The organism is Sphingobacterium sp. UBA865, assembly GCF_002295765.1.
GTDB lineage: Bacteria > Bacteroidota > Bacteroidia > Sphingobacteriales > Sphingobacteriaceae > Sphingobacterium > Sphingobacterium multivorum.
This window is the reverse complement of the sequence record NZ_DBGB01000031.1, coordinates 173015-217685: the sequence shown is the minus strand read 5'-3', so window position 1 is coordinate 217685 and position 44671 is coordinate 173015. Positions and strand designations below refer to the sequence as shown.

The window sequence follows — 44671 nt, the reverse complement described above, 5'->3', positions numbered from 1 at the left end:
ACCAACTGCTCCACCCCGCAATATATTTTTGAACAAAATTGCTTTTTTCTTTTGAAAAAACAAGATTATGATCCTTCCGAATTGGAGTACAAAGATATATTTTGTTTCTTTGTAATCCTAATAAAATTTAGAAAAATGTCACACAAAGCAGGATTCGTAAGTATCATCGGAAAGCCAAATGCTGGTAAGTCCACCCTAATGAACGCTTTAGTGGGTGAAAAAATGTCTATCATTACACCCAAAGCGCAAACGACAAGACACCGCATTATCGGTATTGTAAACGATGAAGACCATCAAATTGTGTTTTCGGACACCCCTGGTGTCATCAAACCAAACTATTCTTTGCAAGAATCAATGATGAATTTTGTCCAAGGATCGTTGATCGATGCAGACATTATTTTATTTGTGACAGATATCCACGAAAAATACGATGAGAACGATGTCCTGGAGAAATTGCGTAAAACAAATTCCCCTGTTGCCGTGCTTATCAACAAAATTGATAAATCTTCGGAAGAAGAGGTCAAGGCTAAGATTGAATTTTGGCAGGAAAAATTAAATCCAGATACCGTTTTTGCAATTTCAGCAAAATTAAATCATAATGTCGCCGCCGTGATGCACTACATCAAGGACAAGTTACCGATTCACGAAGCCTATTATGAGAAAGATGAGCTAACGGATAAATCCATGCGTTTCTTCGTCTCTGAGATGATCCGTGAAAAAGTATTCAAACTATACGATAAGGAAATCCCCTACAGTACAGAGGTAATCGTCACATCATACAAAGAAGAAGCAAATATCACACGTATTGCTGCCGAAATTATTGTAGAGCGCGACTCTCAAAAAAATATTATCATCGGAAAAGCAGGCGCCATGATCAAAAAAGTCGGTACCTATGCCCGCCAGGATATCGAAGAGTTTATCGATGGAAAAGTATTCCTCGAACTTTTTGTTAAGGTGATTCCTGACTGGAGAAGTAAAAAGAACTACCTTAAACGTTTTGGTTACGATGATTAATTCGCTTTGAAAAGTTCGTACGGAGACCTTTTTTACCGACCTCGAATGCACGAACTATTCTTCTTTTAAATTTTTACGTTGCAAAATATTCACGAAGTGCTTTAATCTGTTTCAGATTAAGCACTTTTTTTAGCTCTTCATCGGAGGCTTCCTTCACTTTTTTTACCGATTTAAACTCAGTTAATACTTTCTCAACCGTTGTTTTTCCAATACCCGGAACATTTTCCAGCTCTGAAACGAAGGTTTTGCGGCTCCGTTGATTTCTGTGGAAGGTGATTCCGAAGCGGTGTGCTTCATCCCGTAGATGTTGAATGACCTTGAGGGTTTCAGACTTCTTATCCAAATAAAGTGGGTACTGATCACCCGGATAGAAAAGCTCCTCAAGTCTTTTGGCAATGCCGATGACCGTGACTTTCCGTTCTATCCCCAACAAGCGCAGACTCTTTAAGGCTGCGCCCAGCTGCCCTTTTCCCCCATCGATAATGATCAATTGCGGCAAAGGCTGATCTTCATCCAATAATCGCCTATAGCGTCTAAAAACAGCCTCCTCCATCGTGGCAAAATCATTGGGCCCCTCCACGGTTTTCACATTAAAATGGCGGTAATCTTTCTTCGAAGGTTTTGCATCCTTAAAGACAACAATAGCCGATACGGGATAATTCCCCTGAATATTCGAGTTATCGAAACATTCAATATGTTGCGGGAGCACATTCATGCGCAAATCTTTTTGCATCTGCTTTAAGATGCGCTCCGTCCGAATATCCGGATTAAGCTTTTCATATTGCAACAGACGCTCTTTTCTAAAAAATGCCACATTCTTTTGGGAAAGCTCCAGCAATTTTTTCTTTTCGCCCAACTTCGGAATCGTAAATCGAATCCGTTCGTTCTCTTCAATATCCAATTCAAAAGGTACGATAATTTCCCGCGAGAGGCTTTTGAAGCGCTCCCGAATCTCCGGTATCGCCAAGGCCAAAAGCTCCTGTTCACTCTCGTCCAAACGCCTTTTCATTTCGAGGGTTTGTGTCTGAATAATAACACCATTCATGACTTTCAGGTAATTGACAAAAGCGTAACCCTCGTCTGAAGCAATACTAAATACATCCACATTGGTAATGGATGAGTTGACCACCGTCGACTTGCTCTGGTAATTGTCCAGCTTATCCAACTTCGCCTTCATTAACTGTGCCCTTTCAAAATCCAAAGCCGCTGCTGCTGTCCCAATACTTTCCTTTAAACGATTGGTCACCACAGCAATCTTTCCGTTCAGAATATCCTTGATATCACTCAGGTTCTGGTCGTAGTCGTCTTCGGACTGGTACCCTTCACAGGGCCCCTTACAATTTCCAATTTGATATTCAAGACAGATCTTAAACTTGCCTTTCCGTATGTTTTCCTGTGTGAGAGCCAAATTGCAGGTACGTAGGGGAAACAATTCACGGATCAGATCCAGTACAATATGCATCATCCCCACCGAAGGATAGGGGCCATAATAACGAGACCCATCCTTGATATATTGTCTGGTCCAAAAAACCCGCGGAAAAGGTTCGTTCTTGATGACAATCCATGGATAGGTTTTATCATCCTTCAACAGAACATTATACTTGGGCTTGTGTTTCTTGATTAATGAATTCTCAAGCAACCAAGCATCAATCTCTGTATCAACTATAGTAAAAGATATACGGTTGATCTTGCGAACCAAAACACGGGTTTTGCCATTCAGCTGATTTTCATTCACGAAATACGAACCGACCCGATTACGCAGATCCTTCGCTTTACCGATATAGATCAGCTCACTATTTTTATCAAAATACTGATAGACTCCCGGTCGATGTGGTATCTTTTTTAATTCTTCTCTATAATCAAATACGTCCATTACGTTCCAATATCAAACATGTTCAGCAAAAAGGCCAGACAACAAATCTCGAAAAAATTTATTATCTGGCCCAATGGTATTCGTTAAAATAACTTAGAAACCTAAGCGATCATCTTTTAGTTTAGTCGCATCTTTTCCGCTTGAATCCGTAGATCCATCTTCGACATCGGAGCCACCACCGCCCCAATACTGATTACAGTCAATGACACGGGTAAGCCCACCCTGCGGTTGCTCAAAATCGCCCTTGGTATACTTCAAATTTGAATCTTTATACACTTTCTGCATGTAGTAAGCGAATACTGGCATCGCTGCTGCAGCCCCCTGTCCGTACTCCATCCTGTCGAAACTAATGCCTCGATCTTCTGCACCAGTCCAAACACCCGTAACCAGTTCCGGTGTGATACCAATAAACCAGGCATCTGAGTTATCGTTGGTTGTACCTGTTTTACCACCAATTGGATTGGTGAGCTTATACATCCATTGAATACGTCTCGCCGTACCTTGGGATACCACTTTTTTCAACATATCAACAATAATATAAGCAGATTCACTATTTAGGGCTTTTACGACCTTTGGTGCTTTATCATAGATCGGTGTACCATTTTTATCTTCAATACGTAAGATCGCAGTTGGCTCAATCCAGGTTCCTTGATTCACAAATGCCGAATAAGCCCCCACCATATCAAAGACCGACGCTTCATAAGCACCTAATGAGATCGATGGATAATTAGGCACATCACTTGTTATACCCATCCGTTTAGTCAATGCGGCCACTTCTGCAGCACCAACTTCGTGTACCAAATAGGCCGTCGCATAGTTTTGCGAATAAGCCAATGCCTTCGCTAAAGTAATCGGGTTCCCACCTTGTGCATTTCCTCTTGGCGTCCACCCATTATAGGTTTGTTGGTAATTGGGAATACTGTAACATGGTGAATAACCGTTGTCAATCGCCACCGCGTACGTAAATGGTTTCGCCGTCGATCCGACCTGACGCGTACCCATTTTTACCTGATCATATTTGAAGTGGTCAAAATCAATACCACCAACCCAAGCTTTGATGTGTCCGGTCTTCGGCTCCATAGACATCATCGCATTGCGCAACATGAGTTTATTGTACTTAATGGAATCCATTGGCGTCATTATCGTATCAACACTTCCCTTCCACGTAAAAATATTCATCGGAACCTTGACATTGAAAGCCTTTTTGATTGCGTCTTCATTCAAGCCCTCTTCTTTCAAAATACGGTAACGGTCAGAGCGCTTCATTCCACTCATGAGCAGTTTGGCTTTGTCGCCTTTAAAAGGATCCCTATTTTTCCATTGTGCGGAAAATTTAGACTGCAATTGCTTCATCCATTCTTTTTGCGAATCCTCTGCATATTGCTGCATCGACATATTGATCGTCGTATAGATTTTCAATCCATCACGATCGAGGTCATACGGCGTACCATCTGGTTTGGTGATGGACAATTTTGCGAATTCTTTTTTGATTTCATCCTTTAATACCGCTCTAAAATAGGGTGCCAAACCTTCACCGTAATTTGCAATCTTCAGTTCTAAACCAAGTGGTTTCTCCTTCGCTTTGGTAGCTTCCTCTGCCGAAATAAAATTAGCGGCAACCATATTGTTCAATACTGTATTACGGCGCGTACGTGATTTTTCGGGGTACCGCACAGGAGAATATGCTCCCGGGCCTTTAAGCATTCCTACCAAAAGGGCTGCTTGTTCCGCCGTCAGTTTATCCGGAGTCGTATTGAAATAAGTCCGCGCAGCGGATTTGATTCCGTAGGTATTATAAGCACCAAAGTCTACCGTATTAAAATACATGGTAATAATCTCATCTTTGGTATAATTTCTTTCCAAACGAACAGCGGTAATCCATTCCTGAAATTTTTGGATGACACGCTTTAGAAAATTCTTTTGCCGTCCATCCGAAAATAGATTCAGAGCCAGCTGCTGTGTAATGGTACTCCCCCCCTGTTTGTTACCTGTCAAGGTGTGAAAGATAACTGTAAATGTCCGTGAGTAGTCTATCCCGGAGTGATCATAAAAGCGTTTATCCTCTGTAGAAACCAATGCTTTGACCAAATAAGGTGACAATTCACTATACTTTACATTGGAACGGTTTTGGACATAATACGTTCCCAATACCTTATGATCTTCCGTGATAACTTCAGACGCTAAATTACTTTTGGGGTTTTCCAAATCACTGAAGGAGGGTAATTTTCCAAATAGGCCAAGACGTATACTCAATATAAAGAGAAAACCTATCGAGACAATCCCGACGATAATTTTCCAAAAATTGAACGTATACCGCTTGACATCAGCCTCAGTAAGTTGATTTTTTTTTGATACTCGTTTCATCTATTTACTAAATTTCAAACGTAAATATTATTCATTGTAAAGACCGCAATGGAGAGACCATTTTTCCAACCGCAGTTGCATTTTGCAAACTTGGATAGGGCATCATTTTGATCTTTAAAGACTTGAATTAAGACATTAATGCACACTCTATCAGATAGTGTGCCAAGAATCCCTACTTTGGCAAAGGTATTACTAATTGGGCCAAAAGCAAGAATTTAAACGTGAAAATATTGTGGCGAACTACGCGCGTTCAATCAAGCAAACCGCATAGGCAACCACCCCTTCCTGACGACCGATAAATCCCATTGTTTCATTTGTTGTTGCTTTAATAGAGATGTCATCGATATCCAAACCCGTTGCTTCAGCCAGTTTAACCTTCATTTGTGGAATGTAGGGTTTTATCTTAGGAGCTTCCAGGCACAGCATCGCATCAATATTGCCAAGCGTATATCCCTTCGCAGCAATCAGCGCCATACATTCTTTTAACAACAATAAGCTACTAATGCCTTTCCAGCGCATATCTGTATTTGGAAAGTGGTAGCCAATATCTTCTAAATTGGCAGCGCCCAAAATGGCATCACATATCGCATGGACCAACACATCGGCATCAGAATGCCCAAAGGCACCAGCATGATGCTCCAATTGCACTCCACCAACAATAAATGGATGACCTTCTTTCATCTGATGGACATCAAATCCAAATCCTACCTTAATTTTCATGACACGAATTATATACAATAAAATACAGCCAATGTATGCTATTTGATAACCTAACCTATGAGGTATAGATCAAAACCGATTCATCTTCGCTGAGATTCCCTGGTATGAACATCTAAAATCATTGACAGATTACTGCGAAGATAGCAATTCGCAGCTATATTTATTGCGACAAAAGGTTTCTGGCAGGTAGCGCAACGAAAATCATTGAAATAACGGTTCGACCAGAAGAAAAAGAGTCGCATAAAAAAAAGGCTATCCTTGAGAATAGCCTTTTTCTATATTATTGTCTGTTTGTTTTTCGAAACGCTTCGAAAGGTAAAGCTTAAGCTTCTACTTCTTCTGGCGCAAACTGATCATATACTTCTCCAAAAGCATCGTAGTCCTGATCGCCATTAGGCTCAAAAACCTGAATATCTTTTGATCGAGCAAAATCAACTATTTCCGTGTTGACATTTTCGTCAGCGACAACCACCATATCGGTAAAATGCAAAGCACCTTTGTAGATCGCCTCATAACTACCATCGCCGTACACCTGCGCATCCGCAGCCTTAAAGGAGCCCTCGGGCGCCATTTCAGCATACTTTGTACCTAATGTACCTTTAAATTCTTCATTGAACAAAGAGTACATCACTTTTGCATCCTTGAATGTAGGATCGTCTTTATACGTTGTCTTCACGTAAGCCGGTACCAAAGCAGAGAACCATCCATGACAGTGTACTACATCAGGGGACCAACCTAATTTCTTCACAGTTTCCAATGCTCCTTTACAGAAGAACACCGAACGCTCATTATTGTCTGCAAAGAATTCGCCATGCTCATCACTAAAAACTTTTTTACGCTGAAAGTAGTCTTCATTATCCAAGAAATATACCTGCATACGGGCCGCAGGTAATGAAGCAACTTTAATAATTAGCGGATTATCATTATTATCCACAACAATGTTCAAGCCTGAAAGACGAATAACCTCATGTAATCTATTTCGACGCTCATTGATATTCCCAAAACGCGGCATTAAGATCCGGATCTCAAAACCCTTTTCTTGCATCGCTTGCGGAAGTTGACGTGTAATTTCAGAAATTTTAGTTAATTCGAGGAAAGGCGACATCTCGTGAGTAATAAACAATATCTTCGTTTTTGCCATCTCCAGTTATTTTTATTTATTATTTTCGAACAGTAAAATCGGTCTACAAAGGTACGAAAAAAATACTTACTATGCAATTTACTATTAATCATCGTTTTATATTCCCAAAATATTATGCACCTTTGCCAACAAAAAACTAAATAGCAAAGTGGAAATTTTCAAAACGAAAGCATCTCTCCAAGCATACCTGCAAGAAGCCCGATCAACAGGTCAAAAAATCGCCCTAATCCCTACGATGGGCGCTTTACATGAAGGACATTTATCCCTATTAAATTATGCAAAACCGATCAGTGATATTCGTGTTTGCAGCATTTTTGTAAACCCCACACAATTTAACGATCCGAAAGATCTCGAAAAATATCCACGGCCCATTGAAAACGACATCAGATTACTGGAATCCGTTGATTGCGACATTCTTTTCTTACCAAGTGTTGATGAGATGTACCCCGATAAAAATGAGGCCTGGCATCTCGATCTTGGCGAACTGGACCAAATTTGGGAAGGTGAAAGACGCCCCGGCCATTTCCAAGGAGTCACGCAGGTGGTCTATAAATTATTTACATTGGTACAACCGGATATTGCTTGTTTCGGGCAGAAAGATTTTCAGCAGGTCATGGTTATTAAACGCATGATAGCCATGAAGGATCTCGCGATTCAATTGGCGATATGTCCTATCATTAGAGACCAAGACGGCCTAGCACTGAGCTCTAGAAACGCGCGCTTAAGTGAAGCTGGAAAAAGAACAGCTTTGGCACTCTCCCGTTCTCTGCAATTCGTAAAAGATCATATACATGACCCTATCCCACTAGCGGAAATAAAAGACAAAGCCCTGCAGATTTTAACAGACACCGATGGGCTTAGCGTTGAATACTTTGCGCTATGTGAAAGTTCAACGTTAAAAGAAGTCAACCACATCGATTTCAGCAAGCAGCATGTCGCACTTGTCACTGGCTGGGTTGAAGGTGTCCGTTTGATTGATAATATGATTCTGAATAATTTGTCAAATTAATTGACAAATCTTTCAAATTCAGCAGAAAGCCCTACCTTTGCGCCATGGTAATAGAAGTAATGAAATCCAAGATTCACCGCGTTAAAGTCACACAAGCGGAATTGAATTATGTGGGTAGTATCACAATAGATGAAGATTTGATGGATGCCGCAAATATCATCGCTAACGAGAAAGTTCAAATCGTAAACAACAATAATGGAGCCCGTCTTGAAACATACGTCATCCCAGGTCAACGTGGATCAGGTATTATCTGTTTGAATGGTGCTGCGGCTCGCCTGGTTCAAGTTGGCGATATCGTCATCATTATTTCCTACGCGAACATGGACTTTGAAGAAGCTAAGCAGTTTAAACCTTCCGTTGTATTTCCAGACGACAACAATCATCTGATTAAATAATCAGGAAGCAAGTTAAGCTTAGCACATAGAAACTTTATAATTTTTTAATGAGTGGATCACGAATACTCACAAAATAAAATCGTATTTTTGAAGCGTTACCCTAAAAAGTAGCGCTTTTTTATGTACCGAAAAACAACAAAATCCCCACGTCAGCTTATCGCATTATGCCAATTGGTATTAATGTCGCTGATTATTATTTCGGGTGTTGTTTTTATGCACAAGGAGGTAAAATCAACCGGTGAAATTGTCATGCACACCCACCCTTATGATTTTACAAAAAAACAAAAGCCGCAAGAAACAGATGACCAGATCGAATACCTCAATGTCATCTATCACAATACCTACGTACAAACCGAATTTACCGTCCTTGAACTTCCTATTCCGCGTGAAGTAAAAGAAGAGCATTATAATTCATTTTGTCCGGAGGCGATCACCACAACGATCGATCATTACCACTTACGTGGTCCCCCCAGCTTAGCATAAACCAAAAATCAAAGATTTCGAGGGCCTGTCCCTAGTTCCATAACGATCAAACGAACTTGGTGCAAACAAGTAAGAGATTACGTATGTGCTAAATCGCTTGGCTCCAGAACGACAGCATGAAATACCGCTATCAATATATCATCTTTGATCCCATTTTTATTTGCCTCTTCTTTGAGAATTGTCCCTGTTACAATAGCGAACTTTCGCTGAATACTGTTACGATGGTTTCAGTGAGCTCATCGGCATACATTACCTTGTCGGAAACAAGCTATTACCCTGCTTCCGATAAGACGCAATGCCTTGAACGCCGTTCATAACGAGGAACAGATCATGTTATACGAGGCCTGTATTTTTAAAATTTTCATAAAATTACGATGCTAAAGCAATACACTTTACTGGCCACATTACTGGTTGGTACATCCACTATATACGCCCAATCAAAACTTGAAGGCTACTTATTCAACAAAAACCATGAGGCGGTTCCCTCTGGTACACTGACTTTAAAAAACAGCAAGCTCGCAACTACATCCGATCCAAACGGGTACTTTAAGCTATCCGCCATACCAACGCAAAAAGTAACCTTAAATATATCGGCAGTGGGCTATCGCTCCTTCAGCAAAGTCATCTCTTTAGACACGTTGAAGTCGCCTTTGCAAATTCAACTGGAAGAAGACAACCTCAATTTGGATGAGGTCGTTGTTTCGGCTACACGCTATGGCGTCAAACGTAAGGACGCCCCCGTGGTTGTCAATGTCATAGGGCCTAAATTATTTAATGCAACACAATCTGTTGCCATGTCGGAAACATTGAATTATCAGCCGGGTGTACGGGTAGAAAACAATTGCCAGAATTGCGGCTTTTCACAAGTCCGCCTGAATGGCCTCGAAGGCCCCTATTCACAAATATTGATCAACAGTAGGGCGGTATTTTCCGCATTAAATAGCGTGTATGGATTGGATCAGATTCCAACAAGTATGATCGATCGTATTGAGGTTGTGCGCAGTGGTGGTTCGGCATTATTTGGTGCCAATGCGATCGCTGGAACAATCAATATTATTACAAAAGATCCGGTAGAAAACGACTGGCAAGTAAAATCCACCAACTCACTCATTGGCGGCAAAAGCTGGGATAATACAGTGGATTTTAATACCTCCACCGTTTCGGAAGACCTCAAAAGAGGAGCCACATTCTACGGTATGCACCGTAATCGGGAAGCTTACGATGCGAATGGTGATGGTTTTTCGGAAATAACCAAACTTCGTAACACCACGTTCGGCACAAAATTATTTTACAAGCCGAGTGACCTGGATAAGATAACGGTGGACTTTAGCACCGTGAACGAGTTCCGCCGCGGTGGTGATCAACTCGATAAAGTACCGCACCTGACGCAGATCACCGAGCAGTTGGAAACCAGTTCGCTTGTTGGCGGAATCACATACGATCACTATTCCACAGATTATAAGCAAAAAATGTCGTTGTATGGCTCTATACAGAAAACTGTTCGCGACAGCTACTATGGCGGTCTTGGGGGCGGAACAACCCTTGCGGACAGCACATTAGCAGCAAATGCCTATGGAAAAACGAATGATATTGCGCTAGTTGCCGGGGGACAATATACCTACAACTTTGAAAGAGATGTATTTACTGCCGGAGTGGAGTTTTCATACAACAATACCCAGGATGAAATACCAGGTTATAAACGAACCATTGATCAGCAGAACAAAGGACTAGGCAGTTATGCCCAATACGAATGGAAGCCTTTAAGCAATTTTAAAACGTTAATCGGAGCGCGATATGATTACACCTATGTTGACGGTAAATATAGTCTTGCAGGTATAAACCGAAACTCGGATCAGCGCTTCGGCACCTTTAGCCCACGGTTGACCATCTTATACGATATCACAAAAGACCTTCAATTTAGAGGCGGCTATGCACGTGGCTTCCGCGCACCACAAGCATTTAATGAAGACATGCACGTCACTTCCATTGGCGGAAACCAAGTATTTGTATTGATCGGTGAAAATCTGAAAACAGAATACTCCAATGCGTATACAGGTTCTTTTAGCTACAATAAAAATTTCGGAAATGTACAAACCAGTTTGCTCGTGGAGGGATTTTACACGGATCTAAATAATCAGTTTGTCAACGTCATGGCGTCTGAAAAAGACGGATTGATTATCCAGGAAATGCAAAATGGTGAAGGGGCCCGGGTGTATGGTTCTAATATTGAAATCAATATCGCGCCATCCTCCTGGTTTTCTATCCAAACCGGCGGGACGATCCAGCGCTCACGTTACAAGAAAGACCAAATCATCTATACAGGAAAAGAAGATGGGCAGGATATCCTCACCAAAAAATATGTCCGTACCCCCAACATTTATGGTTATTTGAATAGCAACCTGAAAGCAACCAAACAATTTGCGATCGATCTGACTGGAGTATATACGGGAAAAATGATTGTTCCACACATTCAAAATGATGTGATGACCCTCAAAAATGCCCGGGACTTTGTGGAATTAAATCTCCGCTTAGGCTACACCTTTCCAATACATAAGGATTTCAGCATCGAAATTTTTGGTGGAGTACAAAACATGTTCAATGCTTTTCAGAAGGACTTCGACAAGGGAGCGCTACGTGATTCAGACTATATCTATGGTCCAACACGCCCCCGTACTTACACGTTTGGACTTCGTGTTGGTCATTTTCATTAACATAAATTTGGGATATGAAGCATTTCCAAAAAATATATGTGCTCTTAATCCTATTCTTTTATCCGCTCTGCCACTATGGACAGGAGCGGATAAATTGGATTGATTTTGCGCAATTGGATTCACTCCTGGCCGTTTCACCACGCGAAACACTGCTCTTTATTCATACGGATTGGTGTAGCTACTGCCGAAAAATGGAACAGGAAATCTTTACAAAAAAGCAGATTGTCCAATTAATCAATGAGCGCTATTACGCCGTTCATTTAGATGCAGAATCTATCCAAGACATTGCTTTTGACCAAAGTATATGGAGGCCCTTAAGCAAAAGAAAGAAAACAGGACAATACCATCCTTTAGCTTTGCAATTGCTACAAGGAAGAAAAATGATCTTCCCAACTCTCCTACGTTTTGACAGTGAATTTCGGCTAAAAAACATACAACAAAAATACTTGAACTCAAAGGAGTTAGCTATTTTTTTAGAATAATTTAACATTTACGTGTAGCGAACTCCATTATTCCTGCGTTTTGGATTTTATAATTAATACACACTTTAAGAAATTATGAAAAATATCACGAAATTATTAATGGCGTTTTTGTGTCTTGGGGTTCTTTTTACAGCTTGTAATAAAGATAATTTTGATTGGGATGCTTATTACAAAGAGCAAATAGAGAAACAACGTGTTCAAGATTCGATCAATAAAAAAAGAATTGATGAACAATTCCCCCTGATTAAAAAATATGTTGCAGATAACCAACTTCAAAATGTACAATACATTGATTCATTGGGATTAGCATATCAAGTTTTAGCTGCAGGAGATGAGAGTTCTTACACTTACTCATTCAGTGGAAATGGCGGAATTATTGCCCCTAATGTGACCGTAAAATATGTTGGAAAACTTGTTCCAAGTGGAACTGTCTTTCAGCAAACAGAGGAGGGAAAAACAGCTTCTTTCAACCTTTCCAAAGTAATTCCAGCTTGGCAAATTGCCTTTTTACCAAAATCAATTACTTTTAATGGTAAAGAAGAAAATACAGGAGGCATTACAACAAACGGGCTAAAAAAAGGATCAAAAATTAGATTTATTACACCCTCTCCATGGGCATATGGTGATAATGACCAAAAAGACTCTTCAACAGGAAATGTTACTATTCCTGCAAAATCTCCTTTAGATTTTACGATTGAGGTTATTGACATCAAAAATCAATAATAATTGTCTTGTTTCATAAAAACAGCTAACAATTCTGTATTATATCTACTAAAAATACAGTAGACAAAAAAGCCATTTTCCTAGTGAAAATGGCTTTTTTGTAGGCACTCACCAAAAGTAGCCAATGTGCCAGCATAGTCAACATGCTGATCTGCGTAATTATGTCGGTTCAATACCAAACAGCTAATTCCACGTCCAGAAGTGTAAATTACTGTATCAAAATGTTAATTCTTACAGTGAAAACTTTTAACGAAGAAAAAATAATATACATTTGCAAAGCTACTTTCATAAAGAAAATAGCTTTTCCTTGAAAAACCAATAAAAAAATACAATGAAAAAACTGTTATCACCACTATTCATGGGAATTGCAGCAATCGCTTTTCTTATTGTAAGCTGTAACAAAAGTGACGATGCGCCTGTTTATGATGCGAATGCACAATTTAAAACGGATTCTGTAACACTTAAAAATTACGTTAGCCAAAATTACCCTGCTGCACAATACAATAGCGAAACAGGAATTTGGTATGAAATTCTTGCCGAAGGAACCGGAAATTATGAATATAAAGTGGTTGACACATTAAATGGTAAATACTTAAAATTTAAACCGACTGTAAAATATGTTGGAAAATTATTGAGTGGAAGTGTATTTGATCAAACTGATACTGCCAAAGAATTTGAAATCATCACAAACACAGGGTATCAATATCCATTTTATAGCACCATTATTCCTACTTGGACCTTTGCTTTTGCTCCGCAAAAAATCGGTGACATGAAATTGGGCGGCTTAACGGAAAAAGGTCTACAAAAAGGCAGTAAAATTCACATCATGGCACCTTCCCTTTATGGATACCAAAACCAGGCTGTGGGAACTATTCCGGCAAACTCACCATTGGATTTTGTCATTGAAGTTACAGATATCAAATAATTATCGCCCCTTCTGAAACAATAAAGCATAAAAGCTCCTAAAATGATCTCATTTTAGGAGCTTTTTCGTTCCATAGGGGTATTCAACAATAGACTCGTGCAACCGTTTCTACTGAGTCACCTATCTCAAGCGGTAAATTTAACGTTATTGGAAGAGCTGTTCTGAAAAAACACCCAAAGGCTTAAAATTAGATTTGAAAAGGCATGAAATTTATCTTCAAAAAAATAAAAGCTCGAAGTGGGGAACTCCGAGCTTTACCTAACCAATTATTAACCTAAATTATGAAAAGTTCTTTATATATTATTTTTAATATCTTTCTTCTTTATATATTATTTTTAATATCTTTCGTTTCTTTTGATATATCAAAGGTACTACAGATCTGCTTTCATGTCAAGAAATTTAACAGCATTTAACGTTGTTAAAATTATGTTAAAACAATTTAGCACTCCTTGTGCCTTAAAAGGGAGTCTACTAACCTTTCGACTTTCCCTAACAAAAATCTTCAGCCAAAGGGCTGTATAACCAATCGGTGCTCATTTGCAATTTTCCATACTGCTTCTTGTAAATAGCATATAAAAAAGTTATTCCTAACGTCGATTTGCTCCCAACTTGTAAAAAGCGTGCATCTACAATGACAGCAGTTTAAAAGGTGGACCCAACGTGGACTCACTGTGCATGCACTCCGCTTGCGAGCCGAAAGTGGCAATAAAATCTTAGCGCTTTTATTCGCATAAGGACGGACAGAGTATCAAAAAAAAGAAATAAATTTGTGAGAAGATCCAACATCAATTGGTATCCTATTTAGTTAGACGATTAATAGCATATGAAAATAGCTTTAGCACAATTGAATTACCATATCGGTAATTTTGAAGCAAATACTAAAAAAATAATTAACGCGATCCAACAGGCCAAAGAAGCAACGGCCGATCTTATTATTTTTGCCGAACTTGCAATTGGTGGTTACCCTGCCAAGGATCTTTTGCGAAGTAAGGCCTTTAAACGTCAATGCGATGAAGCTATTCATCAAATCGCAGCCCATTGTCAGGATATCGCCTGTATCATTGGGGCACCAGTCAAAAACAGTGATCCTGAGGGTAAAGAGCTTTATAATACTGCTGTATTTATTGAGCATGGGGCAGTCCGAAACATTGTTAAAAAAGGCCTTTTGCCCGATTATGATGTATTTGATGAATATCGTTATTTTGAACCCAGCAGACGTTTTGATTGTATCGAGTTGAACGGCGTAAAAATCGCCTTAACCATATGTGAAGATTTGTGGGATGATGACGAAGGGGGCAATTCTTACGTTGGTGATCCCATGGCAGAGCTGAGAAAAGAAAATCCAGACCTCCTCATCAACATTGCGGCATCCCCTTTTTCCTATACCCATTTTGATGAACGGATCAAGGTCCTCAGCCAACAGGTAACAAAGTCTGGCAGACCGCTCATTTATGTCAATCAAATTGGCGCTCACATGGATATTATCTTTGACGGCCGTTCAATCGCCCTGAATAATGAAGGAACAAAAATTGCTGAACTAAAAAGCTTTGAAGAAGATCTTCAATTTGTCACTTATCATCAACGAAATATAACCTCCACCACAGCATCTTCGAAAGAGTCTATTGCTGAGATGGCTCTTATACATGATGCATTGATCCTCGGGCTACGTGATTATTTTCAAAAATCTGGTTTCAAGAAGGCGGTTTTAGGTTTGTCCGGTGGGCTAGATTCGGCCTTAGTTGCTGCTTTGGCCTGCGAGGCTCTGGGTGCCGATAATGTATTAGCCATTCTGATGCCATCGGTCTACTCTTCCGACCATTCGATAAAAGATGCGATGGATCTCGTCAACAATACCGGTTGCAAACATTATATCGTTCCGATCAAAGATATTGCCAATGCCTTCGAACATAGTTTAGCTCCTCTTTTTGAAGGGCTGCAGCCAGATACGACTGAAGAGAATATTCAAGCGCGCGCACGTGCGGTAATTCTGATGGCCGCTTCCAATAAATTCGGCAATATTTTACTCAATACATCCAACAAAAGTGAGGCTGCTGTAGGATATGGTACACTCTATGGTGATATGGCAGGTTCCATCTCTGTAATCGGTGATGTTTACAAATCCAAAGCCTATGATTTAGCGCGCTATATCAATCGAGAAAGGGAGATCATTCCAGTCAATACCATTGAAAAAGCGCCTTCTGCGGAACTTCGGCCAGATCAAAAAGATTTGGACTCGCTGCCGGAATACGATCTATTGGATCAAATCCTCTTTGAACTCATCGAAAATGAGAAAGCAGGATCTGAGGTTGTAGCAATGGGCTTTGAAAAATCGTTAGTAGAAAGGGTATGTAAATTGGTTAATAATGCGGAATTCAAGCGTTTTCAAGCTCCGCCTATCCTGCGTGTTAGTCCAAAAGCTTTTGGTCCAGGAAGGCAGATTCCGTTGGTGGCAAAATATCCTTATTAATTTTACAATTCGGATTAAACCATATTTATAGTTTTTTGTCTAAAGCAATAGATTGTAAAATCAAAAAGGATGGTAGCATCCCGGACGATAAAAAAACAATTGCCATGAAGACCGTCAACTGTACTATTTTTACAATTGAAAGGTATGCGGATAAAGAATAAAAACAAATTAGTTAAATAAATATAAGTTCCATATAGGCCATGAACCATCATGAGTGTGGTTGTCCAATGCAGCGACAAAATACTCATGGTAGATTCATCACAGTTGATAAATAAATTACTACGATGAAAAAGATTCTATTATTTTTGGTGCTCTGCGTCGCACTCGCATCATGTTCGTCTTATCAATACAATACCACTCGGGTAGAAAAGATGGATTTTACTCCTTTCAAGACCTATGCTTGGTTACCTCCGGTAGACTCGCTTTCGAAGTCTTATTTTGACAACGATATCGCCAAAGCTAATATCCTGGATGCTGCGAATACTGCGCTGGAGGCAAAGGGCCTACAATATTCTAAAGATAATCCTGATTTACTATTTCGGTATATTACCATTGTCAACAATAAAAGCCGTTTGGTCTATGGCGGCGGCGGTTATTACGGATGGGGTGGCCCCTGGGGCTGGTACCGTCCATGGTTTTCACCATATTACTATGGCGGCGGTTATTACCCAGTTGCAAAAGAACGCTATCGTTATGGCCATTTGATTATCGAAGCCATCGATCGTAAAACAAACGCAGTGATCTGGCAGGCACGTGGTTCTGGCGATGTTGACAATCCAGAAAAAGCAATTAATAACATCAGCAAGGTTGCAAAAGGTGTTATTGATTTGTTCCCTGTGAAGACGATAAAGAAATAAGAATAAACGAGCTGCTTCTTTAATATTACACTATAATACATAAAGGGCTAGATCATATCTGTCAAAAAAAGCACGCTAATCGTCTTGATTAGCCTGCTTTTTTTGACCTATACGGAGGGCCTAAGCTTTAAATAGAATGGGACTTCAACCCGATCCTTGGATTTACTTCGGATCAATTCGGCAGCCAATCGTCCCATCATTTCAAAATCGGTCGATATCGTCGTAATACCATTCAATATAAATTTTTTTAATGGTGTTTCATTATAGGATATAACCCCAACATCCATCCCAATGACCAATTTTTTCTGTATAATCTTATTCAGTAACTTGACGAGGTCATCTTCAATAATGTTGATGTAGCAAGTCTCTTTTACAACCTTTTCACGATGAAGATCGGCAACCAATTCGTGATCAAATGCATATTGCTGACAGAATTTATAAAATCCTTTAATAATAGCTTTCGGAAAATCGCTATGATCTGGAAAGACCAATTTGAGCATCTGATATTTACTTAATGACTCGTTAGCCTCTTCCAGGGCACTATAGATATCCTGCTCATAATTTTCATAAACAGCAGGAAATTCGCCCGGTACATCCTCAATAAAACGACCCAATAACATGAGTTTTTCTGCCGGAATTTTTCGGATGATATCCGGAGCTTTATCCCGTCCTTCTTTGAAATGCGGAAATAGCACGTAATGATCATACGTCTTGGTCAAACTTCCAAGCAACGTATTCAGATAAGAAAGATCCGAGTTGTATACAAATAAATCCAAATTGGCATAATCACCCAACTCACGCGCAAAGGAGTCATAGACAATTTTTTTATGTGTGCTGAGCTTATTTAAAAAGAGGGCGATCTTTACCTTGGACTGCACATCTATTTTATTGATATAATAACCTTTCCCCGGATTAGATGCGATAATTTCCTGCTGTTTTAGATAACGGTATGCTTTCTCCACCGTATCGCGTGAAATATCAAGATAACCGCTCAGCTCGTTAATCGAAGGCAACATATCATCTTTCGATAAAATTTCATTTTTAACGGCATCAACAATTGTATTGGCTAACTGCAGATACTTGGGCGTAGCAGAAAAGTCACTTATTTCAAGTATTTTTAAAAATTGAGCTATTGCATTGGTCATATTCATAGCTTGAACATCTACATGATAAATACGCTAAAAACTTTATAAGTTACACTGGTCTTATTTCCTCTCGGAGAATATATACTAAGATACTTTATATAAATCAAAAAATAGGAATGATGTTGCTTTAACTATCCTGCCCTTACCTGTACGAAAAAAATAGCCGTTATAATTAACTGAAATACGAAATCTGTACTTTTGGTTATCAATTCAGTAACAGCGTATAAACCTAATTATTATGAGCAGCGCAACTATTGTCGTTTTAGGCAGTTCAAATACGGATATGGTGGTCAAGGCAGCACATCTTCCTGCACCCGGAGAAACTATTTTAGGTGGTCAATTTTTTATGGTCCCCGGTGGCAAAGGAGCCAATCAGGCGGTTGCTGCGGCGCGGTCCCGTAGTGCAGTCGCCTTTATCGCTAAAGTTGGTACAGATATCTTCGGCCAGCAGGCTATTGCGCATTTCCAGCAAGAAGGCATTCAGGTTGACACCATCTTCCGGGACGAAGAAAATCCTTCGGGCATAGCCCTTATCTCCGTGGATGCGAAAGGGGAGAATTGTATTCTCGTCGCACCGGGAGCCAATGCAACACTTACAACCAAGGAACTTCAATCGGTTAAGCATAAGATCATTTCCGGCAAAGTATTACTTATGCAGCTTGAAATTCCACTAGAAACCATCGAACAGGCCATTGACATTGCCGTGCAGCATGATACCAAAATTATACTCAACACGGCCCCAGCACAGGCCCTGCCAGACAAAATACTCCAACAAGTTGATATCCTCGTGCTTAATACAGCTGAAGCACAATTTTATACCGGCATGACGATTGAAAACTGGGAAGAGGCCGCCCTAGCGGCAGACTATTTATATCAAAAATGCCCGGGTATAATCATTGTTACCCTAGGCGCTAAAGGTTCACTGCTCAAGGAAAAGGATGACTATATTCAGATTCCGGCGGAAGAAGTCAAGGCAGTGGACAGTACCGCCGCAGGCGATACGTTCTGTGGCGTCCTTGCCGCCTGTATTGCCAAGGACATGCCGATCGTCGATGCGGTCAAACTGGCTTCCAAAGCTGCAGCAATCTCTGTTACCCGTATGGGAGCACAGACGTCCATTCCTTTTTGGCAAGAATACAACATTTTATAACCTGAAATTCAATTATTAACCTTATTTACATAATCATGTCTCTTCGTCTTATTTTAACAGCTACAGTATTGCTGCTGTTTACCTCGATTCAGCATTCTAAAGCACAGCTGATTACCGCAGCAGCAAACCCAAAAGTCGACTATGTCGTGCCCTCTCGCTATGACCTTGAACTTCCTCAAATAGATCGGATCAGTGGCTATTTGGGTAATCGTTATCAGCTTAATCTCGAAAAAAGACTGCTTCAGGTTGATGAAGAAGGTTTATTAGCTGGTTTTGAAAACCGTCCCGGAAAACAACGATGGATCGGTGAGCATATTGGAAAATATCTTGAGGCAGCAGCAAATACCTGGATTGTCACCAAAGATCCGCGACTGAAACAACAGATGGACCGCATGTTTCATCGCCTGCTCGAGACACAGGATGCCGATGGGTATCTGGGCACTTACCTAGCAGAAAACCGTTGGACTTCCTGGGATGTCTGGGTGCATAAATACGATCTTTTTGGATTGCTTGCTTACTATGGTGCTGTTGGAGATACCAAGGCCTTGAAAGCAGCTGTACAAATTGGCGACCTCCTTTGCGGCACTTTCGGCGATACCCCCGGGAAAAAAAATATTCTGAAATCAGGATCTCATGTCGGCATGGCTGCAACTTCCGTCATTGACCCCATGTTAGATCTATACCGATGGACTGGCGATAAAAAATACCTTGAATTTTGCCGCTACATCATTCGTGCATATGACTTTGAAGGTGGACCAGCTATTGTTAACTCCATTTTAAAGCACAAACGTGTGGATAAGGTAGCCAACGCCAAAGCCTATGAAATGCTTTCAAACATCGTCGGACTGGTCAAGATGTACCGTCTGACTGGGGATAGTCAATTACTTCAGGTCATCAATTATACCTTTGATGATATCAGCGCCAACAGATTATTTGCAACAGGTACATCCAGTGATCATGAGCGTTTTCAGGATAACCATTACCTCCTGGCAGACACTTCAGCCCACATGGGTGAAGGCTGTGTCACCACGACCTGGCTTCAATTCAACACGCAGCTTTTTTCAATTACCGGCGATCTAAAATATTACAATGAAATCGAAAAAACCATCTACAACCACCTGCTCGGTGCCGAAAATCCGCAGACCGGCTGTGTAAGTTACTACACACCTCTTATTGGCGAAAAACCCTACCGCTGTAACATCACCTGCTGCCTGAGCAGTGTTCCACGAGGAATAGCACTTATCCCTTACTTGAATTTTGGTATGCTCAACAATATCCCAACATTATTGCTGTATGAACCGGCACAGATCAAGGAGAATATCAAGACTTCATCTCAAAAGACCATACCCTTGGAACTTACCTTAACAAGTGAATTTCCAAGACAGGGTACGGCGACGGTACAAATTCACATTCCAGGCTCGGCACAATTTCCACTTCAATTGCGCGTTCCGGAATGGGCTAAAAACTATACTGCAACAGTCAATGGCAAAAGCTATCAAGCTGGTCCCGATCAATTGCTAAAAATCGAGCGGCAATGGAAAGACAAGGATAAAATCACCGTTTCCTTTGCTATAGAAACCGAAATTATCAATGGCGGAAAAACTTATCCCAATAGCTTTACCCTAAAAAGGGGACCACAGGTCTTTGCCTTGGATCAATCACTCAATCCGCAGCTCCAGCTGGATAAAACAACATTTGTTTACCCGCTTCAAGACAATATCAAGCTGACCGATGCGCAGGACAAACTACCGAAAGGCTGGGTTGGAACATTGGCTTATGCCACCGAGATCAAAACCACAGATAATGGGCAGCAGTCGCTGGTATTTGTGCCTTATGCCGACGCCAGTCAAACTGGAGGTTTCTCGACCCTCTGGGTTCCCGCTGTAAGTCGATAATGGTACCGTTTCACTCAACTATTAACAGAATCAACAAGAAGACATGTTTATTGTAACAAGCTATACCCAAGCCATCATCTTCTGCATCATTACGATGATCTGCTGGGGTTCTTGGGCAAATACCCAAAAACTAGCCAACAAAAGCTGGCGCTATGAACTTTTCTACTGGGATTATGTCCTCGGCATTTTTCTCCTTTCTTTACTGTTTGCCCTTACACTTGGTAGCCATGGCGAGCTCGGTAGACCATTTGTCGCCGATCTGCAACAAGCAGAGGGAAACAATATCTGCAATGCCTTACTTGGTGGGATTATTTTCAATGCTGCAAATATCCTACTCTCCTCGGCGATTTCCCTAGCGGGTATGGCTGTTGCATTTCCGGTCGGTATCGGTACGGCATTGATTTTAGGAGTCCTCATCAACTATATTGCAGCAATGCAAGGTAATCCATCGCTCCTATTTGCTGGAGTAGCCTGTATCGCGGTAGCCATTGTTATCAATGCTTTTGCCTATAAAAGAATGATGAAAAATCAGCAGAAACTTTCCTCGAAAGGCATTTTTCTTAGTCTCCTCGCAGGGCTGTTGATGTCGTTATTTTATCGATTTATCGCGTCCGCCATGGACCTGAATAATTTTGAGTCGCCAGCAATCGGAAAAATGACACCCTATACGGCCGTATTTATTTTTTCATGCGGTATCTTATTGAGCAATTTCATTTTCAACACCTTACTCATGAAAAGGCCGTTAGCGGGGCCACCACTTCGCTATAGCGATTATTTTAAAGGTAATTTCAGTGTACACCTTGTCGGTATTCTCGGCGGTATCATTTGGGGGGTCGGCAATTCCCTTAACCTAATCGCTGCCGGCAAAGCCGGGCCAGCAATATCCTATGGATTAGGCCAGGGTGCAACTTTGGTTGCGGCCCTCTGGGGGGTGTTTATCTGGCGCGAATTCAAAGGCGCCACCAAACAGACCATGCTGTGGCTCGGATTTATGTTTTGCTTATTTATCCTCGGATTGCTGCTGCTCATTGAAGCAGGAAAATAGTCCATTTAGATTCATCTTACTATGCAAAAAATCAACAAATTTCTTTTCTTAACCTTGCTTTTGTGCTGTGCCATAAACAGTAAAGGGCAAACCGAAAAATTAGACATACAGATCAATACAAACTACGACAACTGGCTCGCAAAACCCGGCGATCAAGTTAGTTTTGATATTCAGGTCAATGCGGGTGGACAAGCTTTCCATAGCGACAGTGTGTATTACGAAATAGGCCCCGAAATGGTCAGCCCTTTTGTCAGTGCACGGATTCCATCCTTTCAGGGCCATTTTAAAAGTACTCCTTTCACGCTGAAGAAACCGGGCTTTCTGCGTTGTACTGTTATTGTAACTAAAAACGGAAAGCAGACCAAAAAGCTCTGTACAATCGGTTTTTCACCCGAAAAAATTATTGCCACACAACAAAATCCAGCGGACTTTGATTCGTTTTGGGATAAGGCTATCAAAACGCTGCAGACTGTTCCCATCGAGGCCAGCAAAACTTTGCTTCCTGACAAGAGCACTGTAGAGGTCGACGTCTATCGTGTATCATTTAACAACGTTGGAAATAGCAAAATATATGGTATTTTAAGCATGCCTTCAGACCCGGGTAAATATCCAGCTGTATTGCGTGTGCCCGGTGCTGGCGTACGCCCTTATGGGCCGGAAATTGAATTGGCCGCCAAAGGAATGATTGTATTAAGCATTGGCATACATGGCATTCCGGTCGACCTAGACTCCGTGGTCTATAAAGATCTAGCTGCAGGAGCGCTGAGGGCATATTATAACTATAATTTGCAGGATAAAGATCAGTTTTATTATAAGCGTGTCTATTTAGGTTGTCTGCGCGCCAACGACTACCTCGCTTCACTACCTGAATGGGATGGGAAAAACCTCGTTGTTATGGGCGGTAGTCAGGGTGGCGCGTTGAGCATCGTGACCACAGCATTGGATAAGCGTGTGACCGCAGTTGCGGCGCTCTATCCTGCCCTGTCGGACCTGACGGGCTACCTGCATCAACGGGCTGGCGGATGGCCGCATTATTTTGCTCCCGCCAATTACAGTACCTTAAAAGGCATCCGTGATCTCGAAACAACATTATCCTATTACGATGTGGTCAACTTTGCCAAACGCATTACCGTGCCGGGATTCTATTCCTGGGGATTCAACGATATAATTTGCCCACCGACTTCCATGTATGCTAGCTATAATGGCATCAACGCACCAAAAACATTGCGCATCTACAAGGAGACAGGACACTGGACCCATCCGGATCAAAAGAACGAATGGTTCAACTGGATAAAACAGCAAACGGAGAAATAGAACTCTTATTGAGGGCCAATATTGTCTATGGGAATCTGTTGTTCTAGGGCTTTCGTCCCTAGAACAACTTGGAGTTCCTTTAAATTCATTTTCTGAAAATCGCGACGGAAATCCGGTAGAAAACCTTCTCTGTTACTTTGATCCCAGGCAAGCCATTTTCTTTTACCCTTTAAAATGTGCTTACAATTGTAAAACCGATTATCCTGAAATACATTTCCTGTAGGTTTTCCATTTCGACTGAACTGCAATGCCAATTCAGGATAAGCCTCGCGATAAGGACTTATTAGATAATTAACGCCAACCAAACGATCATAAAACAGATGCCCCGATTGGTACACATTCAGATTTTTAAGCCAATTTTCCAAACGATTGTCCACACGTACCGCCCACCTTCCAGCACCTACAAATAGGTTATTCACATACCAATTATCCGAGCCTCCACCAATAAATGCCGATCGCTCTCCGGCATTAACGAAAATATTGCCGAATACTTTGGTCCCACTTGATGCATCATCGTGATATATACCCGAAGTCCTCAATGTTTTGGGGATATTTGCGAGTAGGTTATATTGAATCAGATTGTGCCGCTCCGAAGGATCCCGTCCGATGTAAATCGCCCCCTGATCATCAACTTCCTGTGCAACCTTGTGAATGTAATTATATTCAATTTTATGCGCATTGCCATGAATGAGAATAGCCATACTCGGCAAATCTGATATCTCACAATTTTTGACTGTATTGCCCACACCGTAGAGTGCTATCGCCGGCCGATAGGACCGCTCCAAACGGTTCAGATCAAAAAAGATACAGTTCTCAATTCGATTATTCCCTTTCGTCAATTTGGTACGGTCTCCTCCCGACAACGAAATCCCGCCGGCTCCTAGATGAGAAAAATGACAATGGCGAATGACATTCTGTTCACCTCCTTTCTGATCAAATGTCGGATGACTATACAGGTGCTGATGTAAATCTCCGATACTGTTGTCCAGCACCTCTCCCGTACCTTCGTGCTGCAAACGCTCAAAAGGTTTTATTCCATACCCAACCGCAACACCCAGGCTCCCCAAATTATTAAACCTACACGCATCAATCTCGACAGCATAGGTATCCCGCAGGTAAATCCCCATTCCTCTGGATTCTTCAAACTCAATGCCCTTAATCTGTGTATACTGCGTACCGATCAGACTAAAAAATGGTTCTTCCAATACAGAATAGCTTAATGTCTTTATGGACTTATCAACAGCAAATGACAGCAAGCCGCTTTTTCTATCGAGATAGAACTCACCTACAGTATCCAATTCCACCAATAGATTTATACCCCGCCACTGCCTGTACTTTTTCTTATAATCAAAGCCATATAATGTGGGTTCTTTTGTTGTTATGTTTTTTTTGTTTGGATCAATGCTTTTGACACGGACCATATCATCGGCGTAGCCCCATTTGAAATAACCCGCGATCCAGGGGTCATTTTCCTTTGCCCAGGCATCGATACGTGATTCTTTATACTGAAAAACACCGCCCCGATTGCTCGAATCCCGATTACGCGGAATGGAACCTGCATCGATCACTTTTCCCATGGGCACCATGCCCTGATTGGGCCAGCGCGCCAGATGAAAAGCTTTGCCATCCACAAATAATTCACCCGGAGCATTGCCACTGGCTCTGGAAAAACCAACCTGTCGCAATTGTCCGAGGTCCTTGACACCATGTTCCCGTAAATTCAGTTGATAGAAATTGATCGATTCGCCCTCGCGTGTTTGAAGCAAACCTGTTACCGACAGCGGAATAGCGCCTTTAAAAATAACCCTTTCATTGCCATAAGCCTGAATAATGGTGTGACTGTCTCTTTCATCCAATGAAATCCCTGAGTCAAAGAAATAGGTTCCACCACGAAGAAGCACAAAAGCGGTATGCTTAGGCTTCTCACTTCGTTGCGCGCGCAACAACGTTAGCGCTTTAGCGACCGACGCCAGAGGGCGCGCCAGTGTACCATCTCCATTGTCACTTCCATCAGGTGAAACAACCAATTGCAGTTGACCATAGCTACAAAATGGAATGAAGTACAACAAACTATAGCAAAAAATCTTCCGTGCCAAGGTCAAAGCCCTTTTAAGATGTTTCATATCGAAAAATTTAACCGATCATAATCCCTTATTAAATGGTGCTGATAAAATCAATGATGAGCCTTACATACTCATTAAACCGCGTAAAGGGCAACGTTTCGTATCGATCGTAAATATCATGATAGGCATCAATGCCACCCAGGGTATAGATGAAAAATGAAGGCACTCCTTTTTCATAAAAAGGATAATGGTCGCTCCGGTTCATTGGTCCACGCACTTTCACCTGAGGTAGGTATTTCTTATCCGTATTGATTGCCGTTAGTCGTTCGAATTGTTCTTTAAATATAGTGCCGTTCACCACTTGAATGCCATCATCGCCTGTGCCTGCCATATCAAAATTAAGCAGGAATTTAATTTTTTTGAGGTCTATAAGTGGATTCTTAGCAAAGAAACTCGAGCCTAGTAAACCGCTTTCCTCGCCCGAAAAGGCCAAGAAAACCATGTTATAGCGCGGCGGATGCTGCTGATAATAGCGTGCTAGATAGAGCATCAAGGCTGTACCACTGGCATTGTCATTGGCACCGGTAAAAACAGTATGTCTACCGATCGCCCCCACATGATCATAATGCGCCGTGATGACAATCGTAGAGTCCGATGCACTGGTTCCCTTCAGCATACCGCAGACATTATTTGTCGTATAGTCTGGCTGAAAGCGGGCATGGATTGCCAAATTGATCTGCTTCCCTTCCAACGCTACAGCAGCATTATTTTTTACATAAACAATGGGTCGATTGAGCTGACTGGTAGCTCCCCGCCAAAGCAGCTTTTGCTTGGTTTGCACGAGAATCCCACGGTAATACCCTCCTTGGGCAAGTCGTAGTAAGGCGGATCGAAATTGGTCGGGCTTCATCGTTTCCAAAGCCTTACGCTCATCAAGTACCAGAAATTTATGTTGAAATGCTGCATTTTGCATCAGTTTATCCAAAGCATCTGTATTAGAAGAGATCATGACCTCCGTCAGTTCAAATTTCCCCTTGAGGGACGGACTGGATGCTTCAATCAACACCTGTTCACCCATACGGAGCTTTTGGCCATCTACCGTAATTTTAACATCCTTAGGAAATACGTTCGCGGGCATCACAAAAGGTTGATAATAATGATCGCTCAAGGGCAGCAGTCCACTCTTTTTAAACTCCTTGGCTATAAAAGCGGCGGCCTTTCGGTCACCATCGAAGACATATCCACGACCTGCATAGGCCTTTGATGCCAGCTCCTTCACAACTGCTCGCGCATAATCGACCTGCGCCCGAAGCGAAAAGCTGGAAATACATATAAGAACAAAACAACAACAATACTTAATTTTCATGAGACGTAACAATAGGTAATGAAATAAAAGAAGCATATTGCCCCTGACAATAGATTCGATGTTCCTGCGTTTTGAAGTCCTTGTCGGTAGCATCATAAATATTCATAAACTGCTGTGGATTTCGATCGACCAAAGGAAACCAGGAGCTTTGTATCTGCACCATAATCTTATGCCCTTTTTTAAATACATGAGCAGCATCCTGCATATCGAAACGAACTTCTTCAACCCGGTTGGGTTTCATCGCTTCCGGATGAGCAAAGCTTTTTCGATATTTGGCCCGCATGACTTCCCCACGGATCAGACATTGACAGTCCGAAAGTTTATCCCCTTTTTTGTACGGATGCACATCGATTAGTTTTACGACAAAATCCGCATCACTACCCGTGCTGCTGACAAACAGGTTTGCCTTTATATTCCCCATCAACTTCACATCCTGTTCTAAGACTTCAGTTTCAAAGACAAGCACATCTGGTCGCTGTGCGGCAAAAAACTGATCTTCATACATGTATTTATAGCCGCGCAAAACTGTTTTTTCCCGTGTATAGGGAACAGGTTTGCTGGGATCAGAAATATAGGAGACATAGGGAGATGCCGATTTGGGGGCTGGCTTTAAACTCAACTTTCTATCTGCTGTAAAAAACAAGGGTTGTGAACGTACCTCCGCCACAGGCCATGTCTGATGAGAAGACCAGCTATTCTCGCCTGTTACAAAAACTGTAGCCGCAGCAAGTGCATCTTTCCCCTGCCCTTTGAGATGGCTTACAAAGAAAGGAAGTTCAATTTCTTTTCGATAATAGCTGGCTGTATTTTGACCAAAATCCAGGCTATCCAGTTGACGGCCACTTCCCCTGGACCATGAACCATGATACCAGGGGCCCATCACTAATTTTACACGGTCAGGTGCAATTTTTTGTAGTGCCTGGTAGGTTTTCAATGGCCCATATAAGTCTTCCTGGTCAAACCATCCACCGACAACAAGTACCTGCGGTTTTAGCTCGCGGATTCGAGAAAGAAAGGCTCGCGACGTCCAGTAGTCATCATAATTTGGATGAGACATCATTTCGTTCCAAAGGATGCTTTCGCCTTTTAAATACTGCTCATTGAGATTGGCCAGTGCTCCTGCTTTCAGAAAAAAGGGATACGCTTGATCGGTTCCATAATTGGAAAAACCCGCTGGCCCCTTGCTACCGATAGAATCGCGTTTTTTTCCAAATGAGGACAGAAACGAAAAGCTCCCCATCAACATAAAAGCCCCGTTATGATGACGATCGTCCCCTAGAAACCAATCCGTTACCGGTGCCTGCGGCGATACAGCCCACAATGCGGGATGTGAATCAATCAGTGCCATTGATGCGTACATGCCAGGGGAGGAAATACCCCATATCCCCACTTTACCGTTCGATTTTAAGTGTTTCACGAGCCAATCAATTGTGTCGTAGGTATCTGTTGATTCATTGACCGCTCCTGGCGTATCCGTATAGGGGCGATTGGCAATAAAATCGCCCTCAGACTTATATTTCCCCCTGACATCCTGGTAAACGAAAATGAATTTTTCCTTCGCAAATTCCATGCTTGGACCGATCGGAATTCGAAAATTCTGTTCCCCATAAGGTGCAATACTGTAGGGTGTCCGCGTCATCATAATCGGATAACTCTTTGCCGTATCTCTTGGGCTGTAAATTGCTGTATAGAGCTTGTTTCCATCCCGCATGGGAATATAAATTTCCTGTTTTGTGTAATGCGCATAAACATAAATAGAATCCTGCGCCGTATTTTGAGCGCGCAATCCTAGGGAGAGTATCAAGCCTGTCAAGGCCAACAACAGGTGTAATCGCATAACATTCAATTTAACAGGTTATATCTTGGTCAACAAGTTACGTATTTCCTTTAAGGTTTAATTTTTTTGGATCCCTGTGCAACCAACTCTTTCTTCCCCTTCGCTCCCGTCTGCTTTACCCGGGACAGGGAATATCCATTGACATCATCCAGCACCAGCATCGGTCTATAATCCTCCTCCCTCAATTTGAGGACTACTCCTTCAAAATGTATGTTTTCTGCATGTCGAATGTAAAAGCCCCAGGCAGGAAGCTCTTTAAACTGGGAGAATTCGGGATAAGATGCTTCCATTTCGGGAATACTGTCGAGATCAGCTTTGCTCGTCCCCCGATAAGCATAGTATTGATTCGCCCCCCCTGGGTAGCTGATTTCTATATTCCGAAAGGTTACATTTCGGATAGGTGCGTTTTTCAGTCCTACAATGCTTGAGGGTGATGGATTGCGTGGATTATCTTCAATAGGTCCTTCGTAGGAATAACCGCGGTCTGGTTTCTCTTTTGCCACCTCAACTTTTACGTTCTGAATCACAACATTATTCATGGAGCCGATACGTCCTTTGTTCCAACGTGCACCAATGCGCAAATAAAAAGGATTCCCCGTGTTAAAAGCGGTCAAACTATCGACAAGAATATCTTCTACTGTACCACCATCGGGTGTTGCAATCGTCAAAGCCGAACGAAAAGTGTCATAGACTTTATTATTGATGATACGAATGCGTTTATAACCACCAGCGGAAACTGTGCCGAATTTAATGCCATTGGCACTCGACCGTGCTGTACAATTGCGTATCTCCACATCTTCACAGCGCTTCGTAGCATCATGCGATTTTAGGCATATGGCATCGTCCGAAGCATCTATAAAAGAGTTGAGCAACTTAAAATTACGACAATCGACGATGTCGATACCATCATTGTTCCAAAAGGCCTTGCTATCAACGGTGATGCTATCTACCACGGTATTGACACATTGATCATAGACCTGTACCCAGTCGGCTGAATTTTTGATGGTGACACCATGAATACGGACATTTTCGCAAGAGCGCATATAAATGGCCTTTGGTCTTCTATTTCGTGGGCGATCATAGTCTAAGGGGTCTTTGAGCACACCGCTCTGGACCTGTGCAAGCAAGTTATAAGCAACTTCACGCCCCTGCCCGTCAATAACTCCCTTTCCTTTAATGGTAATATTTTTGGCGTCCTTTGCATAAATCAATGCACAGTTCGGAACATCGATATTATAGTCATAAATATTGGTTGAGCCGACCAGGATTGCGCCTTCTTCGAGTTGAACATGCACATTCTCTTTGAGTACAACCGTCCCTGTCAGATAACGTCCAACGTAGAATCGTAGCGTCCCCCCACCCTGCTCATGAATAAAATCAATTGCTCTTTGTATAGAAGTGGTATTTAACGTTGTTCCGTTCGATTTAATGCCAAAAAGAGAAGCATTGTATTCTTTCGCCTGTAATGTCAATATACCACCATAAAGGAAGATCATGACAAGAATAAGTTTGATTTTCATAAACATCCCATTTATAATGTTTTACCATTAGCCAACCGGCTATTTTCTTTGATGACCTGCTGACTCCCTCCGGATTCAACCAGCGCCTTGCCTATTGCCCGAAAGAAAACATTGGCCAGACGCACCGTTTTGGAATTGCTGACATACACACCAATACTACCCGGGCTATTTATATCCAATGCGCTAAGGGTAACATCCGTACATTGATCAATAAAATGTGCCGCTCCGAGCAGGTTCAATTCCATTATTCCATTGATCTGGATATTTTTTGAAGCTTTCAAATAAATCAGGCTAATGTCTTCCCCTTTTTCAGACAGATCCAGGTATCCTTTCTGCCTTAGGGCGGCGATTTGGCCCCGCAATAAAGACTGCTGTCCATCGATGACGCCTTTCCCACCAATCTGAATGTTGGATTGACCGACTGTGACAATCAGTGCTCTTTTGCCATCCTGAAGGCTGTAATCAAAGATGTTGCTGCTGCCGACCAGTACAGCGCCCTCATGCAGTTCGATGGATACATTGGATTTTAAGCTAAACGTTCCGGTCAGATAACGTCCGACATAAAAATGCAGCTTACCACCGCCTTTTTTGGCAATATAATCAATGGCATATTGAATAGATCCCATATTATTGGTTACACCATCGGACTTACAGCCGAAAAGCGATGCATTATAGTCCTGAGCGAACAACTTGAAGCAGCTCACCCATAACACGATCAAAAATAGATACTTCTTCATGTTAGGCTGTCTAATTAATTTTGACATCTTTTGTTTGATATAAATGGAAACTGTCCTTTAACCGATCTCCAACCAAATAGGACTTAAAATCCCAGGCTCCCCCAGTAAGGTCATCGGCAACTATCGTTGGCCTATAGTCTGCTCCTTTAATACGGAAAGTCACATTTTTTAAATTGATCTTTTTGGCATGACGGATATATAGTCCCCAAGCTGGCAACTCTTTAAACTGTGAAAACTCCGGATAAGCATTGGCCATTTCGGGAATACCATCCAATGACTTGGGGTCAGTCCCGCGGTAAGCATATAATGGGTTTCCACCTCCGGGATAAACGATCTCTATATTCTCTAGCGTAACATTTTCGATCTTATGATCAGGTAAGCCGATGATGCTTGCCGGAGAAATATTCCGGGGCATATCTTCTACGGGTCCCTCATAACTATATCCCAAATCCGGCTTATTGGCAGGTACCTCTGCATATACATTGCGAATCGTTATATCTTTCATAAAAGGTTTCTTTCCCTTGCTCCAACGATCGCCGATACGCAAGAAAATAACATTACCGGTATTGATACTTTTGACACCGTCCACCAGGATATTTTCAACGAACCCGCCATCTACAGCAGCAAAAGTGATTGCCGATCGATAGGTATCATAGACCACCAGGTTCCTGACAACAAAATTTCGGAAGCCACCACGGGAGACTGTCCCAAACTTGAGGGCACTGGCACTGGAGCGCGCCGTACAGTTTTCGACCAGCACATTCAAACAGACTGCATTTGCATCGTGCGACTTGAAGCAGATGGCATCATCAGCCGCATCGAAATAGCAATTCCGGATCACCACATTCTTGCAGTCTACCACATCGATGCCGTCATTATTCCAATAGGACTTACTGTCTACATAAATGCCTTCCACATGGAGGTCTTCACATTGGTCGTAGGTCTGATTCCAACTACCGGGATCACGTAAGGTAATATCCTTAATCAGTACATTTTTACACTCCCGGAAGTAAATGTTTTCGGGACGGTTCCATTCCCGCAATCGATCTAATTTAAGTTCATCCTGCACAATTCCCTTGTGCACATTTTGAAGAGCATTCATTGCTGTCTGAAAACCGCGACCATTGATTGTTCCTTTGCCGATAATACCAATGTTCTGTTGTCGAATAGCGTAGATCATCGACTGCCAGTTGACGACGGAATCTTTATGATAATCAAAAGGATTGTTAGAGCCCAAAAGATTTGCCCCCTGATCCAGTTGTAAGGTTACATTGGATTTCAGGTAAAAAGACCCCGTGATGTAGTTGCCTGGGGTAAAGACGAGCTTTCCGCCGCCCTTGGCTGTAATATAATCAATGGCGGCCTGGATAGACCGTGTATTCAGTGCTTCACCATCACCGCGAATACCAAAATCTGCCGCTTGGTGCTCCTGCGCTGCGACTAGCCTGACTGTTAAAGCCTGGATGATGAAAAGAAAAATAGGTAATATTTTCATGATTTAGCTTGTATATAAAGTAACTGGACCAATCAGGCCCATAGATTGTATTTCCTGCTCCCGACCTTTTCTATTGACCCAATATTGCGCATTTTCATTATCCTTCAACGTTTTCAAATAATTTCCCATGGTGGTCGTAATACGCACTTCGATCTGGTTCTCCCCATTTTTTAACACGGCAGCGAGGTCGTAAATCCGCCTTCCATACCATTTTACGCCAAGTGATTGGTCATTGACAAAAACCTCAGAAACACCCGCTACCTTTCCAAGATTCAACAGGCATTGTCCTGCTGCCGACCAGTTAAATGAACGCTGATAGATCGCTGTTCCTGAAAACCACATCAATTGTTCATCCTCTTTAAAGTCTATTAGTCGCGGCAGTACAAGTTGTTGGGATGTACCTTCCTGTTTATGTTTTAATGTTACTTTCCATTGGGTACTCAAATCTAGGGCATGACTTCCCGTTGTTGCCAAAGGCTGCCACACTGTACCTTCCCGATGGTTGTCAAATACAAAAAGGAAAGCATCTGTAGGCCCCATATCCAGTAACAAACTGTCTTCACGATCCAGGTTTACCCGAGAACGTTTACCCGTATCCAGATCCCATAGCCAACATGTTTTCTTTCTAATTTCGGGCGCAATAAATGAGATGTTTAGTCTTGCACTATTCGCCCGGTGTGCATTCTGGATAAAATAGCATTCACTACCATCATCCCGAATAGAACGCATCTGCATCACATAACGGTTAGGCTGATCAATATGCAAGTAATGGGGTAGCCTGAACCGCTGCATGGCCAAATGGTACCAGTCCATAAAGTTATTGTCCTCAGGTTTCGGCGTGGCAATAAATCGATCTGGATAGGATTGCAGCTTACGCAGTATTGCTTGCACTTCGGCATCATTTTTTACCTGATCTTGCAATCCCAAGCTCATCTGTGGTAAGGTTTCAATCGCCACAACACGCCCACCGGATTTAACAAACTCAAGGAGGCGAGCCATTGACTTCGGCGACATCCGTTTGATACCGGGCAAAAAAAGCACGCTATATTTTCTTTTGCCGTAACATAGATTTCCCTGCTCTACCTTACAATCCTGCAGTATCATCTCCGTTATATAATCTGCATTCCCACCATTTTTGCTGATAGCTTCCCAAAGTAAGGAAGTATAGGGGACATTCAATTTCTCAGGAAAGGGATCCGTTTGCACACCGTTCTCTGTCCAGAGATCATAATTGGCCGGCAAAATGGCCATATCTGCGAAATAATCGCCCTGTTGCAGCTGTGATGAAAGGCGAGCTTTGTAATTATTTAAATAGTTAAAATAGGGCCACCAGTTGTTGCGTTCGTTATAAAAAGAGCCGTATTGAATCCATCCAGGAAAAGGAGCTTCTAAGGGCGAATAATTAAATCCATGCCAAACAGAATGTGTAATCCCGGTCATTGCACTCTGGTCCGATCCCAGCTTTAACAATTCGAGTTGCGTATTAAAAACAAGGTACGTATTGGTCATCTCCTCGCAGCTCACAAGCCGTTTTCCTTTCAGATGTGCTGCGGAGGAGACATACTTATCAATCATGGTATAACCACGGCCGCGACGATAGTCTTCGTCAGGCATCTCTTCACCCAGCTTATGGCGCAAATAATTTGTTGTCCACGATTCTCCTTCCGGAATATCGTACTCCAAGCTGCTTTCCAATGGAAAAAAGCCTCTCCCATAGGCCTGGGCACGAGATTTCACCCCAAGCGAGCGACACCAGTTGACATACGTATCCGTAAATCGTTCCTTCAATAAAGAGGCTTTGGTATATTCATAATCAAAGCGTACACGATTTAGCATCTCGGTAAGTTTCGCACCTTTCTTTGCACCGTAGTTTTCGTCGACCACAGCCCCCAAGCGCCCGACCTTAAATAAAATGAAAGGCAAATAAGGCATAATATCATAACCGCGACGGCGTTGAAACTCAATAGCAAAGTCATCACACCAATTGCAGCCTTCGAGTTCCATGCTGTCGGTGAACAATGCCCGAACATAGTTTTTTAATGGTCCTATCTGCTGTTGCATTTGTGTAGACATGCGCTCGAGGTAGCGAGACACAGTGTCCTTATCCATGTGGTTGAGTATGGAGCCCGCTGCTCCCGGGGCTCCATTGATGACGGAGGCAAATGCCTTAAATTTCACCAGGAAATAGAGGATATGCTTTCCCGAAGGAACAGGAATTTCAATTTTGTCTTTGCCAATTTCTGCCGCAAAATCAACCGCATCATCGATGGACTGCATCGGATCTTTTACCAATTTGATGGCGAGGATCTCGGGATTGCGCAATGGGTTTTTATCCGTTACAGCGGGATCTATCATATTAAAAACATGGTAGGGTCGGACAACATAGGTTGTGGGTCCCTCAATGGGTTCACAATGCACCAGCACAACCTGAGCGGTTTCTTCTTCCCGAAGATCTTCTGAACCAAAAGGCCAGCCGGAACCAACGATGAGATCGGTGGTCATACCCATCTTTTTTGCTTCATTGGCTGTATACTGTACCATATCTACCCATTCTTTGCTCAACCATTTTAATGATGGAATACCCATATCGTCGGTACGCTTCGGAAAGGAAATGGGATTGATTTCCACTCCACCTATTCCGGCATCCTTTAATAGCTTCAGTTCGCGAAGCAGTTCATTTTTATTGATTTTATTGCCATTCCACCACCAGCGCACGAAAGGTCTTTGCGCAGCCGACGGATTTTGAAACTGTGTATAGTAGCGGTCCATATCCACTGATTCCTTGTCAAATGCTTTTAAATGCTTGGCAAATAAGAAGGAGGCTCCCAAAAAACTGCTTTGCTGTAAAAATATTCTTCGCTTCATCATGCTGAAATTAGGTTATAAGGTGCCTTGATAGGTAGTTTTTCATCCATAAGTTTTGTTTCCATTGGCGCTCACAATCGAGCACTTGATTCCCTGAGGGAATGAGATACGGTGGCGGACCAAATTCAGTCGTCATGGTCAGCCGCGCATCGGGTTTATTGAGGTCTATCCAGCGTTGCCAGACAGCACAGTGTGTGGCGACAATATCCCGATAGATTTTTTTTCGGACATCAGGTACCTGGGATCCCTGACTATGTCCAACACGGGCATGCACATGTTTTACATGGGGCAACAGGCGGTTCATTTCCTCCTGTCGATCTTCAAGAAAACTCTCCGAAACACAGTACCAGTGTGAGATATCCAAGGTCAGTTTCAACTGCGGATATAACTCCGCCATTGGCGCCACGGTATGTAATCCATAACTCCATTTATTACGGTGAGTTTCCTGCAAAATTTCGATCCCATATTGCGTTTCAACACGCGCACAAAGTTGTAGTCCTGCAAGCACATCGTCGGGCGAGAAATATTCCCGCCCCATCTGCACCGATATAAAAAGTGGAGCGAAATAAGTTTCCGCGAGCATGCCATAGTAGTTCAACTGTTCTTCCAACAGGGCGAAGTACGCACTGATTGAGTTCACCTTTTTTTGAACACAGGTTACAATCGTGTAGTTGAGCTTATACTTCTGCAACAATTTTACGACCTTCTCCGGATCGGTATCTTCGCCAAAAGGAAACCATTCGACCCCTACATAACCAGCCTTCACTACACGATCCAGAAAATCTTCCCATGCAACATGCTCATTTCCCCAGCGCGGATAAAAAAAGTCAAGTTTTACCATCCTGCATGGTAGATTAGCGGATTCTGTTCGTCATTATTCAAGAGATCCCCTACCGCTAAAGTTGCGCGGTAATCTTCCGGTAAAATATTCGCTTGTCCATTGAATACATTTCCGTCAGGCATGTACGCACAGGTCATAGCTCTTCTAAACCCATTGGTCATGTTAGGTCCGGCTCCATGAATCGTCAATCCATTATGGAAGGTACAACTTCCGGCTTTGAGCGGTGTGGCCACCGGATTTACACTTGCAAGCTCGGGATAGTGTTCAAAAATTGTCCCCATATTTTTCCCGATTCCCAAATTCTCAAATCCGGTTTGCTTATACGATCGGGGAACGAAATACATGCATCCATTTTCCAATGTCGAGTCATCGAGTGCAATCCAAATGGAAAGTGCGTTTCGATCGGCGAAAGACCAAAAAGGCGTATCCAGATGCCAGGCGGTAGGATTCGCAAATGGACGTTTAAAAAGTGCTTGGTCATGCCAGATACGGATACCGTCAACACCGGCCAGCTTGGCGGCCATTTCGCCGATCCGCTGATCCAGCATCAGTTCCTTCACCTGTTCGCTGGTCTGCCACAGGTTCAACAATTGATCAAACACTTTTCCAAAGTAGTCTGCATCCTTATTGATACCATCATCTTCGCCAACTTTGGCCTCCTTTCCCGGCATTTTCTGACCTGCACGCTGCTCTACAGCTTCAAATACAATGGTACGCCAGGTTTCCAGCTCCTCAGGATTTAAAAAATCTTCTATAACGATGTAACCATTTTCTTGGTAAAAGGCTACCTGTTCTTCCGTCAATTGGTTCTTCATATCATTAAATTTTAGGTTTTATCGAAGTAATCTACAGTACTTGAAAATACACAAGATCAGCTACAATCGTATCCTGAACTATCCTGTATTTTTGAGGAAGTACCAGCAAGGACGATTACTTTCCTTCCTGGTACTTAGCGAAATGAAATCATTAAATCTGTTGGTTCATTTAATTCTGAACCATCTTATTATTATATAACATCTCATCCAAAGGTATCTGTAGCGTCATTTTACTAACAGGATAAGTTGATTTATCGACATGTGTGGCTGAGCCAGCACGGCCAACCGCAATGTTCCAGCGTTTATTGTTATAGAATTCACGTCCGCCCTCACCCCAGAGCTCCAATCGCGTTTGAAATTGCACCATTTCCAAGGTCGATAAACCCTGCATGGAAGTATAGTTATCGCAGGTCAATGTGGCCTGTCCGGCTTTCGTTCGTGCAGCTAATAAGGTGTTTAACGTTTGTTTTGCACTTTGGTCATCTTTATTCTGTGCCTGTGCTTCAGCTTTCATCAGTAATACTTCCGAACTGCGCATATAATAACAGCTCACCCGTCCCACATTCTTCTTATCGTCACTTCCCAAGCCATGGGTAGCGGCAAACTTAAGATTGGTATACATCGGAATCGTTCGTTTATCACCATTGGTCGGGTAAGTATAATCCCCCCAATCCGCTGCCATAAAGCAACCTATTCGATAGTCCCGGTTATCAATTTTGGCATACAGCCGATTGTCAATCCGCTGGAAACCTTGTCCGATTCCGCCGTTTCCTTCAGCAAAGGGATTCATCCACCAATTGTGTACAGTAACTGCTTCTCCAAGCGCAAAACCAAACATCACTTCGGGGTTAATGGTAATATTGAGAAAACCATTTTGCTCGGGTCTGATTTCAGGCGCCGTCTGCGTTCCTTTATTTGTGGCACCATAAGTTGCCTGGCTCATTAAGGTTGGATACTTGGTTAGTATTTCGTTGCTGGCGCTGATCGTCGTATTCCAGTCGCCGGTCCATAACGACACTTTTGCCTGCAAAAAATAAGCTACACCAAGGTCAAAATCGGATAGGTCTGTTGTAAAGCCAATTCCTGCTTCTTTAAAAAGCCGGATCGCTTCATTGATATCGTTTTTGATAAAAGTATAGGTCTCATCTGCAGTAGATCGGGCCTTGCTTTCCTGAACCGGAGAATAGGTATCATAAAGCGGCATGCCTAATTTGGCTTTCCCTCCCTGCTGGTAGGCATTCTGATAGTTTTCCATCAGGTAATTATAGGCGTAGGCGCGCAATATCAGTCCGCGGCCCTTGTATTCCTGCAATTTTTTATTCGTACCGACAGTCTCTGGACTAAGATAGTTCAGCATTTTATTTGCTGTATTGACCATATTCCATGCATAATTCCAATACGGGGTATTTTTGTCGGAAGCATCTGAAATAAAATCCAGCAGATTATACTCGTCGGAGCCAAATATATTAAGCAATCTGTTTCCGAATACAATATCATTGCCTTCGAGGTTTCGCATGACATCAAATCCCTGGTTGCTTCCATAACGTGACTCGGATGATAAGGCTCCAAAGTTGACCAGTTTAGGCATATTGTTCGCCATACCGCCCAATACAGCCTGAATTTTCTTCTCATCACCACTTTCCAGTAGCTTCCGGATCTGTTCATCCGTGATACTATTTGGGGGTGCAATGTCCAATTCCTTACTACAAGAAAACAATAATGTCATCGCCAATGCACATAAAAATATCTTTTTCATAACTGATTTTTTTAACATTAAAATTCCAAACTTACACCACCGGAGAATGTTCTCATGGTCGGATAAGAATATGCCGCCACTTCAAATCCACCAACAAGAGACTGACGTGGATCTATTCCCGAATGCGCTGTTTTCATAAAAAGATTATCACCAGAAGCGAATATCCGAAGTCGCTTGATTTTCATTTTTGACAAGATACTTTCTGGCAAAGTATAGCCAATTGTCACATTCTTAAAATTGAGATAAGAAGCACTGAATAAGCCCAAATCACTGTAGAGCCAGCTTCCTGTCGTTGCTCCATTGCCATAGGTATTACCATACATCACCATAGGGAATTTTGCCCCCGTGTTGTTCGGTGTCCAGGTATTACCGATGAGTTCCGATGAAAGCGCTTTTCCAGGATCTTCACTCACATACAGATTGTTTCCGTACTCTGTACTAAAAAACTTTCCACCCAATTGGTAAGCCAATGCCACATACAGATCGAAATTCTTGTAACGCAAAGAAGTACTAAATCCACCGATCCATTTCGGTAGCGCACTTCCCATTTCGTAGCGGCTCGCTTTTGAATAATCTGTGGTGGTTATACTTTCACCCTCTTTATATCCAGGATAGGTACCTGCGTCAACATCGGCTTTGCTAATCTGATGATAGTATAGCGGTAAACCCGTATTTTGGTCCACACCGCCATATTTCAACATGTAGAGGTTAAAGAAATCTTTGTTGACACCTCGTAAATAGGTAATATTTGCTACAGCACTTGTTCCCGCAGCAGCCCAGGCATCGGTACCTGCAGTCCAATTCCCGCCCAAGGCATCTGCACCGACACCATTTGGTACCGCTTTCAGCTTGGTCGTATAATGTGTTCCGTTTGTCGACACTGTCCAGTTGAAATCAGGCTTTTTGATGATATCTACCGATAGGTCGATTTCAAAACCTTTATTTCCGATTTTTGCGGAGTTCGTCGCGATGGAAGACTGTCCTTTGGATATGGCGATAGGCTGATTCCAGATGGCATTTACCGTGACGCGGTTATAATAATCGAGTGATCCACGTACGCGTCCAAAGAAGCTAAAATCGATACCACCATCTAACGTATATATGTTTTCCCAGGTTAATTGGTCATTGACATATGCATTTTGATTTAAGGTGATATTTGCAGGAATACCCGTTCCATTTGTCGTCTGTGTATAGGTGGCGGCGTAACTCCATGTTTGGTATCCCGAATAGTTGGATATTCCATTCTGATTACCGATTACACCGTAACTGCCACGTATTTTTAGGAGATCGAGCCAGCTTTTACTATTTTCCATAAATTGCTCCCTGTCGATACGCCAGCCTCCACCAACGGACCAGAATGTCCCCCAGCGTTTATCTTTCAACTTGAATTTTGACGAGCCGTCCCGACGGACAGATCCCTGAAAAAAGTACCGGTCATTGTAGTTGTAATTGACGCGTGAAAAATAACTTTCCATGGTACGTTTATCCTCACCACCCCCCGGATTAGGGAATGTTCCGCCATCATAACGTCCAACAAAGTTGATATAGGACGCAAAGTCATCGATCAGTGCATAAGACGAGCGGTAGTTGAGCTGTTCGTTCTTAAATGAATCATATTCATGTCCCAAAAGAGCCTCTATATTGTGTAAGCCTACTGTTTTCGAATAATTCAGTAATTGTTGCAGGTTCAAAATCGTTGTATTGGATGCGGTCTTACCAAAGGCTCCAATACCTGCAGCTTGTCCCGATTCGCTGTTCCAATAACGCGTACGCATCTCATTAAACTTGTCCATCGAGACATTTGCTGTAAACGTAAAGTCTTTCAGGAATTTGGCCTGTCCATAGACACGTGTTGTCCAATCGTCGGATACACGTTGATCCAAATCATTGTCCAGCACCGTCAAAACATTGGTAGAAGATAGTGCTGCCGATGTTAATCCCAGTGGAGAGTAGGTATCTCCGGCAAGTACATGGACTTTATTTTTTCCATTGTCATCGATCAGGGCGCCATTTTTATCGCGTGCATACAGTTGCACCAGTGGATTCTGTCCATTGATAAACCGAAACACATTGGCGGTAGAACTACCCGGGTTACGACCAAAGCGTGTCGCCGGCGATTGTGTCGTCCGATTGGAGTAGCCAATATTAGCACCCAATTTCAGCCAGGCATTCAATTGTGCATCAAAATTGGCACGTCCATTATAGCGTTTGAAAGAAGACCCCCGAATATAAGATGGATCTTCCAGGTACCCACCTGAAAGGAAGTAATTTACTTTATCGTTACCGCCGGAGGCCGATAGATCATAATCTTGTCGTAATCTGTTCTCTAGTAGATAATCATCATATCTGTCGCTATATAAGAGGCGAGCCCCAGGATTCAATTTACCATCTGTATTGACGAGGTATGCGCCACTCATGGTTGAACTCGCATCAGCTCCTGTGCCTGAGGGTGTATAAACCGCTCCCGGCACATCATACAACATCCAGTTACCTAAACTGTTCCGTTGAAATTTAGTCGTCGATCCGATGTAGTCAAATAGATGCGAGCTGGCAAATTCAGCGGCCTGTTCGTGCGACATATTCGGATTCTGCACATTTGTCGTATATCTTTTTGAGATACCGGTACCATCCACCCCATAGCGTACAGAATTGTAAACAGAGAGCCAGGCAAATTCATAAATATCCTTCGGATTGGAGATTTTATCGAATTGATATGGTCCCACCTGATTGACGCCGAGCTTTCCTTCAAATGAAATGCGGGGTTGCCCCGACACGCCTTTTTTTGTCGTCACTAAGACTACCCCGTTAGCGCCTCTTGCACCGTACAGGGCAGTCGATGCCGCATCCTTCAAGATAGAAACACTCTGGATATCTTTTGGATTTAAGGTGGCGAGCGGGTTATCATTTTGTGCGGGAACACCATCAATGACGACCAGCGCGTTTGAGGTATTCTGACTCGCCGAGCCTATACCGCGCACGCGAATTCCCATGTCGATACCTGGCTGTCCATCCACTGCCGACACCTGAATACCGGGAGCAGCCCCTTCCAAGGCCCTACTGACAGTCGAATTTGACTGCATATTCAATGCTTTATTGTCGATTGTGGATACGGATCCTGTCAGATCCTTTTTTTTCGCCGCACCATAAGCAACGACAACAACTTCATCCAGTACAGTGTTGTCTTCCTGCAGTTCAACACGAAGTGGGATCCCCACAGTCCCTTCCATATTTTTTGCGATGTACCCTACATATTGGATTGAAAGAACAACTTTGTTGCTCGCGACAGAAAGGGTAAAATCACCATTTTCATTTGTTGAACTAGCATTTTTACCACCGACTTCTTTAATCGAAGCTCCAGCGATAGGTCGCCCGCTCTTGCTACCCACCACATGACCCTGTATAATCTTGGTCACCTGAGCAACTAACGCAAACGGCATTCCCATCATCATTGCCACGCAAAGAATTAATGAGTAATGTTTTAATTTACTTTCCATTCTGATTAGAGGTTTAATTTAATTTGGTTTAATCTGTTTATAATTCTATATCGAAGTAATAGAAAACAAACTGAACAGCTGTACCGTACTATCCTGTTCTAAAATCATTTACGAAATAGGAGGTGGCTTAAATAATTTTAATTCCACCAAGTTTTGTGGGATCTCTGCTGCGTTCCAATGCTGGTGCATCAACAGTGCAGCACCCAAGGCTGTTGCTTGTGGCATCGCTGCAGCAAATACCTCCATAGCTGGAAATTCACGCGCAATCAAACTCATAAAGATCTGATTTCGGCTAAATCCACCATCGACAAATATCCGTTTAGCCCCTGTACAGCGAAGAACAAGTTGGGTGGCAGTCACCTGTGCCTTGACCAGACAGTAGACTAAGCTATGGTAAGCAGTTTGATAATCTGGATAACGATGCAGATCAATAGCTTCAAAAGATTTCAAATTTATTGCTTTCGGAAGATCAAGCGCTGTCAAAGCCGCGATAATGTCCCAGTCGATTTCAAGTGTTCTAAATTTGGCCGTGGCCACCGCAAAGAAATCAGCAATACGCTTTGATTGAATTTCATGTTCATACCCTGCAAATAAACGGGAGGCTTTTACGGGAGTACCGCGATAGGAAAGATAGAACAAACAATCCTGTTGCAGCTCCTCTATTGTCAAATCGATCGACGCAAATGGGTTTAATGAAATGCACCAGGTGCCTGTAGAAATTAAAACAAAGGGTTCTTTATTACTCATTAAATAAGGAATAAGTGCCGCGGAACTATCATGCAACCCCGTTCCAACCCAATATGATTTACCTAGAAACGTACTTTTAAAGGCTGTATCGCCCGAAACAATTGGCGGGAAAGCTCCAACGAGGCCCTCGTCTTCTACCCATTGATGATAATGATGCTGTTTAAAGTCCCAAAGTGCAGTATGGCAGCCGATGCTAGTCAAATCTGTACACAACTTGCCTGAAACCAAAAAGCTTAAATATTGAGGTAAGTGTACCGCATAGGCAAGTTGCCCAAATAAGTCAGGTTTTTCACGCTTCAGACGCAAGAGCTGTAAGCCTGAATTCAGACTACCCAGTGATGGTGATGCCGTTGCCAATGAAAATGCGACAACACCGCCATATGCGTCATATAACTGTTGCTGTATATCCGCAGGAAAATCTTTGAGATAGCTGTATAAGGGAGTCAAAGGTTTGCCCTGTGCATCAATGTAAACCAAGCTAGCCCCATAGGCTGCAAAGTTGATTGCCTGAATATCATATTCGTCCCGCCGGAGTACTTCATGCAAGGCATCAAAAATCGACAAACGGAGGCTTTCAAGATTTTCACAGGGATCCCCACCTTCATCGACAGTTTCTAAAAATCGAGCAGATCGTTGCCATAGCACGCTATAGTTTTTATCAAATAAAAGAAGTTTTTTATTCGTTTTCCCAACATCAAATACGGCTACGACAGGTATACTTTTGTTTTCCATGTCGTGTATCTTTTAGAGGCCTGTAGCAACGCTGTTTTTACCCCTTTCTTCCACCAGTCTATCTCGTAACGCCAGTTTCCTAAATAGCCCTATGGGATCCAATGCCGCACCGCTGCGTCGTCTGGCTTCAGCAAGCAATGGTCTTACATCTGTTCGAAATGCCTGTTGTAAAATCTCCTGAGCAGCGACCACATCGTTTTGAGCTTGCGCTTCGCGAAGCGATTTGCGATCGATAAGCAAGGCTTGCGCATAGGCTATTTTAATGGCTTCTACCGATTGTAGTAAATCGACTAATGGGTCTTTCAGATTATGCGAAGCGTCAATCATCCAACCTAAAGCCGATTCATGCGCCATTCCTCGCGCGTCCATCCCATCAATCAATTCACTGAATATCAAAAACAATTGATAAGGTTTCATACAACCTGCCGTCAGATCGTCGTCGCCATATTTGCTATCATTAAAATGAAAGCCGCCCAATTTCCCTTCCATTAACAGCAGCGATACGATTTGTTCAATGTTTGTATTCGGTAGATGATGCCCTAGATCTACCAAGGTAAATGCCTGCGGACCTAGCTTATTTGCTAAAAGTAAAGACTGCCCCCAATCGCCAATGGTCGTCGAATAGAAATAAGGTTCAAATGCCTTATATTCAATAAACAGGCTCCAGTCTATAGGTAGATGCGTATAGAT

General features: G+C 42.4%; 32 protein-coding genes (1 of these 32 only partly in view). 14 read left to right on the top strand and 18 right to left on the bottom strand.

Annotated elements, in window-relative coordinates:
- Window positions 1–135: 135 nt before the first annotated feature.
- Window positions 136–1014 carry a GTPase Era gene (gene era / locus B2O97_RS16900; protein WP_070570335.1) on the top strand — a complete coding sequence of 293 codons (879 nt, stop codon included), beginning with the start codon at window positions 136–138 and terminating at the stop codon, window positions 1012–1014.
- 73 nt (window positions 1015–1087) lie between these two features.
- Here the strand turns inward: era and uvrC are convergent, their stop codons facing one another.
- From uvrC to B2O97_RS16880, 4 genes are all read right to left on the bottom strand, one after another.
- The gene (uvrC, locus tag B2O97_RS16895) at window positions 1088–2887 is read right to left on the bottom strand and encodes an excinuclease ABC subunit UvrC (RefSeq protein WP_115046553.1); all 1800 of its coding nucleotides are present in this window, start codon (window positions 2885–2887) and stop codon (window positions 1088–1090) included.
- Window positions 2888–2980: 93 nt separating this feature from the next.
- Window positions 2981–5251: a penicillin-binding protein 1A gene (locus tag B2O97_RS16890; RefSeq protein WP_286767728.1), complete on the bottom strand. Its 2271-nt coding sequence runs from the start codon at window positions 5249–5251 to the stop codon at window positions 2981–2983.
- A 240-nt stretch (window positions 5252–5491) separates the two neighbouring features.
- Entirely contained in the window at window positions 5492–5971 is a 480-nt protein-coding gene (ispF, locus tag B2O97_RS16885; protein ID WP_070570337.1) for a 2-C-methyl-D-erythritol 2,4-cyclodiphosphate synthase, read from the bottom strand.
- A gap of 322 nt (window positions 5972–6293) precedes the next feature.
- Window positions 6294–7112 carry a glycogen/starch synthase gene (locus B2O97_RS16880; RefSeq protein WP_070570107.1) on the bottom strand — a complete coding sequence of 273 codons (819 nt, stop codon included), beginning with the start codon at window positions 7110–7112 and terminating at the stop codon, window positions 6294–6296.
- A 148-nt stretch (window positions 7113–7260) separates the two neighbouring features.
- On the opposite strand from B2O97_RS16880, the gene panC reads away from it, so the two are divergent.
- From panC to B2O97_RS16835, 9 genes are all read left to right on the top strand, one after another.
- Complete coding sequence (gene panC / locus B2O97_RS16875) at window positions 7261–8121, top strand: pantoate--beta-alanine ligase (RefSeq protein WP_112374937.1); 861 nt, start codon at window positions 7261–7263, stop codon at window positions 8119–8121.
- Window positions 8122–8165: 44 nt separating this feature from the next.
- Window positions 8166–8516, top strand: a complete 351-nt coding sequence (gene panD / locus B2O97_RS16870; RefSeq protein ID WP_070570112.1) for an aspartate 1-decarboxylase — start codon at window positions 8166–8168, stop codon at window positions 8514–8516.
- A 120-nt stretch (window positions 8517–8636) separates the two neighbouring features.
- Window positions 8637–8999 carry a hypothetical protein gene (locus tag B2O97_RS16865; RefSeq protein ID WP_070570114.1) on the top strand — a complete coding sequence of 121 codons (363 nt, stop codon included), beginning with the start codon at window positions 8637–8639 and terminating at the stop codon, window positions 8997–8999.
- Between the two features lie 374 nt (window positions 9000–9373).
- Window positions 9374–11710, top strand: coding sequence for a TonB-dependent receptor (locus B2O97_RS16860; RefSeq protein ID WP_286767727.1), 2337 nt, complete (start codon window positions 9374–9376; stop codon window positions 11708–11710).
- A 14-nt stretch (window positions 11711–11724) separates the two neighbouring features.
- A complete protein-coding gene (locus tag B2O97_RS16855; protein ID WP_286767726.1) occupies window positions 11725–12192 on the top strand; it encodes a thioredoxin family protein in 468 nt (155 codons plus the stop codon).
- A gap of 75 nt (window positions 12193–12267) precedes the next feature.
- Entirely contained in the window at window positions 12268–12915 is a 648-nt protein-coding gene (locus tag B2O97_RS16850) for an FKBP-type peptidyl-prolyl cis-trans isomerase (protein ID WP_112374940.1), read from the top strand.
- Between the two features lie 331 nt (window positions 12916–13246).
- On the top strand, window positions 13247–13840 hold the full coding sequence (locus B2O97_RS16845; protein ID WP_112374941.1) for an FKBP-type peptidyl-prolyl cis-trans isomerase: 594 nt from the start codon (window positions 13247–13249) through the stop codon (window positions 13838–13840).
- A gap of 823 nt (window positions 13841–14663) precedes the next feature.
- Entirely contained in the window at window positions 14664–16307 is a 1644-nt protein-coding gene (locus B2O97_RS16840) for an NAD+ synthase (RefSeq protein ID WP_286767725.1), read from the top strand.
- Between the two features lie 284 nt (window positions 16308–16591).
- Window positions 16592–17164, top strand: a complete 573-nt coding sequence (locus tag B2O97_RS16835) for a DUF4136 domain-containing protein (protein WP_153844222.1) — start codon at window positions 16592–16594, stop codon at window positions 17162–17164.
- Window positions 17165–17271: 107 nt separating this feature from the next.
- Here B2O97_RS16835 and B2O97_RS16830 read toward each other — a convergent pair whose 3' ends face one another.
- Window positions 17272–18315 carry a GntR family transcriptional regulator gene (locus B2O97_RS16830; RefSeq protein ID WP_312335457.1) on the bottom strand — a complete coding sequence of 348 codons (1044 nt, stop codon included), beginning with the start codon at window positions 18313–18315 and terminating at the stop codon, window positions 17272–17274.
- A 232-nt stretch (window positions 18316–18547) separates the two neighbouring features.
- On the opposite strand from B2O97_RS16830, the gene rbsK reads away from it, so the two are divergent.
- From rbsK to B2O97_RS16810, 4 genes are read left to right on the top strand one after another with little or no spacing between them, the layout of a single operon-like run.
- The gene (rbsK, locus tag B2O97_RS16825; RefSeq protein WP_286767724.1) at window positions 18548–19459 is read left to right on the top strand and encodes a ribokinase; all 912 of its coding nucleotides are present in this window, start codon (window positions 18548–18550) and stop codon (window positions 19457–19459) included.
- A 35-nt stretch (window positions 19460–19494) separates the two neighbouring features.
- Window positions 19495–21354, top strand: a complete 1860-nt coding sequence (locus B2O97_RS16820) for a beta-L-arabinofuranosidase domain-containing protein (RefSeq protein ID WP_286767723.1) — start codon at window positions 19495–19497, stop codon at window positions 21352–21354.
- A gap of 43 nt (window positions 21355–21397) precedes the next feature.
- Window positions 21398–22399 carry a GRP family sugar transporter gene (locus B2O97_RS16815; RefSeq protein ID WP_286767722.1) on the top strand — a complete coding sequence of 334 codons (1002 nt, stop codon included), beginning with the start codon at window positions 21398–21400 and terminating at the stop codon, window positions 22397–22399.
- Between the two features lie 21 nt (window positions 22400–22420).
- Window positions 22421–23713 carry an acetylxylan esterase gene (locus B2O97_RS16810; RefSeq protein WP_286767721.1) on the top strand — a complete coding sequence of 431 codons (1293 nt, stop codon included), beginning with the start codon at window positions 22421–22423 and terminating at the stop codon, window positions 23711–23713.
- Window positions 23714–23718: 5 nt separating this feature from the next.
- Here the strand turns inward: B2O97_RS16810 and B2O97_RS16805 are convergent, their stop codons facing one another.
- The 13 genes from B2O97_RS16805 to B2O97_RS16745 all read right to left on the bottom strand — a co-directional run.
- Window positions 23719–25836 (bottom strand): right-handed parallel beta-helix repeat-containing protein, encoded by a 2118-nt coding sequence (locus tag B2O97_RS16805; RefSeq protein ID WP_286767720.1) that lies wholly within the window; start codon window positions 25834–25836, stop codon window positions 23719–23721.
- 31 nt (window positions 25837–25867) lie between these two features.
- Window positions 25868–27142, bottom strand: a complete 1275-nt coding sequence (locus tag B2O97_RS16800) for a M28 family metallopeptidase (RefSeq protein ID WP_286767719.1) — start codon at window positions 27140–27142, stop codon at window positions 25868–25870.
- Window positions 27132–28979: a CocE/NonD family hydrolase gene (locus B2O97_RS16795; protein WP_286767718.1), complete on the bottom strand. Its 1848-nt coding sequence runs from the start codon at window positions 28977–28979 to the stop codon at window positions 27132–27134. The genes B2O97_RS16800 and B2O97_RS16795 overlap by 11 nt, the downstream gene beginning before the upstream one ends.
- Window positions 28980–29029: 50 nt before the next feature.
- A complete protein-coding gene (locus tag B2O97_RS16790) occupies window positions 29030–30499 on the bottom strand; it encodes a glycoside hydrolase family 28 protein (RefSeq protein ID WP_286767717.1) in 1470 nt (489 codons plus the stop codon).
- An 11-nt stretch (window positions 30500–30510) separates the two neighbouring features.
- Window positions 30511–31236 carry a glycosyl hydrolase family 28 protein gene (locus tag B2O97_RS16785; protein ID WP_286767716.1) on the bottom strand — a complete coding sequence of 242 codons (726 nt, stop codon included), beginning with the start codon at window positions 31234–31236 and terminating at the stop codon, window positions 30511–30513.
- A gap of 10 nt (window positions 31237–31246) precedes the next feature.
- Window positions 31247–32731: a glycoside hydrolase family 28 protein gene (locus B2O97_RS16780; RefSeq protein WP_286767715.1), complete on the bottom strand. Its 1485-nt coding sequence runs from the start codon at window positions 32729–32731 to the stop codon at window positions 31247–31249.
- Between the two features lie 3 nt (window positions 32732–32734).
- Window positions 32735–35599, bottom strand: coding sequence for a glycosyl hydrolase (locus B2O97_RS16775; protein ID WP_239468761.1), 2865 nt, complete (start codon window positions 35597–35599; stop codon window positions 32735–32737).
- A gap of 7 nt (window positions 35600–35606) precedes the next feature.
- Window positions 35607–36437 (bottom strand): sugar phosphate isomerase/epimerase family protein, encoded by an 831-nt coding sequence (locus B2O97_RS16770; RefSeq protein ID WP_286767714.1) that lies wholly within the window; start codon window positions 36435–36437, stop codon window positions 35607–35609.
- A complete protein-coding gene (locus B2O97_RS16765; protein WP_286767713.1) occupies window positions 36431–37252 on the bottom strand; it encodes a phytanoyl-CoA dioxygenase family protein in 822 nt (273 codons plus the stop codon). Before B2O97_RS16765 ends, B2O97_RS16770 begins: the two co-directional genes overlap by 7 nt.
- A gap of 169 nt (window positions 37253–37421) precedes the next feature.
- Entirely contained in the window at window positions 37422–39008 is a 1587-nt protein-coding gene (locus B2O97_RS16760) for a RagB/SusD family nutrient uptake outer membrane protein (protein ID WP_286767712.1), read from the bottom strand.
- 17 nt (window positions 39009–39025) lie between these two features.
- A complete protein-coding gene (locus tag B2O97_RS16755; RefSeq protein WP_286767711.1) occupies window positions 39026–42502 on the bottom strand; it encodes a SusC/RagA family TonB-linked outer membrane protein in 3477 nt (1158 codons plus the stop codon).
- Window positions 42503–42610: 108 nt separating this feature from the next.
- The gene (locus B2O97_RS16750) at window positions 42611–43981 is read right to left on the bottom strand and encodes an FGGY-family carbohydrate kinase (protein WP_286767710.1); all 1371 of its coding nucleotides are present in this window, start codon (window positions 43979–43981) and stop codon (window positions 42611–42613) included.
- Window positions 43982–43993: 12 nt separating this feature from the next.
- A protein-coding gene (locus tag B2O97_RS16745; protein WP_286767709.1) for a TIM barrel protein crosses the window boundary here: on the bottom strand, window positions 43994–44671 show its 3' portion. It continues 597 nt past the right edge of the window; 678 of the gene's 1275 nt are visible here — the last part of the coding sequence; its start codon lies off the right edge, out of view; the stop codon is at window positions 43994–43996.

Bases quoted from the DNA above. Each gene is read 5' to 3' on its own strand.
- uvrC (WP_115046553.1), bottom strand. From the start codon at position 2,887: ATGGACGTATTTGATTATAGAGAAGAATTAAAAAAGATACCACATCGA.
- B2O97_RS16800 (WP_286767719.1), bottom strand. From the start codon at position 27,142: ATGAAAATTAAGTATTGTTGTTGTTTTGTTCTTATATGTATTTCCAGC.
- B2O97_RS16840 (WP_286767725.1), top strand. From the start codon at position 14,664: ATGAAAATAGCTTTAGCACAATTGAATTACCATATCGGTAATTTTGAA.
- B2O97_RS16820 (WP_286767723.1), top strand. From the start codon at position 19,495: ATGTCTCTTCGTCTTATTTTAACAGCTACAGTATTGCTGCTGTTTACC.
- B2O97_RS16855 (WP_286767726.1), top strand. From the start codon at position 11,725: ATGAAGCATTTCCAAAAAATATATGTGCTCTTAATCCTATTCTTTTAT.
- B2O97_RS16790 (WP_286767717.1), bottom strand. From the start codon at position 30,499: ATGAAAATCAAACTTATTCTTGTCATGATCTTCCTTTATGGTGGTATA.
- B2O97_RS16845 (WP_112374941.1), top strand. From the start codon at position 13,247: ATGAAAAAACTGTTATCACCACTATTCATGGGAATTGCAGCAATCGCT.
- rbsK (WP_286767724.1), top strand. From the start codon at position 18,548: ATGAGCAGCGCAACTATTGTCGTTTTAGGCAGTTCAAATACGGATATG.
- B2O97_RS16810 (WP_286767721.1), top strand. From the start codon at position 22,421: ATGCAAAAAATCAACAAATTTCTTTTCTTAACCTTGCTTTTGTGCTGT.
- B2O97_RS16785 (WP_286767716.1), bottom strand. From the start codon at position 31,236: ATGAAGAAGTATCTATTTTTGATCGTGTTATGGGTGAGCTGCTTCAAG.
- B2O97_RS16770 (WP_286767714.1), bottom strand. From the start codon at position 36,437: ATGGTAAAACTTGACTTTTTTTATCCGCGCTGGGGAAATGAGCATGTT.
- B2O97_RS16760 (WP_286767712.1), bottom strand. From the start codon at position 39,008: ATGAAAAAGATATTTTTATGTGCATTGGCGATGACATTATTGTTTTCT.
- B2O97_RS16890 (WP_286767728.1), bottom strand. From the start codon at position 5,251: ATGAAACGAGTATCAAAAAAAAATCAACTTACTGAGGCTGATGTCAAG.
- B2O97_RS16835 (WP_153844222.1), top strand. From the start codon at position 16,592: ATGAAAAAGATTCTATTATTTTTGGTGCTCTGCGTCGCACTCGCATCA.
- B2O97_RS16765 (WP_286767713.1), bottom strand. From the start codon at position 37,252: ATGAAGAACCAATTGACGGAAGAACAGGTAGCCTTTTACCAAGAAAAT.
- era (WP_070570335.1), top strand. From the start codon at position 136: ATGTCACACAAAGCAGGATTCGTAAGTATCATCGGAAAGCCAAATGCT.
- B2O97_RS16775 (WP_239468761.1), bottom strand. From the start codon at position 35,599: ATGATGAAGCGAAGAATATTTTTACAGCAAAGCAGTTTTTTGGGAGCC.
- B2O97_RS16830 (WP_312335457.1), bottom strand. From the start codon at position 18,315: ATGAATATGACCAATGCAATAGCTCAATTTTTAAAAATACTTGAAATA.
- B2O97_RS16860 (WP_286767727.1), top strand. From the start codon at position 9,374: ATGCTAAAGCAATACACTTTACTGGCCACATTACTGGTTGGTACATCC.
- B2O97_RS16865 (WP_070570114.1), top strand. From the start codon at position 8,637: ATGTACCGAAAAACAACAAAATCCCCACGTCAGCTTATCGCATTATGC.
- ispF (WP_070570337.1), bottom strand. From the start codon at position 5,971: ATGAAAATTAAGGTAGGATTTGGATTTGATGTCCATCAGATGAAAGAA.
- B2O97_RS16850 (WP_112374940.1), top strand. From the start codon at position 12,268: ATGAAAAATATCACGAAATTATTAATGGCGTTTTTGTGTCTTGGGGTT.
- B2O97_RS16750 (WP_286767710.1), bottom strand. From the start codon at position 43,981: ATGGAAAACAAAAGTATACCTGTCGTAGCCGTATTTGATGTTGGGAAA.
- panD (WP_070570112.1), top strand. From the start codon at position 8,166: ATGGTAATAGAAGTAATGAAATCCAAGATTCACCGCGTTAAAGTCACA.
- B2O97_RS16805 (WP_286767720.1), bottom strand. From the start codon at position 25,836: ATGAAACATCTTAAAAGGGCTTTGACCTTGGCACGGAAGATTTTTTGC.
- B2O97_RS16815 (WP_286767722.1), top strand. From the start codon at position 21,398: ATGTTTATTGTAACAAGCTATACCCAAGCCATCATCTTCTGCATCATT.
- B2O97_RS16780 (WP_286767715.1), bottom strand. From the start codon at position 32,731: ATGAAAATATTACCTATTTTTCTTTTCATCATCCAGGCTTTAACAGTC.
- B2O97_RS16795 (WP_286767718.1), bottom strand. From the start codon at position 28,979: ATGCGATTACACCTGTTGTTGGCCTTGACAGGCTTGATACTCTCCCTA.
- B2O97_RS16755 (WP_286767711.1), bottom strand. From the start codon at position 42,502: ATGGAAAGTAAATTAAAACATTACTCATTAATTCTTTGCGTGGCAATG.
- B2O97_RS16880 (WP_070570107.1), bottom strand. From the start codon at position 7,112: ATGGCAAAAACGAAGATATTGTTTATTACTCACGAGATGTCGCCTTTC.